The organism is Endozoicomonas elysicola, assembly GCF_000710775.1.
GTDB classification, from domain to species: domain Bacteria; phylum Pseudomonadota; class Gammaproteobacteria; order Pseudomonadales; family Endozoicomonadaceae; genus Endozoicomonas; species Endozoicomonas elysicola.
Genome location: NZ_JOJP01000001.1, coordinates 3,505,925 through 3,563,595 on the forward strand (window position 1 = coordinate 3,505,925; position 57,671 = coordinate 3,563,595).

Sequence of the window (57,671 nt, forward strand, 5' to 3'; positions counted from 1 at the left end):
TGGTGCCCATGATCATCATGGTGTGATTCATGATGGTCGTCTGCCTCTGCATGGTGCTTGTCATGTCCATGATCATCATGGTGCGAGTCATGGTGATCATCGGCATCCGCATGATGGTCATGATGACCTTCTCCATGCTCACCACTGGCCGAAGCCGATGCCGTTTTCAATGTACAGGAAGCCGCCGGTGTAAAAGACCATAAATCGTCTTTTTTCAGTTCATTCAGGGCATCTTTAAGCTGCCCGCGCTGAGTGTCTGAAGTAATGGATTCAAAGCCAAGAATATCAAACCCCGGTGTTTCCAGCTCAAGATGAACCTGATGACCTTCAATGGCAAAGTTTAAATGACCGGCACCATGCACATGGGCATCGGCATGGCGATTGGCATCAGCCAGCACGCCAGTTGATAGTAAGGTGCAGGTGACAACGGCCATTTTTGAAAAGTGACGCATACAAAATCCTGAAACAAAAATAATGAATGAAAAATCAAACGTCAGACTTTGTAGTCAGGAGGTGCGCGGGTATGCCTTTTGGTTGGGGTCGAAGAATGAATCGAGAAAAGATAAGGTCGGTCGTTCTGAAATGAACCAAAAAGGACTTTTGCTTTGAAAAAGTGGACAGGGGAAGAAGCCTGAGACACCAGCATACAAGCGGATGAATGGCGGTGCTCGGTGCTCTGGTTATCACTTGCATCATCAACCAGAGAAATAACGGGATGCTGCCAGGATATTTCAGACTGCAGGTTCTCGTCCGATGCAGTATGTACGTGGCTCAGAGTGTAATGCACCACCAACAGATAAACAGCCACCATCAGACAGGACAGAAATCGTCTTCTGTTTTCCCCACGGTCTGTCCAGTTGAGGCTGATGCTCATATTCTGCGATTCCCTTCGGAATTACCCTCACCGGGTACTGGTCCCGCCAGTACCTGCTACCAAGATGCAAAAGTGTTATAACATAACAGACAAGAGATATTCAAAAATTCATCACCAGCCTACTGAAAAAAGTCACATCTACTCAATAAAAACAGTGCTATAAAATAAACGCCATTCGACATATACCTTCCCCATTTTTTTCTGGATTCTGCTATGACCGTTTATAAGTTATTAGCGGCAACTCTACTGTTGTGTCTATTTCAAACTCATGCTTTCTCTGATCAGGCCACTCACAAAGCCAGTAGCGAAGATTTAAAAGATGTGTATCTGAAAAACCTCTACCCGGTTAAAATTCTGGCTCACCTGAAACCTTATAGTCAAAGTGAGGGCAATCACTTAGCACCTCAATCCAAATGGCAGCTGGTCGCTGTTATTGATTCGGAGAATTCAGATGGTCTGGTTGAAACAGAGCTCCCAATCAGCAAGCCCAGAAACCTGACAACCTCTGCCAGTATCGACGATAAAATCACCTTTAAAGACACCATTGATTACCAGCACTACACGATCTCCCCTCTCTCTGCAGAAACCATCGCCTCAGCCATCGATCAAACAACACCCCATGGCTATCATGGCTATACCAAGTGGCTGGTTGAATGGAAGTACACCTCAAAGCAGTTGGGCAATGGTCAGTGTGAAGTAGATACCGCTACTATTAACCTGACCACCAGTATCAGTATGCCCAAACTGAGCCACACCGCAAAGCAGGACACCCTGATCAATACGAAATTCAACTGCTATTACAATGCACTGATGAAACATGAAATGACTCACCACAGCCATGCGCTGAAAGCCGCAAGAAAAATGTCTGATGTACTGTCATATCATGGAGAAACCCAATGTTCGGATTTATATAACGAGCTGAAGGCAAAATGGGATGATATTCATCAGCAGGCCAATGACGATGACTTGAACTACGATCGTGATACTGAACATGGCAGAACAGAGTGCGTCATTATTTTCTGATCAATAAACACACTCAATGTAATGCTTTGTATAAGATACATAACAACCTCTTACTTCATCGCCGTTTCAATCCTTACGAGTTACAACTGCCGTCAAAAAGGTACCGTCCATGCCTGAAAATGCAGCAACTGATGAAGCCCCATTAAACTCTGAAGTACCGCTTCGCGAGATCTGTGATCTTTCAGGCCCCAGAACGTTCCCAATCGTAGGTAATCTGATCGGACTGGATATGCATGCCCTTCACTTCCAGCTGGAACAGTGGTGTGACCAGTACGGTGCCTTGTTCAACATTAAGCTGGGCCCAGAGCGCTTTACCGTCGTAGCCGATCCAGAAACCATCCTGCAGGTACTGAAACAGCGCCCTGATCGATTCTCCCGCATCAGATCCATTAAACCGGTATTTCAGGAACTGGGAATTCACGGTGTATTCAGCATGGAAGGGAGTGAATGGAAATCCAATCGAAAAACCACGGTTCGGGGTCTGGATGCACGGCATCTGCAACACTTTTACCCAACCATTATTCAGACGACCCAGCGGTTAAAAAATCGCTGGCAAACCCTGGCATCAAAACACCATCCCGTATCCGTCCAGGAGGATATGATGAAGATGACCGTGGATGTCACCACTGCCCTTACCATGGGGTACGACATCAACACCCTGGAAAATGATCATCTGGAGTTTCAGGTACATCTGAAGCGCGTTTTTCCGGTTCTCTGGAAGCGGCTGAACTCTCCCTTTCCTTACTGGCGATACATCAAACTTCCCGCAGACCGACGTCTGGAATACTCTCTTGAGATCATTCGTAAACACGTCTTTAAATTCATCAGCCAGACGCGACAGAAAATGGCTGAACATCCGGAACTGAATGAACAGCCCGGTAACTTTCTCGAATCCCTTCTGATACAAAGCGATCACAAGGGTGATACCAGTGATGACGCACTATTCGGCAGCATTATTACCATGCTGCTGGCCGGTGAAGACACAACCGCATATACCCTCAGCTGGATCGTCTATTATCTCTCCATCCACCCGGACCTGCTGGCAGAATTAAGAACAGAGCTGCAAGGCAGGGTCAGTAACCACCAGGAACCAAACTGGGAAGAACTGGACAAACTGCCATTGATGGACGCCATTATTCAGGAAACCCTGCGGCTCAAGCCAGTTGCCCCCCTGTTATATCTGACCTGTCTGCAGGATACCCAGGTGAGCGATGTACTGATTCCAAAAGGCTCATCACTGATTACCCTGAATGAATATGCCGGCAAGCGTAATCAATGGTTTCACCATGCGGAGACCTTCAACCCTCAACGATGGTTAAACCCGGAGCAGTTTCAACCTCACTCGCCGGAAACCATGATTCCATTCGGCAGTGGCCCTCGCTTCTGCCCGGGCCGTCAGCTGGCACTGATGGAAATGAAGGCAACGATGGCCATGATCTGCCATTACTTTGACTGGCAGCTGGCCACACCGGTGGGCGATATTAAAGAGGAGCTGTCGTTTGTCGTTCAGCCCACAGTTTATTCCATACAGCTGAACCCCGTTAATGCCGCGATCCGTGGCTGATTACCGTGATAAACAGATATCATTAAAACGAACGTCGATCTATAAACGGCAGAGGTTCACCCTCTTTGCTCAGGCCATTTTTCATGGCAATGCGCTGATTTTTACGTCCCAGCAAGCGGGCCTGTACCCAGCGCTCCCAACGGAGAGCCTTCCAGGTATCTGCCTTCCAAGTCTTCTTGAACAGGTATTTCGCCGCCGCAACCGCATCCGGTGACTGCTGACAGATAGAACGGGCAAGTTTCTCGGCTTCAGCCATTGGGTCTTCAGCCAGCCGACTGATCAAGCCATATTCATGCCCTTCCTGTGCATTGAACTTACGTCCAGTCATGGTCAACTCCTGGGCAATATCAATTCGAGTCAACCGGGAGAGTGTGGCCATGCCACTCATATCTGGAATCAATCCCCACTTCATTTCCATGATAGCGAGGTTAGCATCCGGGTGGGCAATGCGAAAATCCGTGGCCAGGATAATCTGCATCCCACCGCCAAAGCAGTTACCGTGGACGACGGAAATGACCGGCACCGGCAGGTCACGCCAGCAATGAGCAATCTCCTGTGCAATATTCTGCTTGGTCCAGGGCAACTTCAGAAAAACTTTCGCCACAATACTCGGGTCTTTATTGACCGCCTGAAAATCCAGCCCTGCACAAAAAGAGGGCCCATTGCCAGAAAGAATCACACAACGAATCGAGCGGTCCTTACGAACCTTTCTGGCGGTGGCAATCATGTCGCGAAACATGGCCATATCAAGGCCATTATGCTTCTCAGGGCGGTTCATGGTGACATAGGCAATGTGTTCCCTGACTTCACAGAGCACACGGGGTTGATCAGGCATGGTTACCTCAACAGCAGCCGGAATTATTATTATCGAACCGCATGATTCCATAAATCAGATACTGTCGCAAAATATCAACCAGGACTGATCAACTATTACCCACTTTATCAGTGATCACAGAATAATCCCGGAACCGGTGTCTGTGTAATGACATATTTTCCTTCCAGATCTCGATACACAATAGCGCTCCAGATCGTGCCATTCTCCAGCTGAAACTCCAGTGCGTAATTCACGCCATTTACTATCTGGGAGTGAACCGCAAGCATCTTTTTCAGTTTCGAGGGCTTTTCCATCCCTTTGATCACTAGCTCTACCGCTTTCTTAACCTCAGGGGTTGCTTCAGATTTAGTCCACCCTCCAGGCCTGCTTTCCATAGATTTGCAGATCGCCTCGGCTGTTTTATTATCAACATCCGGTTTATCTTCAGGCTTTTCACAACCCGTAAGAATAAGGACCACAGCCACAGCACAGATCATTTTTACGTTCATCGAGTACACCCCATCTTGATCAGTAACCAGAACAGTTTACTGCACAAATAAAGCTTATGAGTTTGATCTACTCCAGCACTATCATCAGATGAATAACTTGTGATGTAAGAATTTCATCGTTTTGTGTCAAAGCATTTAATAGCTATATTTTTAAAGCCTGATTACCTGTACATATAGCCAATGGACATTTGAATTCAAAAAAGAACAGTTGGGCCAAGCCATGCTGACAACCCTATCCATAGCAAACTATCGCTCCATCATGTCACTGACTTTGCCACTGGGTTCACTGAACCTGATTACGGGACCCAATGGCAGCGGTAAATCCAATCTCTACAAGGCATTGCGGCTGCTGGCCAAAACTGCCTCTGGCGGTGTCGTCAACTCACTCGCTGAAGAAGGTGGCCTGCACTCCACCTACTGGGCTGGGCCGGAAGAACTGACCAATGCCATGAAGCGGGGTGATGTAGATATCCAGGGAACCCAACGGAAAAATGTCGTGCGACTCAAGCTGGGCTTTGCCAGTGAGAGCTTTGGGTACACCATATCCCTTGGCCTGCCCATTCCCCACCAGTCAGCGTTTACCTTTGACCCGGAAATCAAACACGAATGCATTTTCAATGGCCCCGCCTATCGACCAGCCACCGCACTGGTGGAGCGCAAGGGCAACATAGTCAAAATCCGCCATGATCGACAATGGGAAGTGGTAACACAGCATATTCCCAACTTCGATAGTCTGTTTGATGCACATGCTGACCCATCCAGTGCTGCAGAAGTCTTTCATGTGCGTGAGATGATTCGCAGCTGGCGGTTTTACGACCACTTCCGAACCGATGCCGAGGCTCCGGCAAGGAAACCCCAGCTGGGCACTCGGACACCAGTTTTACACCACGATGGCCGAGATCTGGCCGCCGCTTTACAGACCATCATTGAAATCGGTGACCGCAAGGCACTGGATACCGCCATAGAGGATGCGTTCCCGGGCTGCCGGCTTCGTGTAGTTACCACCGAAGACAGCCGTTTTTCACTGGAGTTTTACCAGAAAGGCTTACTGAGACCACTGACGGGCGCTGAACTGTCCGATGGTACCCTGCGTTTTATTCTCTGGATTGCCGCGTTGCTGACACCAAGACCACCCGCCCTGATGGTACTGAACGAACCTGAAACCAGCCTGCACCCGGATTTACTGCCCGCATTGGCCCGGTTGATTGTGCACGCGTCAAGAAATTCCCAGATCTGGGTAATATCCCATGCCAATCGATTGATAAACGCACTGAACAAACATGAGGAATGCCATTGGATCGAACTGGAAAAGCACCTTGGGCAAACGGAAATCAAAGGTCAGGGTATTCTAGATACTCCCAGCTGGCACTGGCCTGACTAAAAATTTCCAGACCATTTTTTAACCACAAAGACCACAAAGCACACTAAGAAAGATTATAAGACTTAATATTGACCGCTTTGTGAGCTCTGTGATCTTTGTGGTTCAAACTGCCCGCTCTTGCACCCACCCTGCCAATCAACCAACATAAACGCTATGACGGGTAACTGCAGTCATCTGCCAATCCAGAGCAACAACGAGGAGAAGAACCATCACAATGGCCAGTCACCAGCAACGGGTACTGATTCTGTTTGCCCATCCATCCCAACACCGATCGGAGGTAAACCTCCCGTTGTTTAAGGCCAGCCAGGGTTATGAGCAGGTCACTGTCGTGGATCTCTATAGTGAATATCCAACCCTGCGCATCAATATCGAGAAGGAACAACAGCGTCTGCTGGAACACGATGTGGTCGTCTTTATGTTCCCGCTCTATTGGTACTCGACCCCCGCTATTCTGAAAGAATGGCAGGATCTGGTGCTGGAATACGGTTTTGCCTATGGTCGGGATGGCGTTGCATTAAAAGACAAAGTATTTCTATGTGCGCTCACTGCCGGAGGGGCAGAAAAAGCCTATCACGCCGAAGGTTATAATCACTTCACCATTCGCGAGCTATTACAGCCCCTGGAACAGACGGCTAACCTGACGGGTATGCACTACCTGCCACCCTTTGCATTGTTTGGTTCCCGCACTGCGGCAGAAGAAAACCGTATCGAGCACCATATTCATTGCTGGCAACAGCTACTACAGGCTCTTATTGAAAATCGGATCGACGTTACTAAAGCCAGCAAATTAAACACACTGACCGAACAGCTTGAATTCATTCTCAAGGACTGACCATGACTGCATATTTTATTCAGGCATTTATCTATCTCTTTGCCGCAGTCCTGCTAGTACCACTCGCCAAACGGCTCGGTCTGGGCTCTGTGCTGGGCTACCTGATTGCAGGCGTGATCATTGGTCCATTGACCGGACTTGTCGGGCAGGAAACCACCACCATTCAACATTTTGCAGAGTTTGGCGTGGTCATGATGCTCTTTCTGGTAGGGCTGGAATTACAACCCCAAGCACTCTGGTCGATGCGCCACAAACTGCTGGGGTTGGGCGGACTGCAGGTTACCATGACAGTGGCTGTCGTCACGGGCGTCGCCCTGGCCTTTGGTCTACAGTGGACCGTAGCGCTGGCCGTTGGACTTATCTTCTCATTGTCGTCTACGGCAATTGTGCTGCAAACATTTAGTGAAAAAGGCCTGTCCAAAACCGAAGGGGGCAAGAGTGCCTTTTCGGTTCTGCTGTTTCAGGACATCGCCGTTATCCCCATGCTGGCCTTTATTCCACTGCTGGCACTGCCAGAACTGCAGTCAGCTGCTGCACAACTGACTCAAGCAGCAGCACATCACGAAGAGCTCAGCCTGGTGGCCCACCTACCCGCCTGGGCAACAGGATTGATTGTCCTCGGCACCATTAGTGCCCTGATTGCTGCAGGACACTTTCTGAGCCGTCCACTGTTCCGCTATGTTGCCGATTCCGGGCTGAGGGAAGTGTTCACTGCAACCGCTCTCATGCTGGTGATTGGGATCGCGGCTCTTATGGGGCTGATTGGTCTTTCTCCAGCACTGGGTACCTTTCTGGCCGGTGTAGTTCTGGCCAACAGCGAGTTCCGCCATGAGCTGGAGGCGGATATCGAGCCATTTAAAGGCATGCTGCTCGGCCTTTTTTTTATCACAGTAGGGGCCGGCATCAACTTTGAGATTCTCTCCAACAGTCTGGTCACTATTGTGGGTCTGACACTGGGGCTGATGCTCACCAAGGCACTGGTGCTCTTTGGCCTTGCCATGCTGTTCCGGGTTCATCACAGTGACCGCTGGCTGTTTACCCTCAGTCTGGCTCAGGCTGGTGAGTTTGGGTTTGTACTGCTGAGCTATACCGTTGCCGAACACGTCATCCCAAACGATCTGGCACAGATGCTTTCCATGGTGGTCGCCCTCTCCATGTTCCTGACTCCAGCCCTGTTTATCCTGTTTGAAAAGGTCATTCAGCCCCGATACCAGAAAAGCGACGATGGCCGGGAGCCCGATACCATTGACCAACAAGGACCAGTGATCATTGCTGGCATTGGTCGCTTTGGTCAGATCGTTAACCGCCTGCTGGTTGCCAATAACATACCGACGGTTGTTCTGGATCATTCCGCCGCGCAAGTGGATGTAATGCGCAGCCTGAATATCAAAAGCTTCTATGGCGACGCCAGTCGCCCGGACCTGTTACACACCGCCGGTATTCATGAAGCCAGCCTGATGATTGTTGCCATTGATGACCGAGCCCGAGCACTGGAGCTGGTTGAACATGTGAAGCAGAACCATCCCCATATCAAGGTGCTCGTGCGTTCTTTTGATCGTGCCCATAAATACGAACTGCGGGATGCTGGTGCTGATCTGATCGTCAGTGAAACCTACCACTCCGCCCTGAATATGGGCACCCATGCGCTGGAAGCCCTGGGCTTTCACCCATTCCACGCGGAACAGATGCGCCAAAACTTTGTTGAGGTGGATAACAGCAACTGCCTGAAACTCTATGAAAGCTGGCGGGCAGAAGATGAATCACGCAGCTTTGGGGATCACTACCGCGACCTGTTTATTAAACTGGAAGGATTGATGCGGGATTCCATGAAAAAAGACAGGGCCGACAGACACACCAAATCGGAACGGGGCTGGACACCACCACCAAAGGACTATTTGAAGGATTTCGAAGCTGATTGATTGTTTTTAATAACCACAGAGATCACAAAGCACACAAAGTAAAAGGAAAGGCTATTTACTATAATGCCCTTGTGGAACGCTTAGGCTCTGTGGCTCACGTATTTCATCTTTAATAACCACAGAAAGCACAAACACACGTAGGAAAGCGTATTCTAAAAAAACTTTGTGTTCTTTGTGCTCTTCGTGGTTCAGGTTTTGAATTTGTAGTCTCCGCAACCTCCAACTTTGCAGAATTGCCAATCTCCACTTATACCTTATGACGGCAGCCTGAACATACGTCACAGGCTGTGCTTTCTGTTTCTGGTCATGAGGATACCAGTATGTCCAAACGTCGCCTGACTTCTGTATCAGGAGCCCCGGTTGCTGATAACAATAACGTCAAAACCGCCGGTCCCCGGGGACCGATGATGCTGGAAGATGTGTGGTACCTGGAAAAGCTTGCTCACTTTGCCCGGGAAGTGATTCCGGAACGGCGAATGCATGCCAAGGGCTCCGGTGCCCATGGCACCTTTACCGTGACCCACGACATCACGAAATACAGCAAAGCCGCCATTTTCTCGGAAGTTGGTAAGGAAACCCCGATGTTAATCCGCTTCTCAACGGTGGCCGGTGAGCGCGGTGCGGCTGACGCCGAACGGGATATCCGTGGCTTTGCCATGAAGTACTACACCGACGAGGGCAACTGGGACCTGGTGGGCAATAACACACCGGTCTTCTATCTGCGCGACCCATTAAAATTTCCAGATCTGAACCATGTGGTCAAACGGGACCCACGGGACAATATGCGCAGTAACGCCCATAAGTGGGACTTCTTCTCCCATCTCCCCGAATCCCTGCATCAGGTCACCATTGATTACAGTGACCGGGGCCTGCCCCACTCTTATCGCCATATGCACGGTTTTGGCAGCCACACCTTCAGCCTGATCAACAGTAACAATGAACGACACTGGGTGAAGTTCCATTTCCGCTGCGAGCAGGGCATTGAAAACATGATGGACGATGAAGCCATGAAAGTGGTGGGTATGGACCGTGAATCCAACCAACGGGACTTGTTCAACGCCATTGATCGGGGTGAATATCCCCGCTGGACCATGCAGATACAGGTACTGACCGAAGACCAGGCTAAACAACTGCCTTACAACCCTTTTGACCTGACCAAAGTCTGGCGCCATAAAGATGCCCCCTTGATGGATGTGGGATACTTCGAGCTGAACCGCAACCCGGACAACTACTTTAACGAGGTTGAACAGGTGGCTATGAACCCGGCCAGTGTGGTGCCCGGCATCAGCTTCTCTCCGGACAAAATGCTTCAGGGCCGATTGTTCTCCTATGGTGATGCCCATCGCTACCGTCTTGGGGTAAACCATCACCAGATTCCGGTGAATGCGCCCAAATGCCCCTTCCACAATTACCACCGTGACGGCGCCATGAGGGTGGACAGCAACAGTGGCGACAGCATCACCTATGAGCCCAACAGCTTTGGGCTGTTCCAGGAATCCCCTGAAACCGCCGAGCCACCACTGGCTCTGGAAGGAACGGATGACCATTGGAACCATCGGCAGGATGATGACTACTTTTCCCAGGTGCTGGCCCTCTATAACCTGCTCAGTGAAGAGGAACATCAGCGGATTCATCAGCGTATTGCCAGTGAACTGGTGACTATTCCCCAGGATATTGCCGAACGGCAGCTGAAGTTATTTGGTCAGGTTCATGAGGCTTATGAGGCGGGAATTCGTAAGGCGATGGCGATGAGTGGCTAGTTTCTATTAATTAACTGCAAAGGCACAAAAACGCAGAGGAAACGCTTTTCTGCCCGACTCTGTGCTCTCGATAAAGTGGTAAGAACTCTTCCAGAAGATACCTCAAATTCAGGCGGGTACCGATCAGCCCTACAGGGTTCCCGCCCCCTTCCCCAACTCCCCTGGTAACCATTCACACCTCTGATATAGGACCTTTGCCTTTTGTGATACGCCTTAAGCAGCATTACCTTCGTCGATGTGATCTTCGGAAGAAGCGTACTGAAGTTCTGAATAAACAAGGGCAGGAGCAGGTTCAGGAATCTGCCTTAACGTTGGAATGCTATGAGTGGTATCACGCCGGGCTGATTTGGGTACAGGGTTCGGGTTGTCAAAGGTAAACTGCGACGCGTTTTTATCACTCTGCCCCGTTTTCGGTGTTTCCACTTCTTCTAGAGTACTGAGATGACGGACCCGGGGCGGGACCATACCCGGTTGCGATTCATTCTCAGCTATTGACAATACACTACCAGAATCGGGTGAGCCTCCCGCCGATGTTAAGTCATCATACTGGTACTGTAAGTGTTGATTAACCAGCGGGATGTGTTGAGGTAGCACATTAACAGAAGGCGGGATATCCGGTGCTTTCGGAAGATTCTTTATCAACTCAACAATACAGGGTCGTTCCAAAGCTTCTGAAGCCATTATTCTGTTATCTGGGTCAATCTGCATCATGTCAGTAAACAGTTTACTGATATCGTCCCCCAACACATTTTTTATTTCTTTAGCAGCCAAATCAATCTCATAAGTAATGCCACTACGGATTATCTTGTCATTCATGGCTATCAGTTGAATATGGTTATCATTAAGAGGTATCAGCTTTTGGCGGGTTACCAGTTCTGCCAGTATGCAGCCAATAGACCATATATCAACCTTTTCAGCACGGGGATTAATAGATGGTCTGTTATCTTTAAGTATTAATGTCTCTAGGGGCATATAAGGAAGAACCAGCACTGGTAAAAGCGGTTCTTCCCCCAGCCCTCGAGCCAGACCAAAATCGCACACTTTCACGCATCCATCTTGATAAAGTATATTATCGAGTTTAAGGTCGGAATGGATAATACCCTCTCCCGTTAAATAGTCTGTGACAATCAGTAGCTGCGCAAGAATCATTTTGATGTTTTCTGGGTCTAGGCTGTGGTCACCCTGACTTCCCTCTATGAGTACCTTCAGATTTTTACCGCCATTTTCCATCGCCACATAAAGCTGGCTACTATCATCAAAAAAAGTACCAACTAAATTGGCTATATTGTGATGTCTGATCTTACTTAACACCCTTATCTCATTATGACCTGAAGGGCTATTCTCAACAGGTTTGGCAACACATAAAAAGTCACCGGGAATATACCGTGTTTCAACAACACCCCCCATTTCCTCAGTGAATTTTCCCGTGCCAACAACAATGTCATTATGCAGAGAAAACATTCGAACTAATTCAGGTTTCGAATATGTTTTTTCTAACTCAACTTGAGAAAGCAGCGAGCTCAGAGAATATTTTGCGTTAGGATTTGCCTGTAAAAATGCCAGATCCAAATCACCTGAGCCTGACTGAACAGGCCAACTGATGGCTGGCGTTGTCGGACAGCTTGAATGTGACTGAAAGGAAGTATTTACAGACAATGGCTGTGTCGGTGACGTAGGATGACTTTTAGAACCACCCGCTTGAGCCACTGGGACCCGTTGCATGACTAAGAGCCTTTTAGGAGGAGCTGAGTTTGACGCTGAAGTCACTGGAGTCGATTGACCTGAAGAACTGAGAGAGCATGAACCAGCGGGAAAATCAGCAGAATTTCTTTGCCTGAGCATTAGGTTTGCAGGACGATAACGGTGCTGAGCCTGTGAAGCACCATCTGGCGATGGCTGCCCCAAACGGGGATGAAAACCACCGTCAAGGGGGGCAATAACGCTCTCTGGCATAAATACTTGATTGACAGAACCACCGGAATACGAATCTTCAATAACATTAACGGTTAATGGTTGCAGATCGGTTATTTGAGAGGGGTATGGTTGCCTCTCAGAGGTTGGAGTGCCATGAGAAATTGTTTGATAAGAAGGATTGGTTTCAATCCGCATCTGTTTACCATGCAGAGCACCCAGACGACCAAATACACTCTCAGACCTATCTGAAAGCGGAAGCCCGTATTGGGGTGAAGCCAGATTACTTAAATTAGGGGGATTAGGCACTTGATAAGAGCGCACGCTTCTGCCAAAACAACTACAGGTAATACGGGAAAATTGCTGCCTCAGTCTTGAAGAAAGCGTTCTGACCTCCGTGGATCCGGAGTGATCTAAGCTTTGAGGTATCATAGCAATGCTTCCCTTTTATGCTTTCCGGTCAGCCGATCCAGCAACGGCAAAACAGACCGCCTGAAGGTATTGAACGGGTAATAATGAGTTACATCTGACACTTAGTTACCAAGAAGCAGAAATAGTTCATTTTTTATTGAAAAGGCATCGACCATGAATTTTCATGAGTTCATTTTCTGATAAAAACGGACATCACTTTTCCCAAGTGCAGGCGCTCTGTAATCTGCTGAGTGAAGAAGCACATCAGCAGATACATTAGCGTATTGCAGTGAGCGGGTGGTCATTCCCCAGGCTATTAAGCAGCGGAAGCTGGCATAATTTGGTCAGGAGGATGAGACTTATGAGGCGGGAATTTGTAGGGCGATGGCGATGAGTGGATAGGACGTTTTTATTTCTTTTATTAACCACAAAGACACAGAGCAAACGATTTTTTTCCTGACTCTGTGCTCTCTGTATCACAAATAACAAAATATTAGCCAATGCGTTTTCTGTAACTCCTCAAGCAATGTCAAATCATGATGGGAGGCTCTTTCTAGAAATCACCAGACGCAGAACTCTACTCAGGGTCAATCCGTCGATTTACAGCCCACGGTATCCAGATTGACAGTTCCCATTTGCTGAATAGCATTATCCTGGTTTGCAGGTAGACCAAGATAACAGATCTGGCCATCGTGCAATTCAACGGTCAATGTCTTGCGATCAGCTGGTGCTTCCACCTGAAAAAGTCCAAACTCATCCGTGGCCGTTTGATACAGGCCGCCCTGGATACGCGCACCAGCCAGTGGCTCCCCTTGCAACACCAATCGGCCAAACCATAGGCGCAGCGGTGTTGCCTCAAAAGTAAGCGTCACAACATTACCAGGGTACAGAGTGACATTTCGCTCCAACTCATTAAGCTCATACAAAGAAGATCCTGCAGGATTCAACGTGACCTGGTATTGATGATAAGCAGGTAACTGAACCACCGAAGGCTTGTCAGCAACGGCATAACCACGACGATACCCATCGACCCTGACATCAAACACTGCATTTCCAGACGTATCTTTATTTCTCCCCAACTCCTCCTGTTGATTCACCTTAATAACCAGGGCACTGTCTTCCAGTCTTTCGCCACCAACAGCAATGGCCGATTGATTAGCCAGAAGGCTGCTATGAAAACTGGCGGAGTAAAAACCGGTGCGGGCAAACCGGTTTCGGGTGTGGTTGGCATTCAGGTTTATCCCACCAAAACGATTATCAACATGCAGGCGGGTAAGGTAGCGCTCATCACCGGGGCCAGTCTCTGCCCCCAAATCAGCCTTGATCACACCATCCAGCAGTTCACGATCAGACCAGTTGGCAAGCACCTTCATTCGACCATGCCGATCGTGACCATCGCTGTTTCGCTGGTACTCTAGCTGTGGCAACGCATTGAAAGTCCATTGATTCCGGTTGTATAGAAACTCAAAACTCAGCAAGGCAATGTCATTATTTCCAGAGCGACTCAGTGACATCCTGATATCCACATTCAGGTCCCTGGAGCGATACAGACTTCGCCGATAGTCCAGTCCATGATTGTCTGCATCGTTTACCGGTTCTCGATAATGATTATGAAAATAACGATAACTTAAAACACCGCTCAGCAGGGAAACGCTGGCTGAAAATGAAGTTTGCTGAAAGGCACTGCCCAGCAACGTCGGTTGCGAATCCAGTCCAGAATTAGCCAACACCGAAGTATCATCACGCCACAACCGATAGTAGCTACCACTGATTGATACATTGTCTGACCACAGGCGCCCGGAAATACCAGCTCCATAATCCCCCTGAGCAGAAACCATGAGGGATGGCACCAACTCGTGAAAACGACCCAGGTGGTAAGCGCCAGCCTCCATTACCTGACTATGCCCATCAGCAGCGACCATAACATTACCTGCCAGGGTATTCGTCAGTCGGCGATTCACGCCGGCACGGGTCAGCCACTGATCCGTTCTGTCAGGCAGTGTTCCGGGTCTGTCCCGATTCACCACCCGGCCGGTCTCAACAAAATACAACCACTCACCGACAGGAGGAAGCTGGTATTCCCTGGCAAAAAAGCGGCGTTCCTGCTGAATAACCTGCCCTGTCTCACTCCGGATAATAATGTCAATTTCGTAGGCACCATAGGGGAAAGCAGAAGTGTTCAGCTGATGATTACCGGCCTCCAGAAACCACGACTCAAGCAGTCGTCCCTCCCGGAGCACTTCGACACGTCCGCGGCTGGGCAGAAAGATATCCAGCGGCGTTCCATTGCGAAAATCAGTATCCACCCTGGTCTGGTCAGAGCTGGCTATCCTCACACCTGCAAAGCTGCGATTATTGACAAACGTGTAACCGAACCCAACGCTCTCAATAATGCCGCCACTGTATTCCTGCCCCTGGTAATTCCGACGAAGAAACGCATCCTGAATCTGAAAACGCTGATTGTTCGAATAAGAGGCATTCAGGTGCAGACTGTTTTCCTGACAGGCTAACTGACTCATCAGGTTCAACGTGTACTCATCCGTATCATCGACGCCTCGAACACCTGCCCAGACGCCATATACGTTTTGCATCATGGACCATCCGGAGTCCGAAGGTGGCAGGTAGCGAAGCACCGCCGGTACCTGAGTTGCTAGAAAATCCGGATTAATCAACAGCGTGACCCTGAAGCGGCTCTCTGAAAAAAGCATCGAAACAATTTCTGGCTTTTCGCTATCACACTGATCCCTGACTCCTGGGGTTTCAGACGTTACACAATCATCATCACCGTAATTATTTAATTGGCCAGTTAATGCAGCCCTGACGGTTTCAGGATCTTTCAGATTGGGAATAACCTTGACCACTGCTGCGGGATCGGACAGTTCAACCCACTCCGGCGTATAGGTCACCATTTGTGAGATCAGAAGCTGACCGCCGTAATAAATATCAACTAATGACTGCTGAGGTTTCAGCAACGATTCAAAACCTTGAGGTGGATTTACCTGGGCAAGCATACTCTCTGCCATCACCACAGGAACAATGGCCAGCGGAACAGAAATAACGATCGCAACTTTTATTCTTACTAATGCGGAATCAGGCACAAACAGTCGGTTATGAGTAACGGTTGAACGGGAACCTCACTGAATCAAAGGTTTTACCCTGAGCGGTTAATATCAACGGGGAGCGACGGTCAGGGTGAGTGTGTCTGTATAGGTTCCACTTTCTACCGCAGCGAGGTTGCCTTCAGGAATCTCTACTTTTAAGGTGGTTACCATTGTTGCACCACAATCAAGCGTCTGTGTGTTGGCTCCCGTGGCAGATATTGGCGTACCCGGCGTCACTTGTGGCAAAGTGCCCGAAGCAGGGATGAGTTCCGAGGCGAAAAAGACATCATACTCGACCGTTTTGCCTCCTGCCTCGCCACCTCCAGAAGGACTCAACTGAAAGGTGGCCGATTTTCCACCGGCCGTGCCATTAATGGTTAATGTATACGATCCTTCTGCAGAATTAGTATAAACACAAAAGTTTTGAGTATTAGTAAGATTACCAGTGTCGTTTACACTTGAATAATCGAAGGTAACCTCTTTCAGTTCAGATATTTTAATCACGGCCGGCATGTTTAAAGTGACAGGAATAGTACCGGTTGACGTTGTGCCTAATGTGCCATCGTTCGCTGCTCCGGTGGCAGCAAGACTTAACATAGAATATGTGGAAACAGCCACCATTGCACAAGCAATAGAAATCAGGCTCTTGAGCATACAACACCTCAATACCAATACTGACTGATCAAACAGTGTAGTTGAGGTGTTTTTTCTCTGCGTTATTTCAGATGCTTTTAATATACGACTTGCCGTCTAAGCTTAAGCCGGTGTTCTCCTGACAGATGCAACAAAGAACGGGCTGTATATCTGATTGTCAGCCCCATGGATAACGCACGTCCATGTCACTATTGATCAGGCACGTATATCGGTAATGAATCAGTCGAGCTATGTGTTATTGTGGTGCTTCTGGCTCTGCGTGGTGTGGTCTGATACCAGCCAGGCTGGCTTTGAGTTCATTAGTTACGATGCACCGGCAATGGATCTTTCCACGGCTACCCGGAAAAACATCTCATACCAATTCAGTGTCGTCTTTAGCTCACAATGCAGCCAGGGTTGCACAGGTCCACAACATTATCGGCTTGCCTTTTCAGCCACCAGCATAGGTTCCGGTTCTGGCAGCGCGCCACCGATCTCTGAGGGGCAGCTGGGCAAACTGATTAAGGGGAAAGTCCGGTTTGCAACGACGGGTGATGACACGCCAGCCGGTAAGAAAAAATTTTCACCCGGCCAGTGGTCAGGGGATATTACCGGCCATCAGAACACAACGGTAACCGCAACATTTACCGTCAGGTTCAGCACATCGCAATTACAGTCCATAGTGAACAGTGGACAGAATAGCCTGCTGTTTTACGTCGTCGGTGAAGACACTGAATCTGCCCGTTATTACGACACTCTGGCCATTAAAATACCCCTGCACACTCGGGAAGAAGTACAAATTACCGGATTGAGTGAAATCGTTCTCAATGCCGGTATACCATCAGGTACCTATCTCGAGTCCTCTATCTCCGCCTGTGTGTACAGTTCTTCAGGGAATATCAGTGTTGATCTGGATGGTGCCAATGCACCGGGAAAACCCTTCCAGCTCAGCCAGACTGACCAATGCGACGCCATGAATGCCTGTATTCCCTATGTGGTTCGAATACAGAATACCGGCCAGTCCAACTGGTTGGAATATCAGAAAAAAGGGGACCAAAAAGGTGTTTTGAACGCCAGTCGTGATCAGGGTTGCCAGCAACGGGATAACCTCACCATACAGGTGCGCATCAATAGCCAGAGCTTATACCAGACATCCGCAGGGCAATTTAAGGACACCTTAACCATTACGGTAACCCCCATGTAAAGCTGAGCAAGGGTAAATGATTCCTGAAGGCGTTCAGAATACTGAAAGCCACACTGTTCGAGTTTATTTCACTGTGACTTATCTGTCCTCTTGAGTCTGCTCAGCACTAAGCAGTACTTCCAACAGCTCAACACTCTGCCTGAGAAGTTAAGACCTTTGCCGTTTGTTTTATTGACCACAAAGGCACAGAGACACAGAAGAAACGCTTTTTTCCTGACTCTGTAATCTCTGTATCGTCTTAAGAGTCATTCTGAAAAAAGATCAAGTGCAGACTGGTAACCAGCGGCCCTCTAAGTCTCCAACCCTCCATTCCCGGTTCTCATACAACCTTTAACACCAACCAATAAACGACTTTTGTCTTTAATTAGACTATCGTACAATCATCCCGCTTTGAGTGATTACATGACAATTAAGCGATGACAATCAGCTACTAAGAACCCTGCTATTTGCGGTTATTTTTTGAACTGCAAAAAATCGACGGGCGGTAGCGTGCTTTTTTATAAACAGGCTTTGTTTTATGCCTCTATGGGTTGAGTCTGGCAGAGCATAAGATGGAAGTTCTCGATAATGCACTTCTTCTCAGCGCACTGCCAAAATATAACCAATATTACTCGTTTGAGTTAATTACGCCTAAATATTCAATATCACTCGAATGAGTTAATTGCGCCCAAATATTCAATATTACTCATTTGAGTTTTAATACAATGTTAAGCGCTTATAAGAAGAAAAACATGAAACTATTAGAAGCTACAGAAGCGATTGAGTCCCTGAACCAGGAAGAAACACTCTACGTCAAACTGCCATGGACTCCAGAATCGGAAGTTGCTCTTCGTATCGAAGATGAAGATGCTACAGTGAGTACGCCACTTGATCTCAAAGAAAAAGGCTACGAATACTTCTTGGAAGTGTATCTAACAAAAGAATTCAAAGAAGATCTATTAGAAACTGGAAAATACAATACTGAGATCGATATTTGCAATAGAATTATCCAATATGCAATAAATGATGCATAAAAGATAAAATCACAAATGCGCTTAACAAAACAATCGTGTGGGACTGCACTAACGTGCAGCCCCACATCGAGTCGTTAGCCTTAATAGTCGAGGATAGTCATGGATACTTTCGTAATACGATTAAACCCAGATCCTCGAAATCAGCAGTAAAACTAAGGATACCTAACTGCAGCTGAATATAACAAAACATATGAAAACTCCGCGATAGATGCATTTCATCAAACAGTGGATTTCTTAAACGGATCGGAGTGGGAACTTAATGCTTCCCCTTTTTCAGAAGGAGAAAAGATGCACATACGCAAGATACGAATACAGAATTTCAGGTTACTTAAAGACACCACACTAGATCTGGAAGATGAGTCAAATAACGAGCTATCCCTTTTGATAGGGAAGAATAATTCTGGCAAGACATCTTTCATCGTACTGTTTGAAAAGTTTCTGAAATCAAGGAAGTTTTACTACGATGACTTCCCATTGAGCCTGCGTGAAGACATCCATAATCTTAGTGAAAAGACAGATGAGTATTCGATAGCAATAAGACTATCCCTTAGTATTAAGTATGGCGAAGAAGATAATCTACAGAACCTTTCTGAATTCATTGTAGATCTTGATCCGAAATGCAACACGGCACGAATTTCCTTTGAAGCAACGATCAACAAATCAAAACTGCTAAAGGATCTTGATGTTGTTGCCAAAAAAAAAGATGAGTTCATCAAAAAGAACCTTTCTGATTACATTCAAGTTAGATACTACATCTTTAATGAGTACAGTGATTTTGAGCCGAAACATCGCTCGAACCTAATCCAAAAAGATGTATCTGATGTTAATAGCCTAATCAACTTGAAGATAATTCAAGCAAATAGAAATGTAACGAGTTCGGATGCAAAGCCTCAAGAGCGAAAGATACTTTCACACTTAACGACACAGTTCTACAACAGTAAAGTCAATATTTCTCATGATGAGCTAGACGGGATCAATTCATCAATCATTGAAGCAGACAGCCAACTTAGCAGTAATTACAAAATCTTTTTTGAGCCTTTCCTGAAGAATGCAAAGTCCTTTCTTGGCCTTACCGAACTAAACGTTGTATCCGACCTTCAGTCCAAGGAGGTTATGGCAAACCATTCTAAGATCACCTATGGGAAAGATAGCACCGAACTACCTGAACATCTAAATGGTTTGGGATACATGAACATACTCTATCTTCTTCTAAACATAGAGATTGAGAAGGCTGATTTTAAAGAGACTGGGCGGGATATAAACCTTCTGTTTATTGAAGAGCCTGAAGCTCACACCCATCCACAATTACAGTATGTCTTTATTGACCAAATCACAAAAACATTAAAAGGGATTAAGGGGCTTCAAGCTTTCATTTCAACTCATTCTGCTCATATCGTCAAGAAATGCAATTTCAGGGATATTCGTTACTTTCGCATCAAAAAGGACGAAGCCAATACAGATATACGAAATTTCTATATAGAGCTACAATCAAGGTATGCTGATGTAAAGAATGTTGATATCGACAAGGTAGAGAAGGAGAATTTCAAGTTTCTCAACCAATATTTAACAATTGAGTCATCAGAACTATTCTTTGCAGAAAAGATAATCTTTATAGAAGGTACTTCTGAAAAAATGCTCCTTCCATACTTTATCAATAAATTTGATCAAGATGGCATGGGTGATAAGGATGAAGTTGCACTTACTTCTCAAAACATATCAATTCTAGAGGTGGGAGCAAACGCAAAAGCATTCAAACATTTTCTCGACTTTCTTGAAATTAAGACACTCATCATTACAGATCTAGACACTACAGAGAAGAAGATCAAAAAGGGAGATAACGGTAAGGATAGCATTAGTTACACAGCATGCCCTGCAAAGGTTGGCACACATACTAGCAATGCTACCCTACGGCATTACTATAACTCACCGAAGTTTGAAGAGGTGGGCTTTTCTGCATGGATGGAAAAGCTAAAAGAGCAAAGCCATGATGATCCATCTCCATTGATCAAGATTGCCTATCAGGATGTTGAAGACGGATACCAGGGTAGAAGCTTTGAAGAAGCATTCGTTAGTGCGAATATGGACGACATAGGCAATAACCTTGAAGATGTCGACGGACTTAAAAATAAGAGCAAGTTTGATGAGTGCAAGTCTGACCCTGATAAGTTTGTTGATGTAATGCTTGATAGTAAGGGGAAGTCTAGCTTTGCCTCATCTTTACTCTATCTCGCCCTTTCAAAAGAAAACCTGAAGTGGAATATCCCTTCGTATATTAAGGAGGGGTTAAAGTGGATAGCCAAGTAACCCCACTGGAAAGAATCCAGGAATGCACAGCAAACAAGAAAAGTTTTGTTTTACAGGGAGGGGCAGGCTGTGGGAAGACAGAAACACTAAAACAAACATTACAACTCTTATCCAAAGATTATTCTAAGAAGAGAATTGCGTGTATTACCCATACCAATCTTGCGGTTAACGAAATCATCGATCGTGTAGGAGAAGGTTACAACATATCCACCATACACTCTTTTCTTGGCTCACTAATCGAGAACTACACAAAATCAATCCACGAAGTTATACATGAGATATATGCAGTAGATAAGGTAGAATTTGAGACTGAGGAGAGTTCGGGATTATCTGGCAATGAGCTTAAGAAAGCTAATCATGAAAACTACAAGAAGCCTTACAAGAAGTATGCAAAGTTAAAATACATTGCCAAAGGTCAGCCCTCCGGAAAAGAGCTTGGTAAGAGAGAGTATGACAAGGCACCGGATGATATCAGTCAGGAACTGAATAAAAATATCGATGAATTGAATGTTGAAGTTCGACAGATGATTCAACGCAAGGATCATAGGAGTATTAAGTACAATAATTCACGATTTGATAACCTCAGTGATCTTTCATTTGGACATGATAGCCTACTCAGGGTCACAAGTTTGCTCTTTCAACGCTATCCAAGGCTTGGAAAGATCCTATGTGATAAGTACGACTTCATCCTGGTTGACGAATACCAAGACACACATGAGGATGTGGTTAATGTGTTCTTAAAGCATCTCCCTAAAGATAGGCAGACAACAATAGGATTATTTGGGGATGCTATGCAAAGCATATACTCAGATGGTATAGGGGATGTGCGTGCCTTTATTGACTCAGGTGATCTTGTCGAGATACTAAAGGAAGATAACTTTCGATGTTCAGAACAAGTAATTAACTTTGTGAATATTCTTAGGGAGGATGCTCTTAGCCAAGAACTTGCATTCAAGATTAAAGATGATGGCACCAAAGAGGCCTTCAAAGATAGGCAAGGTCAGGTTAGGTTGCTTTATGCAGTCTGGGGCGATAACAAACCTCATACTAGGAGTCGTCCTGAAGAGAAGCATGCATACCTTGATTTCGTTGATAAGTTAATTGAATCGGCTGACGGTGAAGAATCCCCTCATAAGAAGTTGATGCTTACAAACAAGTCAATTGCAGGAAAGGTTGGATTTTCCTCACTCTATAAGGTGTTTTCTGATAGATATACGGAAGTCAAAGACGAGCTCGAAAGGGTACTTTCAAGCATTCAGGTACTTGATCTAGCTGAATTATGTGATGCCTATAGTGGGTCAAAAAAGAGGTACAACTTCATACTAACCGAACTAAAGAAGTCAGGGTTTGTGCTTAACAAACTTGAGGACAAAGAAAAGATTGTCGCTGCATTTGAGAAGATCGCTACGGGTGATCTAAGCATTGCTAAAACTCTTGAGGTTGCTTTTGAGGAAAAGCTGATTAGCAAGCCGGACAGTTACCTTGCATATATTGGGCGTAAGGATTCTTTCTTAGCTGAGTTGCAAAAAGACAGGGCTTACCAGAAGTTCAAAGAGAGATTCAATTCAGGAAGCAATACCATAACTAAGATGGCAAAAGAAGACCCTGAACTGACTGAAGAAGTATTCAATGAATTCAAATCCAGTCTTGATAAAGAGAGATTCTAAGAGGAACTATTCTCTGAAGCGATATCCTTTAATGAGGTAATCAGGTACTACAGATACCTAAATGAAGAGTGCGACTATATCACGATGCACAAGACTAAGGGGTCTGGTATTGAAAATGTTTTAGTTGTCCTTGATGAGTATTTTTGGACCCAGTACAAGTTTCAGTTCACTCCTGATAGTACTGAGCCTAGTAGCGTCTTTACGCCCCCAAACATGAAGCTATTTTATGTGGCATGTTCACGAACGATCAAGAATCTAACTGTTGTCAAAGTGGTAACCAGTGATGAGGAAAAACATCTACTGGCAACATTCCCGGACTTTGAAAAGGTAGTTATTGATTAGGGCAAGGGCCATCCATTATAAGAAGTGAAGAAAGGACAGGTATATCTTAACTATTGATAAGAGAGATAAATCGGCTAACAAATAGCTGCACTGGAAAAAATACTCGCTGCGCTCCTATTTTCCGGTGAGCAAAGCGTTACAGGAAGAGTAAAGCACATAAGCACCAAACTGGTTTTCATTACCATTTAAAGCCCCCCTCATCTACCTCAACACTGGAATCCAACCTTGGACTTCTCTCCTGTTCTCAGTAATGCAGTGACCATGCTTTTATGGTTTGTTCCGCTGCTGGTTGTTATCGGTATTGCCAAATCACCGTGGTTTAAGGGTGTATTGGGTGAGTTTATGGTCAATACCGCCATCAAGCTGATGCTGGATAAAAAGCATTACCATCTGCTGGATAATGTCACCCTGCCCACGAAAGATGGTTCAACCCAGATTGACCATATTATTGTCTCCCGCTTTGGTATTTTTGTGATGGAGACCAAAAATATGAAGGGCTGGATTTTTGGATCTGAGCATCAGAAGCAGTGGACCCAGAAAATCTTTAAACACACCGCCCGTTTTCAGAACCCACTGCACCAGAACTACAAACACACCAAGACGCTGTCTTCCTGCCTGGAGATGGATGACAGCAAACTGTTCCCAGTGGTGGTCTTTGTGGGTGACAGTACTTTTAAAACCCCGATGCCTGAGAACGTCACTTATGCCGGCGGCCTGATTCGTTATATCAAGTCCAAGACCAGCCCATTACTTTCCGACAGTGAAGTTTCAGAGGCTATAGAGCGTATTAAGTCTGGGCGACTGGCGCCTACGTTTAAAAACCATCGGGCGCATATCCGGCATGTACAGGAGATTAAGCAGAAGAAAGCGGCTGAAAAACCCTGCCCCAAATGCGGCAACGTAATGGTATTGCGCACCGCCAGAAAGGGTACACGGGCCGGAACCCGGTTCTGGGGTTGCACACAGTATCCCCGATGCCGTGCTGCCATTCTGCATAAAGAGGCCGTTACTTAGCCTGAAATAAGTAATAAAAAAGTCTTACCACAGAGGCTTAGGTTCTGTGTATCCGTGCCTATGTGGTAAAAAAGTTCTTCAGGGAGCGACAAACAGCCATTAACCAGCAGCTCTTATAAAACTTGCTGGCAGCCTGTGGCTTACTGCCCCAAGGGGGTCATATAGCCCGGTTACTCAACATGACTTTACAGCGTTTACACTTTTTATTTTTTTAAGTGAATACGGTAGTACTTGCTTCGTAAATTCTCTTCAGATGTACCGTCCAACCCGCAGGTTAAATGTTCAATCTGCCCCTGATTTCTGGTATTTCCATAATAACCTCTCAGTGCCCTGGCAAATTTATCATAAGTCATGCCTGGATTATTTTTATAATCTCCCCACCGTCTGGCTAATTCAGCATTGGCTTTTTGCTCCCTGATATAAATCCCATCCTGTTTACTGTGCCACTTCAACCCCTTAATTCGCACAGATTTTTCCTTATCTAACTCTTCTACCAGAAAATCAAGAATCCCCTTACCTTGCTTTTCAGATGTCTTTCTACACTTTCTTTCAATATTACCTGCAAGCTCTACGGTTCTTGGTCGTCCTCTTTTTCGTGGTTGCACAACCGTAGGGAAGATCGCTGGAAAAAAAGGAATGTCGTCTCTGTCACTATCATTGGCACTACTCACAGGTGATACAGGAGGGGCATATTGTGGTAAATGTACGTCTACCGCCGATCGAGTGGGGTCAGACATATCATCAACCAGCTCGGAGAGCCTTCTCGCCTTAATCATGGCCTGACGCTCAGTTAACTGCCCCTGGTAGGCATTTACCATCTCAGGAAAAGAGCTATTTACGCTCATTGATACTTCAGAATGGGTATCACCATCAGAATACAGTGAATCAGAATCTGAATCCTTCGCTGAAAAAGAGGTGGTCGATCCCGATGAGATAGCATCTGCCACAGGGGTGGTGGGTGCTTTTGTTTCAGCCCAGTGCGTGCTGCATGATGGCATCGACTCAAAGTCTGTCAGAGGTTGATCAGTAACCTCCCAGGGCTCAACATTTACGAACGGATTATCAAAAGTGCCTTTGTCCATAGCTTCATGAGTTAACAAAGGTACTGATGACTCTGTTTTTATCATACTATCCGCAACGGTTGACTGAGCAGAATGATCATTCCACGCATCTATATTATTGGACAGACATGATGCAGTCGGTTGATCTAAAGCGGTCGGATTTTGATCCAGAAAATCGCCGAGCAGTGTGAGTAGCTCCTGAGCTACAGCTGGTCCTCCAACATCATCCATCATCTCCACGTACTTGCTCGAGTTATAGTCATCAAATGACACTGTTGCTGATATCGGATGATGTGCAGCCAAGGCTGTATCAGCACCATGAACATTAGATCCCGTGTGTGATCCTGTCATCTCTCCAACAGGGAAGCACGACTGAATATGATTGGCGGACATCGCCCCATTGAGTAGCGCAGTCTGTTGAGCACTCATTAACAATGAATATGCCTCTGAAGCACCTGAGCTCCCGCCAACACCGGCATCAGCTGGCTGTTGAATCAAAGTCCGAGTGGGATTTATATCCACTGCGTACTTTGACTCTTCAGGTGCTACCGGTCTCTGAAAGCTGTCCATCGATATAAATGTTTCTGGTATGGGTAATTCCACCTTTGGCTCTGCACTAAACTCTTGATCATTTTGCTTAACCACAGATAAAGGTAAGCAAGGGGCAGTAGTTCGAACCGGCAGGTGAGTCAAAGGGGATTGTGACAGCCCTTGCTGCCCTCTTGAGATTTGTAGCCCCTGTGGCACGCAAGGTACCAGAGCTGGTGCCTGCTGGTTAACCCTGCCAACATTCGCATGTACTCTCTGATTAATCAGAGTTTGAATCTTTATTTGCAGTTCAAACGGTATAGCACATGGTTGGGCCAGAATATTGCACAACCTATTGAAAGGCATGTTATTAAGAAGTGCTTGAACAATATCCTGACGTCCTTTGTTATCTCTTTCAGACCATGCATACTCGAAAACGGTTTTTCCTTCACCATTTTCAACCATAGGATCCGCTCCAAACTCCAGCAGAAGCTTAGTGAGTTTTATGACTTCTTCAGCACCAATGCCATTTCCACGACGCATTAGCTGATGTAAAACCGTATTTTCTGACTTCAGCTTTTTCTTCATTTCAGGAAGTAAATTTTTAAAAGTACTGGCTTCGTCAGGACTCAGTTTTTTATTCATCAGCCCAACCAATTGGCCTGGTACCTTCTTTTTCAGGGCTGACAGCATCGTTTGAAGTACGTCATAACGTGTTCCTCCCCAGGAATGTTTTTCTTCAGAAAGCGCTTCGTGTAATGCTGTTGACCCGCGCTCCCATAAAGGGTTTGCGCCAGCGTTAATTAAAGGCTCGATACAGCGCAGAGCACCATGCATTGCAGCATTCATCAGAGGTGTAAAGCCATACTCATCCTGATAGTTTATCCAGCTCTCATCATCTCTCTTTCCTGCCATTTTCATAAGTTCGGGTATAAACAGGTTGTGCAACTGCTGATAAGTAGCATATTCCTCCTGATTACTCGAAGGGTTAGCTGATTGCCTGATGGCAATACTGAGAGGGCACTCCTTTTCTGTATCTTTTGAAGGATCCAGAATCCAGTGCACCGGATGCTTCACTTCCGATGGTTTAGCGGTATATATGGCCGAACATTCGGGTGTATGTTGTGAATAGCTATCAGGAACTTGAGGAGAGTACTCATGCTGCTGTCGCCGGGTAGGCGTGAAATTTGTATTGGATGAAACGGGGATCCTGCTATCAGCAACCTGCTTGGGTAATATCGGTACCGGATCAGGACGCAGACTCATATTTCTCTGGCCGAGGGTTACTCCTTGTAGAACAGGGGTACCGTTTTCCATTAGCAGATGAAATGGCCCAATACGAGAAGGATTGCCTGGATTATTTACATTATATTGCCCTGAAGCATGCCCTGAAGCATTGGGCCGAGCTGCTGCTGGCTCCATGGTTACTCCTGCTTTGATAATATGACCTGCACGCTTCCCTATGCCTTATAGCACTTGTCTTATTCATTTTGATGCACATCTTTGGACTGATAAAAAGCCATTCCGTTCCTGAGGATAACCAATCGGTCAGAAAAATAGAGCAGGTTTTGAGTTTTGTATTCACCCCAGATAACCAACTGCCCAGCATCCCCTTGAGATAAAAGCTATAAAAACCTGGGATGCCTTCAACAGTGACTTTTGAAATCTATTGAGCCACCAAGGCCCGAAGCTCAGTTTCTTTTTTGCTTCAGGTACTGTTGAGGAGACAGATTCATTAAAGGTGGCTGCGCTTGCGGCAATGTCAGCTACGAGATTGTTGGAAAGTAAGTGATGTCGCATTTTACCATTGTTCAATGTATCGACGTACTTTAGGCGTTGCATTTGGTGATTATGCGCGTGTGGAAGCAAAAAATTCATATGGACCTCCGGTAAGGAGCTGATCGCTAAATTTGAATCCTCCCCAGAAGTATATCGAGGTTCATGTCGCCAATGCGGCTCACCATTAGGTGGTTTTCAAAAAAATGGCGAGCTACTCTGGGTGACGTTAGAGACAGTGACCGGTGATCCCGCTGTACGTCCGGAAGCCCATATTTTTGTAGGTTCTAAAGCTCCATGGTATGACATTACAGACGGCTTACCTCTATTCGACGAATGGCCACCAAAAGGTTCAGAATTCTTTGTGCGTTTTGAGTAAATTCAACCGGAGGAAGCTGTGACCAGGCCTTGAGTTTTGCTCTTATGAAGAATGAAAGACCTGCCCCTCATCCATCTCGTCTTTACTGAAAGCAAAAAAAAGGCAGCACCTGAAAGTACTGCCCTTCTTTGCCTCACCTGAGGTGAGGTTAGAGACTACAATATTGTAGCCCGACCATTACAGTGGTCGAATATCTTCAGCCTGTGGGCCTTTCTGACCCTGAGTGATGGTGAACTCAACGCGCTGGCCTTCAGCCAGTGATTTAAAGCCATCACCTGCGATTTGACGGAAGTGAGCAAATACGTCTGGTCCGCCATTATCCTGAGCGATAAAACCAAAACCTTTCTCGTCATTGAACCACTTAACAGTACCGGTAGTAGTAGACATAGTCATATCCTGAAGTTAAATAATAAAGGTGCCTTACAATAAGGCGGTAAAGCTAGAAGCTTATTATTGCTTATGAAGAGTATGGCGAGTTACTACACCCGGAACATCAAATCTTTGCATAAAAAATAAATCACACTTTTAACGTTCCGCCATTATACAGAGTATAATCCTGATTACCATGAGTAATTACAGCCATTCGACACAAGAGATACTCAGCCACCAGAGTATAAATGCATAATAATTCCTTTCCAACTGAATAGTTTGCAAAACTTTTCGCCATCCAGTCGTGACATTACTCATGCAGTCATTATACACAAAGAAACAATTCCAGGAGCGTGTATCATTAAACATTATGATACGAAGGCACTAATCCAACCTCAGGCAAGGCAAACTGCGCAGAATATAGTGACCCCATATTCCTAAAATGAGTGCTCTCCTTGGGCGACGGGCCACATGCCTAATTGAGAGGGTTCCCTGAGACTTTGATGGAAAATGAGAGAGAATGTCGTTAACTTTTTTATATTAATTATGCTTAGGCTCCCTTCACTGGGTCATAGCGAAAAAATACACCTGACACCTTGGAACAAACCACATTCAGAAAACTGTACAGCTGTTAGCCCGCTGATTCAGCGTTAGCCCAGAGAACATCATACTGCCGATTTGCATAACGACACTCCTTGAACTGATTTGGAAGTCAACTGGCTGGTTCCAAAGCTTTACAACCAGCCTTCCAGTAAGAATTTTCTTTTCTAACGACGTTCCGAATAAAAATACACTTGCGCTTAATTATGCTGGCTGGCTCTTATCAACCCGCCTGAAAGAAGGGTTGATCAACAATCTCCTCTGACCAGAAATTGATATTAAATTGAGCATCATCACTCAACTCAATACGATGCCAGTACTGGGGAGGACTGGTTGCAAACTCGCCAGCCCGGATCACCACGGTCATTTCGTGTTCAGACGTTTCCTGATCAGGGTATCCAAAATAAGTGACGGTGCCTTCCATTACGCATATCTGGCCAAACACGCCAGCAGCCGTATTGTGGTGCGTCAGCAAAGCTTTTGGCACATTATTTTTTGTGAAAAAAGGTGTAGAACGCTGAATAGTCCAGCTTTTGGGGATGCGTAAGTGGCTCATAACCGCTCCTTTTTTACCATTGAGTGCTCGCCACAGGATTGATGACCATAGTCTGTTACCAGTGTAAGAATAATAACCGCCCTGAAAGAATCTATACCGTCTTGTGTATTACCGGCTGACATCTCCTGTCTTTAAACTCTAAATTTCAAGACTGGATTTCAAGACTGGATCACCATAAGCTTTGCACACCGCTGTTACCAACCAATAAGAACAATAATAATGAAAAAGCTATTCGTATCTTTCGTCCTGATTGCCGGCCTGCTGGTTGCCATTCCCCCTTACTTTCTTGGTTTCTCGCTGTTCAACCTTGGGCATGCTGTTCAAGTGGCCACCAGCCTCAGTGCTAAACTGGCATGCTCCGCACGATTTATCAGTGAACTTGATGATCAGCAGATTGCCAGCGACCTGTCATCCTACTCGCAGGTCACAGAGCTGGTTGACCTCAAATACAACGACTCCCCCAGACAGGTCAGCGCTCATTTATTTGGTTTGGCCCCTACTGTTGCCACTTATCGGGATGGTCTTGGTTGCACCCTGGATTTTGACGGCGTGAATACACTGAAAAATGCGACAGTTGTACAACACTCAAAAATTTCCACCGAGCAATGGCCTGCGGGCATTAGCACTGACAATATAGACCCTGAAATTCAGACACTGCTGAATTCAATAATGACGGCGGATAATCAACAGGGGCTCGATAGCCGGGCAATGGTGGTAGTCAGGGGTGGAGAAATTCTCGCTGAAGCTTACGGGGACGGATTTGATCACAATACCCCTCTACTGGGATGGTCAATGGGTAAAAGTGTGACCGCCATGATACTGGGACGCCTGGAAACATTGGAAAAAGTGTCAAAAGACGACATAGCTCTTTTTGACCAATGGACCGATAAACGTGCCGACTTATCTCTGGAACAGTTACTGCAGATGAACAGTGGGCTGGCATTTGATGAAACCTATGCTCCGGGCAGTGATGCAACCCATATGCTGTTCACAGCACCCAGTGCTTCTGATGTTGCCATGACCAGCAAGTTGAGACACTCACCTGGAAGCCACTTTTCTTATTCGTCCGGCACCACCAACCTGTTGTCCCGCTATGTTGACCAGATTCTGGGGAGTGAACTGAATAACACGATGGCTTTTGTGCAACAGGAGCTCTTTACCCCTGCAGGTATTAGTAATGCTATCTTTGAGCCGGACGCCTCTGGAATTCTTATAGGCAGTTCTTACCTTTATGCATCCGGTCGTGACTGGGCACGCCTTGGCTTGATAATGGCCAATAGTGGTTCCATCAATGGTCATAAGCTACTGTCCGATGCTTGGGTAGTCGCAGCACAAACGCCCAACGCCAGTGATAATGAGAAGTCCTACGGTTATCAATTCTGGCTGAACCGTGGTGATGAAGAGCTTCGCTGGCCAACGTTACCGGAAGATGCCTACGCCATGCTAGGCAACCGTAAACAGTCGGTCATGATTATTCCATCCCAAAATACCGTTCTGGTTAGGCTCGGCTGGACATCCGATGATTATCCAATGGAAGAGAATTATAAGGCTCTTCTTGATGCACTGGGCAATAAAACATCCTCTTGATAGACTTTAGTCGTTGTTTATTTTATTACGTATAGAGATGGGTTCTTCCACCTCTATACTCCTGTACTGCTCACTCTTCAATAAATCAGCTGCTAATGATCTGGACGACTATTCTTTTCGTGTGAACTGAAAGGTTGTCGCGAAAAGGCGTCCTAATCCATGAACTATGACCAAGATTATTGTACAAACGGCTTTGTTCAGTACGATGCGGCCCTGGAACTCCTTACTCTTATTCCGTTTGAACCTTCAAATTTACTGGATATCGGCTGTGGGTCCGGTAAGGTTACAGCACTGATCTGTGATCAGAGAAAACCGTGCCGTGTGACCGGTATTGATTCATCACCGGTTATGATCAAAGAGGCTCAACGGCTATACCCTCTTCCCAATGTGACTTATACAGAAAGCTCTATTGAAGGACTGAACACCAGAGATGAGTTTGATGTCATTACTTCCAACTCATCCTTTCAGTGGTTCAGGGATTACAGTAAAGCTTTCAAAAATATTCGTTCGAGCCTGACAGAAGATGGCGTTTTTGTAGTGCAAGCCTCATGCCGTCAACAATGGTGCCCAACCATCAATCACCTGATGGATGTATTTTTTGATGCTTTATACCCTGCACTCAAGCCGCATTTTCATTTCCCCTGTATGCATCTTGATAGTCTCGATGAATACCGGCAGTTTTTCCTGACTCATGGTTTTACTCCCAGCACTCTCTATATTAAAGAGTTTGAATACCAACTCTCCCCTGATGACTTTCTTAAAGTCTTCAAGTCTGGAGGGTTTAAGGCGTATAGCTATGAACAATGGTTTGATGTTCCCCTCCCCGAGAGCTATACACAAAACCTGTTGGACTATTTTGAGCAATTTGCGGTTGGAAAATCGTGTATTCCTATCGTCATGCCACGCCTTTTTGCTCAATTGAAACCCATGTCTTAATCATCCACCGACGAGTCTGATTTTTCCGTTAATACCATCAATGTTATCTGAGGGCTTTGCCATGAAGAAGACCTTCAATATTTTTCGCCATATTGGGTGGATTGCCATTATCTGCTCGACTCTGGGCTCTTTTTTACTGTTTGTTGTGGGAGCAACAAAAACGTATGCCGCTTTTGCGGTAGTTTTCCTGGGCAAGGTTCCCCACAAAAGTCTTGCTCATCTGGATACTGCTGATATTGCTACATCTTATCTGATCAAATCTCTCGATACCTTTCTAATTGCCTTTGTGCTTTTTATTTTCGCCCATGGCGTGTTCACACTGTTTATTTCCAACAAGAAACCAGCAAACGACGACAGTACCAGTGTACTTGCCTGGATCAAAACACCCAATATTGGCCACTTGAAGAATGTCCTGGCCGAGGTGATCGTGATTATTCTGTTTGTGAAGTTTCTTGAGATTGTGCTGATGAATATCGACAATCTGAATTGGCAAATACTCACCCTACCTATCGCTATTTTACTGTTAAGCCTTGGGTTAAAGTTTCTTAATCTGGCGGAAGGCGAAGAATAACCCCCAGGCATTGTGATTTCAGGGTCTTTTAATTACTCTGCGCCTTTTGTATGTCATCAAACGGCAGCTAATGGGAAAACCTTTACTCTCTCTACTCTCTCTTCTGCTGGTCACGCTTAATCTATTTGCCAGTCCGACAGAAACCATTCAGCTTCTGGATACCGGTTCAGGGATTCTTGAAGGGTCTCTTCTGATACCTGACATGTCACAAAAAAAGATACCTGTGGTATTGCTGATTTCAGGCTCTGGCCCGACAGACCGCAATGGCAATAACCCGTTGATGGTCAATAACTCTCTGAAACTTCTGGCTGATAAGCTGGCACTGAATGGGATAGCCTCTCTCAGGTATGACAAACGGGGAGTTGCCCACAGTGCCAGAGCTGCCACTTACGAGGAGGAGCTGCGTTTTGAGCATTATGTGGTCGATGCCGCACAGTGGCTCAAAAAACTCAAAAAAGATAACGGTTTTGGTCATGTAACTGTGATTGGACATAGCGAAGGCTCACTGGTTGGCATGTTAGCCCTGCAACAGCAGCCTGCCGATGCATTTATTTCGCTTGCCGGTGTCGGACAACCCGCAGACCTTTTGTTAAAGCAACAACTGAAGTCACAGCCTAATCATATTCTGACCCCATCGCTGGCAATCATCAGCTCGTTGAAAGCCGGTAAAACTGTTGCCCAGGTAGATCCGGTACTCGCACCAATTTTCCGGCCAAGCGTCCAGCCCTATATGATGTCCTGGTTTAAGTATGACCCTGCGATCGAAATTGCCAGACTCAAGGTACCGGTTTTAATTCTCCAAGGATCAACGGACTTACAGGTAAGTATTGAAGATGCCGGGTTTCTTTTAAAAGCACAACCTGATGCTGAGAGCATCATTATCCAGGGCATGAATCATGTACTGAAAGATTCAGCAATTGAAGCCAGTGTTAATCTTGAAACTTACAACCACCCTTCTTTACCAGTAAACACTGAGCTGGTCACAGTGATTACTGGCTTTATCAATCGGGTTAATACACTACAGTAACTGGCTCAGCGTTTTAATACCTTTAACCCGTTCGCCTTCAGAAGTGTTAGCAAAGCCCAGCACCAACCCTTTTTGTGATCGAGATGAGTGGTAATAGCTACTAAGTGGACTGCCACCAAAACCTTTCATGGCAAACTCCTGGCAGACTTTACGATCATCAACCTGTTGATGGTTAAACACCAGCGCCAGGTGCATACCGGCACTTTGTGCCACCGGGGTCATTATCCCGGCAAGGTGCTTTTCACACAAACGCTGCATATGCTCCCACTTCTGCTGATAGAGTTTTCTGCTTCGGCGGAGATGACGGTAAAAATGCCCTTCCTCAATAAAGTCCGCCACGACGGCCTGGGTTAACAGCGGCGTTTCTCCCCCGCTGAAGGCTTTAGCCTCAACAAACACACCAACCAGGTGCTCAGGAACCACCAGGTAACCAAGACGCAACCCTGGCAGAAGCGTCTTACTGAAACTGCCCATATAAATCACCGGTGTACGCTCAGCCATTCCAGCCATCGCCGCAATCGGCTGACTGTAGTAATGAAACTCACTGTCGTAGTCGTCTTCTACAATCCAGCAACGGTTTCTTTCGGCCCATTGCAGCAGTTGTAGGCGCTCACTGGCCGTCAGAATCCCCCCCATCGGGTATTGATGGGTCGGCGTACAGCAGAGAAGCCGGTACTCACCTTCGGACAATGCACCAATATTAATGCCATTATCACCATGAGTGACCGCTTGAAGATTGATACCGTTTGAAATCAGGGCTTTGCGCGCTCCTGAGTAGCCGGGTTCTTCCACCAGCGCCGTATCACCAGGGTTCATCAGCAACTGTGCGCACAGCGCCAGCCCTTGCTGAGCCCCCTGGGTAATCACAATCTGCTCTGGCCGGCATTTCAGTCCACGACTGACATTGAGGTAGTCTGCCAGCGCATTTCGAAGCGGTGCGTACCCCTGATAGCTGTGATAGCCCATCAGAACCGGTCGATCACTGTGGCGTCGTATTAGCTGTTGCCAGATTTTGATGGGGAATGCCTGAAAATCCGGCAAACCTACAGAGAAGGGTAAATTCGCAATGTCTTTTGGCTTTGAACCATGCCCTCCAGAGCGCTTGAGCAACTGATGGCCATAGTCCGACAGTGGGGGCCAATCCTGAACAGGCTTTCCCTTAGCAATATGGGGGGAACGATCAAACTGGGGCAATTGCTCGCTGATGTAAAAACCACTGCCTTCACGACTGTTGACATACCCCTCCGCACGCAGCTGCTCATAGACACTGTTTACCGTATTTCGGCTAACCCCCAGGTCTTTCGCCAGGATACGCGATGCAGGTAAGCGACTGCCGACTAATAGCTGCTGAGAAAGAATTTTCTCCCGCAGGGTCAGAAAAAGCTGCTGGGTTAATGACAAGCCATGGCTGTGCTGTTTTTTCTGCTGGAGATGGATATTTCGCAAATCCAAATTGGCACCCTGAATTTTTATAAATTGGACCTTATAAGAGCACCAATAGCTTACGATACTTTAGCTGAACTGAGTAGATGGGAATCAGCAAAGGAAATGGGACATGAGCCAATACTCTCAATACGAGCATGAAGAAATAGACAGCCAGTTTACCAGTAGTCCACGCTCAACCGTACGCCGTGGCAGCAAACGCGCCTCCTATAATAAGGCCGATGTATTTCAGCTTATCGATGATTTAAAGCTTGGCCATATGGCTTTCCATGATCCAGAGAGCCAGTGTCCGGTCGTCATTCCCATGACCTTCTGGCGGGTAGATGAGTACCTCTACTTCCATACCCTGAATAAATCCCGGCTTGATAAGCTGATTTCCGCCGGCAGTGAAATATGCATTTCGTTTGCCGAGGCCAGTGAGTGGGTGCTCTCCAAGTCGGCCTACCATACCGGAGTCAATTACCGATCTGCGGTGCTTTTCTGCAGTGGCAGCCGGGTGGAATCCACCGAAGAATTTGATCACGCCTTCAAAAGCATCATTGAGGATATCGAACCCGGACGGTGGAGTCAGATTCGTCCCCCTAGTAACAAGGAGCGTAAAGCCACAGCATTGCTGAAACTGACCATTCACGAAGCGTCTTATAAAAGCCGCAGAGGTGGACCCAACGAAGAAGAGAACGATCTGGCACTGCCAGTGTGGAACGGTATATTGCCAATCATTTCTCCGGATGGGAGTCATGCTTCCAGGCAACCCGCCAAAGGTGGCTGTCCATTTCATCGGGAGTGAATATAAACAAATGGAAAGTTGAACTATCCGCCTCTGAGACAGTCCGTTATCTGTCGAATTAACTTTACAGCCAGAAACGCTATGTTAGAGGCAACAACACATCAGACAGGGAGCACTTCTCAGACGAGACCAGATATCATCAGTGATCATTGTGCAACCAGCCCCATACAATCAGTTGCTTTCTATGACAAAAGCATCTGTCATATTGCAGGCAGCTCTGGAGAAAAAGAAAGGCACACTAAACACATTGCAGATTATTCCGTCTGCGCCTTGGCACCACCACTTGCTATTCCAAAACTGTCCCGTCGATTAAACACACTTATTCAGCTGGCTTCTGGTTTTAAAACCATCTGGGATATCTGCTGTGACCATGGTAAAGCGGGCATCACCCTGGCAATGAAAGATACATCCAGAGAAGTACACTGTATTGACCGTTCGCAACATGTCATTACAAAGCTTCAATCATTTCCGCTCCCCCACAACATGACTGTTACTTGCATAGATGCACTTCAAGTGAAAATAAACAACCATAAAGATGAGCTTATCATTCTTGCTGGAATTGGCTCGCATACAGCAAACAAAATTATTGATGGAATTTTTTCAGAAATAGAGGATTATCGAGCCTGCGTCCTGGTCAGCATTCATCAAAACCATGATGGTACGTGGCGCATCTTGCTAGCCGCTACGGATTTAGAACAACACAACACGATGAAATAAAGGAGAAAAAGAAAACTTATCGTTTTGACTTAATGTCCCCCCAACACAGCCATTCATGACTCTGCCAACAGAGTTTTGGGGCTGTTGAGATGTTCTCTTTACGCTAAGCTCTGTCTTTGGCAGGAAGACATTCAGCCTGATCGGCTGATACTATATTGCGCAAATATATTTCACTTATTTCGATTTACTATTTATTACTGAAGCTGCAATCAATAAAGCTCGTTGCAGCTTTTGACCAGACGGACAATCGTTTTTGCTCAATGACCAATACTGACCTTTCTAATCATACGCCGATGATGCAGCAGTATCTGCGCATCAAACAAGAACACCGGGATCAGCTGGTGTTTTATCGTATGGGCGATTTTTACGAGCTGTTTTATGATGATGCCAAAAAGGCGTCACAGCTTCTGGACATCACTCTGACCAAACGGGGGCAGTCCGGGGGCGAACCAATTCCCATGGCAGGTATTCCCTACCATGCAGCAGAAGGTTACCTGGCCAAGCTGATTCGCCTGCGTCAATCAGTTGCTATTGCCGAACAGATTGGCGACCCCGCCACCAGCAAAGGACCGGTGGAACGGAAAGTGGTCAGGGTTCTTACACCTGGCACTGTGAGTGACGAAGCGTTACTGGATGAGCGTCAGGATAATTTGCTCATGTCAGTAAACCAGCGTGAAAACCAGTATGGTCTGGCTTTTCTGGATATCAGCAGTGGTCGATTTAATGTGCTCGAACTCACCAGTGAAGAAGCACTGCTTTCCGAGGTCGAGCGTTTGAGCCCTGCAGAGGTACTGTTGAATGATGACCGTAGCTGGCCAGAAGCGTTACTGCGCCGACCAGGCACCAGCAAGCGACCTCCCTGGGATTTTGAACATGAGAGTGCTGTTGAACAACTGACCCGACAGTTTCAGACCCAGAGCCTTGATGGTTTTGGCTGCAGTCATTTAACACTGGCAATTGAGGCTGCCGGCTGTCTTCTGCAGTATGCTCGGGAAACCCAACGCACTGCTCTGCCCCATATTCGGTCCCTGGCTCAAGAAAACCGGGAAGAGAGTGTGGTTCTGGATGCAGCCAGCCGGAAAAACCTGGAGCTAACCACCAATATGAATGGTGGCAGGGAGCATACAGTAGCTGCGGTACTGGATCGTACCGCTACCGCCATGGGCAGCCGTCTGCTCGGACGCTGGATCAATCGCCCCCTGCGCAATATTGAGAAATTGCAGGCTCGTCAGTCAGCAATCACAGCCCTGAAAGAGGGATTTCATTTTGAATCCCTCTACCCCATTCTCAAAAATATTGGCGATATTGAACGTATTCTTGCCAGGGTTGCCCTGAAGTCTGCCCGACCACGGGACCTGGCACGGTTAAGGGACGCTCTGCAACAACTGCCAGAGCTTCAGCAGCAGCTTACGACGATTGACAGCCAGACTGTTCATCAACTGGCAGAAGGTATCAGTGAACACCCTGAGCTCGAAGCATTATTGACCCGGGCCATCATCGAGAACCCACCTGTCGTAATCCGTGATGGTGGTGTGATCGGCGAAGGTTATGATGCCGAGCTGGATGAGCTTCGTTCCATCAGTGAAAATGCTGGCGACTATCTGGTTCAGATGGAATTACGGGAGCGTGAACGTACTGGCCTGTCCAGCCTGAAAGTCGGATATAACCGCGTACACGGTTACTACATCGAGTTGAGCCGCCGTGAATCCGACGATGCCCCAGTAGACTATATTCGTCGTCAGACCCTGAAAAATACTGAACGCTTTATCACCCCGGAACTGAAAGAATTTGAAGACAAGGCGCTATCCAGCAAAAGCCGTGCACTGGCACGTGAAAAAGTCCTATACGATGAGCTCCTGGACAAGCTGGTTGAACAATTAGGGCCGCTTCAGGAGTGCGCCATGGCGTTGTCTGAGCTGGATGTACTCAGCAACCTGGCTGAACGGGCTGAAACTCTGAACTTCTGCCGCCCTGAAATTCTGCAAAGCCCCGGCATCGAGATTACCGAAGGTCGTCATCCCGTGGTCGAGCAGGTCCTCGATGAGCCGTTTGTAGCGAACAATGTGACCTTCAATGTTCAGCGCCGCATGTTGATTATCACCGGGCCCAATATGGGTGGTAAATCGACCTATATGCGACAGACGGCGTTAATTGTACTGCTGGCTCATATTGGTAGCTTTGTCCCGGCTTCTCAGGCAAGAATTGGCCTGGTAGACCGGATTTTTACCCGCATCGGTTCTTCCGATGATCTGGCAGGCGGGCGCTCAACCTTTATGGTGGAGATGACCGAGACAGCCAACATTCTTCATAATGCTACCGAGCAGAGCCTGGTGCTGATGGATGAAATTGGCCGCGGTACGAGCACATTTGACGGACTTTCACTGGCCTGGGCCTGCGCTCAATACCTGGCGGATTCAGTACGAGCATTCACCCTGTTTGCCACGCACTATTTTGAGCTGACCCAGCTGCCCGAAGAATGCAATACCGTCGTAAACGTTCATCTGAATGCAACAGAGCATGATGATCGCATAGTCTTTCTTCATGCCGTTCAGGAAGGTCCAGCCAACCAGAGTTACGGTCTGCAGGTGGCACAGCTGGCGGGTGTACCACGACATGTGATCAATCAGGCCCGACAAAAGCTGTCACTGCTGGAACAACATGAAGCAACGCCACAACCGATGACCAGGCCTGCTGCCAAAACATCGAGACAGGCAGCTGTCACACCTCAGGCTGATCTGTTTTCCAGCCCTGAGCCCCATCCAGCCATTGAGGTTCTGGATAAGACTAACCTGGATAACCTGACGCCTCGTCAGGCTCTGGATCTGCTTTATACTCTCAAGGACTTGGGTCGGTAATGCTATTTTCTTATACCCTGAGCCATATACTGATCACTCAGGGTATAAGGTTATGGTAATCCCGGCTATCCAGTGGGTTTACAACTCTGTTAAACTTGCGCGGACTTTTTGTATTGCCATCGTAATGTTTCAGGTCTCATTATGAAATGCTTCCGTGAGAGGGGCTGTTCTTATAGACAGATCCCACGGACATAAAAGCAAACCCGGGCAGTACTTTTTCTTATTCAGATCAAATGGAGTTTAACCACCATGACTTTCGTAGTGGGTGAAAACTGCATCAAGTGCAAATACACCGATTGCGTGGAAGTCTGTCCTGTGGACTGCTTCTATGAAGGACCAAACTTCCTGGTAATTCACCCGGATGAATGTATTGACTGTGCTCTTTGTGAGCCAGAGTGTCCGGCAAACGCTATTTTTTCCGAAGATGAGGTTCCCGAAGATCAGCAGGAGTTTATTGAACTGAATGCTGTTCTTGCTGATGTATGGGAAAACATTACCGAGAAGAAAGATCCTCTCCCCGATGCTACAGAGTGGGACGGTGTTAAAGGCAAGCTGGACCAGCTGGAACGCTGAGTTTAAATATATTACCAACAAAAAGGCCATGAGTTTTTAGCTCACGGCCTTTTTTATTTACAGGGATGTAATGTATCCCGGACATCCTACCCAAGAGTCAATTAAATAACGACTCTCCAGATAACCCCTGTTTTTCAAGAATGGAACGAAGTCTTTTCAGAGCTTCAACCTGAATTTGCCTTACACGTTCCCGGGTCAGACCAATTTCTTTACCTACTTCCTCCAGGGTGCTGGTTTCATAGCCTCTAAGACCAAAGCGCCGTGCAACAACCTCTCTCTGCTTTTCAGACAACTCGCCCAACCAGCGGTCAAGGCTGTCATTCAAATCAAGATCCTGTAACAGCTCTGCTGGATCGGCACCTTTCTCATCTGAGATCGTATCCAGAATCGACTTATCAGAGTCAGGCCCTAAGGGAGTGTCAACCGAAGTCACTCGTTCATTGAGGCCAAGCATTCGCTTAACATCAGCGACCGGCTTGTCCAGCAGCTGGGCGATTTCCTCCGGACTGGGATCGTGATCCAGCTTCTGAGTTAATTCCCTGGCTGCCCTGAGGTAGACATTCAGTTCCTTAACTACGTGGATAGGCAGACGGATCGTTCGAGTCTGATTCATGATCGCCCGTTCAATAGTCTGTCGTATCCACCAAGTCGCGTAGGTTGAAAAACGAAACCCTCTTTCAGGGTCAAATTTCTCAACTGCTCGAATCAAACCAAGGTTACCTTCTTCAATCAAGTCCAGAAGCGTCAGACCACGATTGACATATCGCCTGGAAATTTTCACTACTAAACGCAGATTACTTTCAATCATACGCCGCCGGCCTGCTTCTACCCCTTTTCGGGCGAGCCGTGCATAGTGAACTTCCTCCTCAGGCGTAAGAAGGGGAGAAAAACCTATTTCATTGAGATACAACTGAGTTGCATCAATGGACTTGTAGAAGCCATCATCTTCTTTACGACGACCCGTTGCATTGACCGGTGACACAGCAGTAGGCTGCGGCCGCTCGATACCTGGATCATTTTCATCAATCGCTTCACTGAGGTCACCGGCATTACCATCCGGGCTCAATTCATCCTGTCCTTGGATTACATCGTCAGCATAACTGCTTAGCTCTGCGTCATCCCTCTTCGATGCCATAAGAGTTAGTCCTATCCGGAAAGTCCCACTCTATGTTGAGCAACTCCAGGTTGCTTCAACACCCGTGAGATCCCTCTACTACAACAGCCACTGACTTTCGTCATCGGCGCCCTGGCAGGTACCCCATCGGGTCGACCGGTTTACCATCACGCCGAATTTCGAAGTGCAGCTTAGGCTCCGTCGTTCCTGTAGAACCTATTTCGGCTATCTTCTGGCCCGCTTTAACTGAGTCTCCCTCATTCACGAATAGATCCTTGTTGTGCGCATAAGCGCTCAGATAGCTACTATTATGTTTCAAAATGATCAGCCTGCCATAGCCAGACAGGTCGCTCCCTGCGTACACCACCTCACCATTGGCTGCTGCCTTTACAGGCTCTCCTAATTTGCCACCAATATCAATCCCCTTGTTAACAGGCATTTTGAGCGAATAAGAGGAAATAATTTTGCCATTGGCAGGCCATTTCCAGCCACTTCCTGTGAAAGTGGACGTTTTTTTCGCCGAACTATTGGCTGTATATTTTTTGACCGGCTTATTGTTTTTCGGAGATACTTTCTTGGGCGTTGTCACTACAGCCTTTGATGAGCTGACAACAATTGGCCGACGAACGGATAAACTGATTTTCTGACCAGGATAAATGGTATAAGGATGACGAATATTATTGTTATCTGACAACTCTCTGAAATCCCTGCTATAGAGCCAGGCTATTGAGTAAAGAGTTTCACCTTTTTGCACAATATGCTGACCTGACGTCACTCTTGGTGGAGACCTCAGGTCAGTTACCGCTACACGGGCCGGGTCATGACTACAACTGGCTATCAGCAGGCAGGTCATCAGAAAAAGCATTTTTTTTGAGCAATCACTCATATTAATTCGAGCGATTTTCATGAAATCCAACACTTTATCAACTCCGCAAGCCCTAATGACCACCAAAATACAATATTCTAAAAAAGAATATAAATAAAAATTATTGATTGAAAATATTATACCTAAATTAGTTATTTCGCCTACAATAACGGCTCACATTAGTGTTTTTTACTACCCAGCCATTCAATCATCGCGACCAAAGCAATGGCAAAAATCATGAGCCCAATTGATTCAACCAGATAAGAAGGCTCCCCGGTAATCATCTCATAGTTCATTGGAGAAACATTGGCCTGAATCAGAGGAACCAGCTCTCCCGAGCTATTGACTCGACTTTCCAGTGTTTCTTTCCAGGGCCAGACTTTACCCAATGCCCCAAGCATCAAGCCGGTCAGAAGCGAAATAGCCAGATCCCGGTGCTTTTTCAGCAGCCAGGACAATACATGCGAAAAACTCAGTAAGCCGCCAATACAACCCAGACCAAAAATGATCAGCACACTGAAATTCAAACTTTTGACGGCATCAATGACCGGACCATAGAGCCCCATCATCAGTAGAATAAAGCTACCCGAAATACCTGGCAAAATCATCGCACAAATAGCAATTGCACCGGCAAAAAAAAGTGTTACCGGCTCTGGTTCAAGACTGGTTGGCGTCAATATACCCACTGCATAGGCAATCACAACACCCACCAGCAGCGAAACCATTGCCGGAATATTCCATTGATGCACCTGACGAATCATATGCAGGCCGGACACCAGAATCAGACCAAAAAAGAATGCCCAGAGCATTTCCGGATAGTTTGCCAGAAAGTAGGTAATCGCATGGGCAAATGACAAAATACTGGTCAACACCCCGCCAAAAACACATACCAGAAAGGTTCCATCTATTTTCCGCCAGACTTCACCAACACCTTGCTGACCAAGCACTTTGAACAACGAAGGATTTATACTTTTCAATGCATTTAGCAACCGATCATAAATACCGGTAATAAATGCAATGGTACCACCAGATACACCCGGTACCACATCAGCCGCCCCCATAGCCATTCCTTTGGCAACAAGCGCAAAGTAGGGAGAAAATTTCGACATGTTCTGACCTTTCGAACAGAGATTAATTAAAACGGGAGTTATACCAATCGATCATTTGATTGGTATAACTCCCGAAAGCCAGCCATCCCAGGCTGACAAATTGGATTAAAGCACTTCTACAAAAAAGAGAATGTCTTTTCAAAACTACTACAAAAAAGAGAATGTCTTTTCAAAACTACGAGTGCAGGAAAGCACTAAAACCATACAGTCAACAGACTCGTTCCCATACAAAGCAAGGAGCCAAAGCGTGTTGTAAAGATACAACGCCTATACGTATTATCGTATAACACCAGTCAGCAATGGTACAAAACGCACCGCTTCAAGCACCTTCCGCTGATATTCATCTCCCTTCCGGGTAATCAGCACCAGGTTTTGTACTTCACTACCCACAGGAATGACCAGCCGCCCCCCTTCAGGAGATAATTGGTTCAATAGCTCCTGGGGAACATCACCAGGGGCTGCAGTCACAATAATTCCATCAAATGGGCTTTCTTCGGGCCACCCCATACCACCATCGGTATGGCGTAATCTCACATTATTCAATGACAGTCTGGAAAGCCTCTGCCTTGCCTTTTCCTGTAATGGCCTAATGCGCTCGACGGAATATACTTTCCCTATCAGGGAAGCAAGCACTGCAGTCTGATACCCAGAGCCGGTACCAATCTCAAGCACTTTACTCAGCTCCCCCTGTGCCAGAAGTACTTCGGTCATTCTGGCAACAATATACGGCTGGGAAAGTGTTTGATTATGACCAATAGGCAGAGCAGTATCCTCATAAGCCCTGTGAGCCAGAGCTTCATCGAGAAAAAGGTGTCGGGGAATGGTACGAATAGCGTCCAGTACTTTTGTCGACTGGATACCCTGATCCACCAGACGCTGGATCAGACGCTCTCGGGTTCGGCGTGATGTCATGCCGATACCATCGATTTCAAAATCCCTCATACACAGGCTCCAAGCCAATCCTCCACCAGTGATAATGTTGCATGGCCAGTTTTATCGTACTGCAGCGGGGTAATGGAAACATAACCGGATGATACCGCATGAAAATCAGTCCCCTCTTCAGCTACCAGTGGTTTGCCAACACCACCAATCCACCAGACTGTATTGCCTCGGGGGTCAGTCATTTTAACTGGAGGCTTGGACCCGGCACGGTGTCCCAGGCGAGTAACTTTCATTCCCCTGATGTCATCATAATCACAGTCAGGCACATTAACATTAAGAATGGTACCTGCTGGCAGGTTCAGGTTATCCAGACGCAACATTAAATCGTTAAGGACTCTGGCACTGATTTCAAGATTGCGATCTTCCCTGCCACAGGAAGAAATCGCAATCGCTGTTTTTGCCAGCATACGCCCTTCCATGGCCGCTGCGACCGTTCCGGAATAGAGAACATCATCCCCCAGATTCGCGCAACTGTTAATACCGGAAACAACGCGCTCAGGAAGCCTGCCAAATAATCCACTGGCAGCAAGATTGACACAATCAGCGGGGGTACCGTCTACGCTGAAAAAGCCATTATCATGCTCCTTCATACGTAGCGGACGGCTCAGCGTCAGAGAGTGCCCTCGGCCTGAACAATCGTTATCCGGAGCCACAACCCAGCATTGACCATGCGACTTCAGTGTTTCGAAAGAAAGAGCCAACCCTTTGGCTGTGACACCATCATCATTGGATAGCAATATGGTCATCGTCCATAAACTCCCTAATCCTGAATTATTCGAAGCGCTACTTTATGTTCATCACATGATCAACATTACGCGCTTTCTTCGAGCCCTTCATGACGCGCTTCATGGCAAGACAGCAACTCCCTCAGCACAGAAGTCGCAAAGCAACCTTTTGGTAGCCTGAACCCTAATACCAGTGATCGCTCTTCCCGGCTATTTTCCCAGGACCACGTCATCTGCTCAGGGATCAGTCGATTTATTCTACGCTCCTGCAGAAGGCCTGCTCTTTCAAGGCCATCACAGAGTTGAGAATATTCATCGACTATTGTTTTTTCCAGAGATAGCATCTGATCAGACACTTTGGGCAACCCTCTTCCCCACTGCGGAGAGGTCGGACTCAACTCCCCTCTGTCAAGACGCGCCATGATATCTGCATCAGGGGTATCAAAAATCAGACTTTTACTATCGGGAAAACCCAGAACATCACCGGGTACATATTGATTCCATACTCCCTGTTGAACCTTATCAGACAGTACTCGATTAAAGAGCCAGGATCGTGCTGCTGAAAGGTAAACCGATCGCTTGTTACGTTGGACCCGGAATTTTCCAGCCAGCATAGCAACCGCCTTTTCAACATTTCTACCCTGATGACCAAAGCGCTGTTCACCAAAATAGTTAGGCACACCTTCCTTTGAAATCCTTTCCAATCGGGCTTCTACCAGGGCAGGTTCGACATCAATATTCCGAAGGGTGATACAAAAATCATTGGCTTTCAGTGCTCCGGTTTTCAACTTTTTCCGATGTCTTTTCTGACGAATAATCCGAATGGAATCGCTTTCCAGTCCAGCCCAGTTCGGATCGGCCATACCAGGCAGGGAAACACAAAACCATTGACGTGTAACACCATGACGATCCTTCCTCCCGGCATAGCTGACCGACTGCCTTTTAACACCAGCGTATCTGGCCAGGAGACCGGCAACCCAGTCGGTATTCTCCCCCTTTTTCTCAATCAACAGGAAAAGGTGTTCACCCTCACCTTCTGGCTCAAACGGCAATAACTCATCAACAAGAAAATCTTCGTGACGGGATTTGAAAAGACAATCGCCAAGAGGTCCACCCAGGGCATAATGCCAATCAAGTGAATAATCGGCAGGCATCGGTACATCTGCATCCATGATGCGCACTCAACTTAAAAATATTAACAATAAACAATACCGCGTTTAACGCGGTTATTGAATGGTCATACTGGAAAATCCACAGGAAAACCATCTGCCCTGATTTAAGAGTTCTGACTCCAGAAAGCCGGACTCAGGGTGTCTCTACTGAGAGCAGGACAACCGCATGTACGGCAATACCTTCTTTCCTGCCGGTATACCCCAGTTTTTCCGTAGTGGTTGCTTTTACATTAACCAGAGCGGCATCAATACCCATATCCTCACTGATATTCTGTCGCATCTGATCAATATGGGGAGCCATCTTGGGAGCCTGGGCAATAATAGTGCTGTCAATATTAACCGGAGTAAGACCTTGCTCTTTCAACAACGCAATCACATGACGAAGCAGCTTACGGCTATCGATGCCAGCATAACGTTCATCAGTATCAGGAAAGTGCTTACCAATATCTCCCAACCCAGCTGCACCCAGTAGCGCATCACAGAGCGCATGAAGAAGCACATCACCATCTGAATGGGCTATCAGACCATGAGAGTGAGGTATCTTAACCCCACCAAGAACAATATGATCCCCTTCGCCAAAACGGTGAACATCAAAACCATGACCAATGCGCATCAAGAGACCTCAATAAGTTTCGACTGCTGTTCAATATATAGAGAAGCCAAAGCCAGGTCAGTTCCGCGGGTTACCTTGATATTATCCGCATGCCCTTCGACCATAACCGGTTGTTTACCCGAATATTCGATGGCACTGGCTTCATCGGTCACCGGCATTTTATCTGCTATCGCTTTTGCCATTGCATCATGAAGCATTCCCAGCCGGAACATTTGTGGCGTCATTGCATGCCAGAGCCCCTGACGATCCACCGTTTCTGAAACAACATCATCGGACCCTGCTTTTTTAATGGTGTCAGTGACCGGGCTTCCCAGCAAACCGCCAACCGGGTGCTCATGAAGCTGATTTACCAGCCAGTCCAGATCTGAGCGGCGAATACAGGGACGAGCCACATCATGAACCAGCACCCAATCATTAGGGTCAGCCATATCAAGCAATACTCTCAAACCACTGAGAACCGAGTGATAACGCTCATCACCGCCTTCAGCAAGTTGTATTCGAGCGTTTCGCATGAGCTCAATAGATTGGTGATATTCATCCTCACGATCCAGAACTACCACTATTCTTTCCAGATGAGGGAAATCCAGCAGTCGCCCAAGGGTATGCTCAATCAGAGGTTTTCCCTTAATTTCAAGATACTGCTTTGGAATGTCGACATTCATTCGACGCCCGACACCCGCAGCAGGAACAACCGCCCAGTAACGAACCTTATTCATGGCTTCTGCGCTACTCACTCTGACACCCTTTTATTGGACAGCAAAATCAAAACAGGGGCTAGGGCCTGTTGACGTTTCATTGCGTGCTCAGCGTATAATGCCGCGCCTGTGATCAGGCGTGGCATTGCAGGAAGGCTGGTTGCCTTTCAAAATGCCACAACAACGTCATAGGGGCGCTCTACAGGTGGTTCAGAAAAACCCCACCCGCTTTGTCAGACTTGCTTGACGTAGAATACTTTGGGCTGCACAAATCTTTCTCGCATATTACGTTTTTCTGAACCACTGAGCCTCGCAACGAAACATCAACAGGCCCTCTAATCGTACGTAAGAAAGAACGTTTCATCGCGCCGGATCATGCCCAATTCCTGTCGCGCCCTTTCCTCAACCGTTTCCATCCCCTGCTGCAGCTCTACCACTTCTTTAGCCAGCAGGCGGTTACGCTGGTACAAACGTTCATTTTCCAGCCTGAACCGCTCAAGACTGTCTTTTTGAGTCAGCAATTCCGCCATACTGCCTTCACCAATCCAGAGTCTGGCCTGAAGATAAACCAGCATCAGTGTCAGAAGTGCAATCGCCAGTTTTTTCATAATCAGTTCCGCTTTTAAAACCGTAACTATCCAGCAGTATGGTCAACACCCTCATAAAGAGATGCTTTGAAGCTGAAACAGGCCCTAGGACTTAATGATGAAGTTTAACAGTTGTACCTGTGGTTTAACATATGATCAGTTATCAACAACATTGCGCTTTCAAGAAGGGTACATCGACAGTATAAAGAATTAAAAACGAGGTATTTCAGCCAATAAAAAAGGGAGGCTAATGCCTCCCTTTTCAATCAGCAACTTATGCTAATCAGGCACGCTTGAATTCAGCGATACCACGGTATGGAGCCTTACCGCCCAGTTGCTCTTCAATACGCAGCAGCTGGTTGTACTTGGATACACGATCAGAACGACACAGAGAACCGGTCTTGATCTGGCCAGCGCAGGTGCCTACGGCCAGATCTGCGATGGTTGCATCTTCAGTTTCACCGGAACGGTGAGAAATGACGGCAGTGTAACCGGCATCTTTAGCCATCTTGATGGCATCCAGAGTTTCGCTCAGGGAACCGATCTGGTTGAACTTGATCAGGATAGAGTTAGCAATCCCCTTATCAATACCTTCTTTCAGAATCTTGGTGTTGGTTACAAACAGGTCATCACCTACGATCTGAATCTTGTCGCCCAGAATCTTGGTCTGGTAAGCAAAGCCGTCCCAGTCAGACTCGTCCAGACCATCTTCAATAGAGATGATTGGGAACTCTTCGGTCAGACCTTTCAGGTAGTCAGAGAACTCATTGGAAGAGAAGGTCTTGCCTTCACCTTTCAGATTGTACTGACCATCGTGATAGAATTCGGAAGCAGCACAGTCCATAGCCAGAGTCACTTCTTCACCCAGCTTATAACCAGCAGCAGCAACGGCGTCTTTAATAACAGACAGCGCTTCGGCGTTAGAAGACAGGTTTGGTGCAAAACCACCTTCGTCACCCACAGCAGTGTTCAGACCTTTGTCGGACAAAACCTTTTTCAGTGCGTGGAAAATTTCAGCACCCATACGCAGAGCTTCAGCAAAGGTTGGTGCGCCAACTGGCTGAATCATGAACTCCTGGATGTCGACATTGTTATCAGCGTGCTCACCACCATTGATGATGTTCATCATCGGAACCGGCATGGTGAACTGGCCTGCAGTACCGTTCAGCTCAGCAATGTGTGCGTACAAAGGCATGCCTTTGTCAGCTGCAGCCGCTTTGGCAGCAGCCAGAGACACGGCCAAGATAGCGTTGGCACCCAGTTTGGCCTTGTTGTCAGTGCCGTCCAGGTCGATCATTTTCTGATCCAGTCCACGCTGATCATTCGCGTCAACGCCGAGCAGGATTTCACGAATAGGACCGTTGATGTTGGCAACGGCTTTCAGAACGCCCTTGCCCAGGTAGCGTGACTTGTCGCCGTCACGCAGTTCCAGAGCTTCGCGGGAACCAGTGGATGCACCGCTGGGAGCACAGGCAGTACCAAAGGCACCAGACTCAAGAATAACGTCAGCTTCAACAGTGGGGTTACCACGAGAATCGAGGACTTCGCGAGCCTTGATTTCTTTGATAGCGGTCATGAGATACTCCGGGTGAAGAATTCGGAAATTTCAAGTGAGAGGTAAGCAATACCGTAAAACAGAGTCGGCATTGTTACGGGAGCGGCAACTATACCATCGGAAAATCCTGTGTCAAAGCCTTACAAATCCGCTGAAAACCGCGTCATTATTGAGCCTCGAAGATTTCTGATCGTTACTGTGAATTACTGTAAATCACCTGTTAATCATCGTTTAAATAAGGCGTTAGTGATCAAATAACAATCAGAAAATTACTCAGATATAAGTAAAGTCACTATCTAAGATATAATTCAAAAATCAGTTTTTCTGCTGTGCAGTCAAAATCAAACATGGCATCAATGGTCACACTCCCTGGCTGGTGATTAACAGTTTTCCGTATTGTGCAATGATCAGAAATACTGCTTGCCAATGCCTCCATCCATACCAACTGGTCATTCGCCTGCTGCTCTGTACTCCCTTCTACGGTCATCTCGAGGTGAGTATCCCCGGGAATAATCACCTCCCCTATCTCAAGACAGTGATCCGCAACCACTTCCAATTCAGTAGTGGTATTATCCATATCTGCTCTCCTGTTAAGAGCCTGCTCACGACTTTCCGCGAGCTGCATACCATCATGAACAAACCCTGAGAAAACATTAACTGTACGGATACTTTAAAATAGTAGAATCCAACCAGCATCATGCAACTCTCGATAGACCAACTCATCCCTAAAATTAACTGTCATATAACTGAAACATTCGAGCAATATTTCTGTAACAGTCCCGCCCTATTCTTTCCCTCATCAAACACAAACACTCTATCAATGAGTTTTCGGGGGAAAAAAACCATGACGTTCATAAAGTCAGTTATCGTATCCTCAGTTTTAGCTGCCGCTGCTTTTTCCGGAGCAGCCAGCGCAAAGTCAATCAACGGTGCTGGAGCCAGCTTTCCGCACCCTGTCTATGCCAAGTGGGCAGAAGAGTATAATCAGGAAACCGGCGTTAAAATAAACTATCAGGCCATCGGTTCCGGTGGTGGTATTCGCCAGATCACGGCCAAGACGGTTGATTTCGGTGCAACCGATGCGCCTCTGGATCAACAGAGGCTGAATGATGAAGGCATGATCCAGTTCCCAATGGTGATGGGCGCTATTGTTCCGGTCGTTAACATTCCGGGTATTGAACCAGGCGCCCTGAAACTGACTGGCGATATTGTTGCCGACATCTATATGGGCAAGATTAAAAAGTGGAATGACGAGCGCATCACCAGCATCAACCCTGATCTGAAGATTCCAGGACAATCCATTTATGTTGTACACCGCTCAGACGGTTCAGGAACCACCTATAACTTCACTGACTACCTGAGTCAGGTCAGTGAAACCTGGAAAAACGACGTCGGCACCAACACCGACATCACCTGGCCAAAAGCGGCTACCACGATTGGCGCTAACGGTAATGCCGGTGTGGCCAACTTTGTCCGCCGCACCCGCGGTTCTATTGGTTACGTCGAGTACGCCTTCGCCAAACAGAACAACCTGAGTCACACCCAACTGGCCAGTGCTGAAGGCAAGTTCCTGCAGCCAACCATGGAAACCTTCCAGGCAGCCGCCATGAACGCAGACTGGAAAAATGCACCTGGCTTCCGCCTGCTGCTGAATAACCAGCCTGGCGCTGACTCCTGGCCAATGACCGCTGCTACTTTCATTCTGATGCATAAAGACCAAGCCGATGCAGGTAAAGCCAGAGAGATCATCGAGTTCTTTGACTGGAGCTACGAGAATGGTGCAAAGATGGCTGAGTCCCTGGATTTTATCCCAATGCCAGAGAGCGTGATTGAGCTGGTTGAAAACACATGGAAGCAGCAGCTGTCCCATAAAGGCACAGCCATCATCCAGTAACCCAGTGACGTTTATTCAATAAAGTAGGAAGGATCTCAGGGTAATGAGCTCGACGACTCATTGCCCTCCTGACAGTTATGCATTCCACTACCAGTGCACTCACATTACGACCTGGCGCAATCAATGGCGATTCCATTTTCCATCGCCTCAGCTTTGCCAGCGCCGTATTAATCTTCCTGGTGCTGATCGGCATCATTCTCTCTCTGATCGATGGTGGCTGGCAGGCACTTGCCAAGTTTGGCCCTGGTTTTATCTTCAGCAATACCTGGGATCCGGTCGGTGGTGAATTTGGCGCCGCTGCAGCGATATACGGCACTCTGGTTTCATCACTGATCGCCATCGTTATCGCTATTCCCGTTGGCCTTGGCACCGCCATCTTTCTGGCCGAACTGGCGCCAGAGTGGATCAGCAAGCCCGTAGGTATGGCCATTGAACTGCTGGCTGCTGTGCCTAGCATTATCTACGGCATGTGGGGACTGTTTGTCTTTGCCCCCTGGTTCTCTGAAGGTTTCCAGTTCTGGGCATTAGAGAATCTGGTCAATATCCCCCTGATTGGCCCCTGGTTTGATGGCCCCCCCATCGGCATAGGCCTGCTGACGGCCGGTATCATTCTGTCGTTTATGATCCTGCCCATCATCACCGCCCTGACCCGCGATGCCCTGAAAACTGTGCCGAATGTGGTTCGTGAAGCAGCATACGGTATTGGCGCCACACCCTATGAAGTCATTACACGGGTACTGTTGCCTACCATCAAAAATGCCGCTGTTGGTGCCGGTATTCTGGGTCTTGGCCGTGCACTGGGTGAAACCATGGCGGTCGCTTTTGTGATTGGCGGAGCTAACCGTATTGAGACATCGCTCTTTATGCCAGCCAGCTCCATCTCCTCCACTATTGCACAGCAGTTCAATGAGGCCACCAATGAGCTGCACATTGCCTCATTGATCAGTCTGGGGCTGGTGCTCTTTATCCTGACCTTTGTGGTGATGGGTGCAGCGCGCATCCTGTTGAGAAAGCGTTAAGGAGTCGGTGATGTCATTACGAAAACTCAAAAATCAGGCCTTTATCGGTTTCTGCATACTGTCAGCAGTGTTTGGCCTGATTGTATTATCCAGCGTACTGTACAGCCTGGTTGGCAAGGGTATTGCTGGTATGGGACTGCATATTTTTACTGAGCTGACACCCGGGCCAGGAAGTCATGGCGGACTGAAAAACGCCATTGTTGGCAGCTTGATGCTTACCACTCTGGGCATTGTTATTGCTACACCGCTGGGCATTCTAGCCGGCACCTGGTTATCCGAAAGCAATCAGTCGTCAAAAGCAGCGGAGATGCTGCGCTTTCTGAACGGCATGCTGATGAGCGCTCCATCAATCCTGATCGGTCTGTTTGTATATAAAATCGTGGTGGTTACCACCGGCTCGTTCTCTGGCTGGGCAGGTGCAACTGCTCTGGCGATTCTGGCACTGCCCATTATTGTCAGCACTACTGAAGAGATGCTGCGTCTGGTGCCAACTACTCTGAAAGAAGCAGGCAGCGGTCTAGGGGCCCCCCGCTGGCAGGTCATCACCAAACTCTGCTATCGAGCTGCCGGTCCCGGCATTATCACCGGTGTACTGCTGGCCATGGCTCGTATTACCGGTGAAACCGCACCACTGTTATTTACCGCACTGAACAGCAACTACATGACCACAGACATGAGCCAGCCCATGGCCAACCTGCCTGTAACCATTTACCAGTACGCCATGAGCCCTTACGAGTCATGGAACGAGCTGGCCTGGGCCGGCGCTCTGCTGATCACCACCTTTATTCTGATTATCAATATTCTGGCCACCGTGTTACCTCGCTGGCTGAAAGCAAGAAAGGCTGCCAAATGACCATGAATGTAGCGATCGAGAAAAACCCGACAATCCAGCCAATAGAGAGTGCGTCTGTCACTGAGTTGAGTAGCGCCAGCCCAATGCCGCGTATGGAAGTCAATGGCCTGAATTTTTTCTATAACAAAGGCGCTGAACCTGCGTTGAAAAACATCAATATGCCCATTTACAACAACCGGGTCACAGCACTCATCGGCCCATCCGGCTGTGGTAAATCCACACTGCTGCGAACCATGAACCGTATCTATGACCTGTACGGCACTCAGCATGCGGAAGGCGAGGTATTACTGGACGGCGAGGATATTCTCAAGAGCAATGTGGACTTAAACGCATTGCGCTCCAAGGTCGGTATGGTTTTCCAGAAACCAACCCCGTTCCCGATGTCCATCTATGACAACATTACTTTTGGCCTGAAGATGCAGGGCGGAATGTCAGCCCCGCAAATGGCAGTTCGTGCCAAAAAGGCACTGAAACGTGCTCACCTTTGGAAGGAGGTCAAGGACAAACTGGATGCCGACGCCAGCAGCCTTTCTGGCGGACAACAACAGCGCCTCTGCATAGCACGTACTATTGCCCTGAAACCTGAAGTCATTCTGATGGATGAGCCCACATCCGCACTGGATCCTCTAGCCACTGCAGCCATCGAAGAACTGATTACCGAGCTACGGGAAAAGTACACCATCGTGATTGTCACCCATAATATGCAGCAGGCCATGCGCATCTCTGATTACACGGGTTTTATGTACCTGGGAGAATTGATGGAATTCGGCCCTACCGAGAAAATCTTCCATAACGCCGACCACCAGAAAACCCGCGACTATATTGCCGGTAATTTTGGCTGACACCCTAGCCGGCATCAGGAGAGGAGCCTCAACCTCTCCTTCTTATACTCTTTCTTGTACTTCTTTTATCCTCTGCCAAAATTTCACCATACTTCCCAATAAATTCAACTTGCCTGCCTCAGGGCTCAAAGGAGTACACATGAAGTTTGCTTTTATTTATGCCATGCCCGGATTACAAACCTCATCAATTCAGGAAAATATTACCGAAAAAGCTCACTTTTACTGTGCAGCAGTAGATATGGCCCATAAAGAGACTGCTGCAGATATTGCCAGAGAGCTGGTTGAGAAAAACGGTGTCCAGATGATTGAACTCTGCGGAGGACTGGCCAGTGCTGAAATTATTGCATTGGTTAAGGAAGAAACCGAAAACAGGGTGCCTGTTGGTGCAGTCTATTATGGCCCTGAAAGTCGGCGACCATTGGTAGACCTGTTACAACTTTAAAAGACACAAACTATTAATCCACACCAAATTTTGGTGTGCTCACCCACTGATTGCGCCACTTACCAAAAGTGGCAACATCATTCAGAATTTTTTGTAAATCCGAATTGATTTCAGACTCTATTTTTTTCTTCATTTGATAATCAAAAGCTGTCCTAACTCTATAATTTCTTTGGGTCAGTTTATGCCTGACATTTGAGTCAATAATACTTCCACCACCTTCAACAACAATGGGGCTCCCTTTTTCAGCACGTTCTTTTAATATTCTCGCTTCTTTATCCCGCTCGAATCGTTCTTGAACTGAGGCCACGTAACTATCAAAAAAAACATTTATTTCCTCTTGAGAATCAAGAGCGTAAATTTTTACAGTCAATGGAGAGAAAGCAGCAGGAAAAGAACCCAAATATTTTTTACATTCAAGAACCTGATAAGCTGCCTGACAACATTGTTGTTTTAGATTATTTATTATTTGATCAAAATTTTTTATGTATTCTTTTTTCCTCTGCCTATAGTTTGCTTCTATCTCTTGGTGCCTCTTCCTTTTATCATTACAGGCACCCTCTACTACTACCGATTTTGGAAAACCTCTTTTTTCACCCCATAATCCACACCCACCCATTCCAAAGCTAGTTTTAGCCCAACCACTTCCACTAGTAGCAGGTAGGTCAAGCGGTACCTTTCTTATCTGTAACAATTTTGATACCTCCTGCTCGCCCTTTTGTTCTTCTATACATCGAGGCACAGGGGACTTCCGTTCAGGCTTGCATGAACAATCAAATTCGTTCATATCCAACAATGAAGAGTTCAAGCCAACCTCAGCCCCATGCTTTTTGGACAGATCCATCGGATAGTCATAACCTGGTATTTTTTCATCATCTCCTGATGCAGGAACAGTTCTCTTGATACTTTGAGATTCTACACTTATCTTTCTATCAGCAGATGCATTAGAACCTAAACCACTACCTGTAACAAATTTCGCCTCCACACCAATATGTGATGCAGCAGATATAACAACCGAACATTTATGACTAAAAGCAATCACTGAGACTTGGCTTCGCCTACTCAATTCAGATGAAGAAGTATCATTAACCGGGTAGTTTATGTTGTTTACTGAATCGAAATGAACATCACTCATTAAGGCAGCGCCAACATTCTCTGAAAACAAAAAATCGAGAGAAAATTAAATTTGTGGCAACAAGATAAATTGCTGCAAGGTATATATTCTTAATACTCACAGATACGACCACACACAATACGGAAAGTTCTTGCTATAAAAAAACCTCCTATTTTTTGCAGAAATAGGAGGTTTTTTTAAACAATACTCCTTAGTGAGTATCCAGCTCTTTGAATGACTTCACCAGCTCATCCAATGCTTTCATCTGAGCCAGGAATGGCTCAAGCATGGACAAACGCAGAGCGGAAGGACCATCACAGCGGGCATTATCAGGGTCTGGATGGGCTTCCAGGAACAGTCCTGCCAGGCCAACGGCCATACCAGCACGAGCCAGCTCTGTTACCTGGTGACGACGACCACCGGAAGCCGCCCCCATCGGGTCACGACACTGCAGCGAATGGGTTACGTCAAAGATAACCGGCGCCCCATTACTAACCTGCTTCATGGTATGAAAACCAAGCATATCGACAACCAGGTTATCATAACCAAAGCTAGCACCACGCTCACAGAGAATCAGGCGATCATTTCCTGCTTCACGAAACTTGTCAGTAATATTTCCCATCTGACCAGGGCTCAAAAACTGAGGTTTCTTGATGTTAATGGCAGCCCCGGTTTTCGCCATCGCTTCCACCAAGTCAGTCTGTCGAGCCAGGAATGCAGGCAGCTGAATAACATCCACCACCTCGGCTACTGATTGACACTGATGAGGTTCATGCACATCGGTAATCACTGGAAAGCCAAAGGTTGCTTTCAGTTCCTGAAAAATTTTCAGCCCTTCATCAATGCCCGGCCCACGGTAAGAGGCAATCGATGAACGGTTCGCCTTATCAAAGGAAGCTTTGAAGATATAAGGAATACCGAGTTTTTCGGTAACCCTTACAAATTCTTCTGCCACTTTCATGGCCAGGTCTCGTGATTCCAGTACATTCATCCCGGCAAACAGAACAAATGGCTGGTCATTGGCGACCTGAATGCCATTAACATCAACAATTTTGCTTTTCACAAGATCAGACATGAACAATCAGTCTCAGTTAGAAGCGTGCTTGAATGTCTTTGCTGCATTAATAAATGCAGAAAACAGCCCATGACCATCACGAGGAGTCGACGTGAACTCCGGATGGAACTGACAGGCAACAAACCACGGATGATCCGGCACCTCTACCATTTCCACCAGACTGTTGTCTTCAGAACGGCCGGCAATCTTAAGACCTGCATCTTCCAGTGTCTCAACGTAATGATTATTCACTTCATAACGGTGACGGTGACGTTCGGTAATAACGTCCTGACCATAAGCTTCATGGGAATGCGTGCCGGTAACGAGGTTACAGTTCTGCGCACCCAGACGCATGGTGCCACCCAGGTCAGAGGCCTCATCACGCTTTTCAACCAGACCGTCAGCATCGATCCACTCAGTGATCAGACCAACGACCGGATGAGCCGCCTGACGATCGAACTCTGTACTGTTAGCACCTTCCAAACCGGCGACATGGCGGGCATATTCAATAACAGCCACTTGCATACCAAGACAGATGCCCAGAAAAGGAATTTTGTTCTCACGAGCATAACGCACTGTTTCGATCTTGCCTTCAACACCTCGATGGCCAAAGCCACCAGGCACCAGAATAGCAGAAACCCCTTCCAGAACTGACAAACCGTCCTGTTCAATGGTTTCTGAATCGATGTAGCGGATGTTCACCTTGGTCCGGGTTTTCAGACCGGCATGCTTAATCGCCTCAATCAGAGATTTGTAGGCATCCAGCAGCTCCATATATTTGCCGACCATAGCGATGGTGATTTCTTCGGAGTAATTGAACTCGCGATCCACCACATCATCCCACTCAGACAGATCAGCTTCCTGACAACCCAGGTTGAAGCGATCAACAATAATTTGATCCAATTCCTGCTCATGGAGCATACGTGGAATTTTGTAAATGCTGTCCGCATCTTCCAGAGAAATAACGGCGCGCTCTTCCACATTGGTGAACAGTGAAATCTTGCGACGGGCAGATGCGTCGATGTACTGCTCGCTTCG

The 57,671-nt window shown here is 47.0% G+C and carries 49 protein-coding genes (2 of these 49 running past the window's edge); 24 read left to right on the forward strand and 25 right to left on the reverse strand.

Annotated elements, in window-relative coordinates; genetic code table 11:
* Nucleotides 1–452 carry the 5' portion of a ZrgA family zinc uptake protein gene (locus GV64_RS26140; RefSeq protein ID WP_020584423.1) on the reverse strand. The gene continues 220 nt to the left of window position 1, outside the view, so 452 of the gene's 672 nt are visible here — the first part of the coding sequence; the start codon lies at nucleotides 450–452; its stop codon lies off the left edge, out of view.
* Between the two features lie 41 nt (nucleotides 453–493).
* A complete protein-coding gene (locus tag GV64_RS15130; protein WP_020584422.1) occupies nucleotides 494–874 on the reverse strand; it encodes a hypothetical protein in 381 nt (126 codons plus the stop codon).
* Between the two features lie 213 nt (nucleotides 875–1,087).
* Here GV64_RS15130 and GV64_RS15135 point away from each other — a divergent pair, with 213 nt between their 5' ends.
* Nucleotides 1,088–1,897 carry a DUF922 domain-containing protein gene (locus GV64_RS15135; RefSeq protein WP_020584421.1) on the forward strand — a complete coding sequence of 270 codons (810 nt, stop codon included), beginning with the start codon at nucleotides 1,088–1,090 and terminating at the stop codon, nucleotides 1,895–1,897.
* A 109-nt stretch (nucleotides 1,898–2,006) separates the two neighbouring features.
* Nucleotides 2,007–3,461: a cytochrome P450 gene (locus GV64_RS15140; protein ID WP_020584420.1), complete on the forward strand. Its 1,455-nt coding sequence runs from the start codon at nucleotides 2,007–2,009 to the stop codon at nucleotides 3,459–3,461.
* A 22-nt stretch (nucleotides 3,462–3,483) separates the two neighbouring features.
* Here the strand turns inward: GV64_RS15140 and GV64_RS15145 are convergent, their stop codons facing one another.
* Nucleotides 3,484–4,296: a crotonase/enoyl-CoA hydratase family protein gene (locus tag GV64_RS15145; protein ID WP_033403609.1), complete on the reverse strand. Its 813-nt coding sequence runs from the start codon at nucleotides 4,294–4,296 to the stop codon at nucleotides 3,484–3,486.
* Between the two features lie 107 nt (nucleotides 4,297–4,403).
* The gene (locus GV64_RS15150) at nucleotides 4,404–4,784 is read right to left on the reverse strand and encodes a cystatin domain-containing protein (RefSeq protein ID WP_020584418.1); all 381 of its coding nucleotides are present in this window, start codon (nucleotides 4,782–4,784) and stop codon (nucleotides 4,404–4,406) included.
* Between the two features lie 220 nt (nucleotides 4,785–5,004).
* On the opposite strand from GV64_RS15150, the gene GV64_RS15155 reads away from it, so the two are divergent.
* From GV64_RS15155 to GV64_RS15175, 4 genes are all read left to right on the forward strand, one after another.
* A complete protein-coding gene (locus GV64_RS15155) occupies nucleotides 5,005–6,165 on the forward strand; it encodes an AAA family ATPase (RefSeq protein WP_020584417.1) in 1,161 nt (386 codons plus the stop codon).
* Between the two features lie 214 nt (nucleotides 6,166–6,379).
* A complete protein-coding gene (locus GV64_RS15160) occupies nucleotides 6,380–6,997 on the forward strand; it encodes an NAD(P)H-dependent oxidoreductase (protein ID WP_020584416.1) in 618 nt (205 codons plus the stop codon).
* 2 nt (nucleotides 6,998–6,999) lie between these two features.
* Nucleotides 7,000–8,916 (forward strand): monovalent cation:proton antiporter-2 (CPA2) family protein, encoded by a 1,917-nt coding sequence (locus GV64_RS15165; RefSeq protein WP_020584415.1) that lies wholly within the window; start codon nucleotides 7,000–7,002, stop codon nucleotides 8,914–8,916.
* 320 nt (nucleotides 8,917–9,236) lie between these two features.
* Entirely contained in the window at nucleotides 9,237–10,676 is a 1,440-nt protein-coding gene (locus tag GV64_RS15175) for a catalase (protein WP_026258548.1), read from the forward strand.
* Nucleotides 10,677–10,889: 213 nt separating this feature from the next.
* Here the strand turns inward: GV64_RS15175 and GV64_RS15180 are convergent, their stop codons facing one another.
* The 3 genes from GV64_RS15180 to GV64_RS15190 form a co-directional block, all read right to left on the reverse strand.
* Nucleotides 10,890–12,911, reverse strand: coding sequence for a protein kinase domain-containing protein (locus GV64_RS15180; protein WP_160171801.1), 2,022 nt, complete (start codon nucleotides 12,909–12,911; stop codon nucleotides 10,890–10,892).
* A gap of 674 nt (nucleotides 12,912–13,585) precedes the next feature.
* Nucleotides 13,586–16,096: a TcfC E-set like domain-containing protein gene (locus GV64_RS15185; RefSeq protein ID WP_020584410.1), complete on the reverse strand. Its 2,511-nt coding sequence runs from the start codon at nucleotides 16,094–16,096 to the stop codon at nucleotides 13,586–13,588.
* A gap of 72 nt (nucleotides 16,097–16,168) precedes the next feature.
* Complete coding sequence (locus GV64_RS15190; RefSeq protein WP_020584409.1) at nucleotides 16,169–16,753, reverse strand: hypothetical protein; 585 nt, start codon at nucleotides 16,751–16,753, stop codon at nucleotides 16,169–16,171.
* A 214-nt stretch (nucleotides 16,754–16,967) separates the two neighbouring features.
* On the opposite strand from GV64_RS15190, the gene GV64_RS15195 reads away from it, so the two are divergent.
* From GV64_RS15195 to GV64_RS15220, 5 genes are all read left to right on the forward strand, one after another.
* Nucleotides 16,968–17,936, forward strand: coding sequence for a hypothetical protein (locus tag GV64_RS15195; protein ID WP_020584408.1), 969 nt, complete (start codon nucleotides 16,968–16,970; stop codon nucleotides 17,934–17,936).
* A 731-nt stretch (nucleotides 17,937–18,667) separates the two neighbouring features.
* Entirely contained in the window at nucleotides 18,668–18,949 is a 282-nt protein-coding gene (locus GV64_RS15200) for a hypothetical protein (RefSeq protein ID WP_020584407.1), read from the forward strand.
* A gap of 288 nt (nucleotides 18,950–19,237) precedes the next feature.
* Entirely contained in the window at nucleotides 19,238–21,253 is a 2,016-nt protein-coding gene (locus GV64_RS15205; RefSeq protein ID WP_020584406.1) for an ATP-dependent nuclease, read from the forward strand.
* Complete coding sequence (locus GV64_RS15210; protein WP_020584405.1) at nucleotides 21,238–22,920, forward strand: UvrD-helicase domain-containing protein; 1,683 nt, start codon at nucleotides 21,238–21,240, stop codon at nucleotides 22,918–22,920. Before GV64_RS15205 ends, GV64_RS15210 begins: the two co-directional genes overlap by 16 nt.
* Nucleotides 22,921–23,487: 567 nt before the next feature.
* A complete protein-coding gene (locus tag GV64_RS15220; protein ID WP_020584403.1) occupies nucleotides 23,488–24,276 on the forward strand; it encodes a nuclease-related domain-containing protein in 789 nt (262 codons plus the stop codon).
* Nucleotides 24,277–24,479: 203 nt separating this feature from the next.
* Here the strand turns inward: GV64_RS15220 and GV64_RS15225 are convergent, their stop codons facing one another.
* The 3 genes from GV64_RS15225 to GV64_RS15240 form a co-directional block, all read right to left on the reverse strand.
* Complete coding sequence (locus tag GV64_RS15225; RefSeq protein WP_020584402.1) at nucleotides 24,480–27,287, reverse strand: ETS domain-containing protein; 2,808 nt, start codon at nucleotides 27,285–27,287, stop codon at nucleotides 24,480–24,482.
* A gap of 910 nt (nucleotides 27,288–28,197) precedes the next feature.
* Nucleotides 28,198–28,407, reverse strand: coding sequence for a transcription antiterminator/RNA stability regulator CspE (cspE, locus tag GV64_RS15235; protein WP_020584400.1), 210 nt, complete (start codon nucleotides 28,405–28,407; stop codon nucleotides 28,198–28,200).
* Between the two features lie 805 nt (nucleotides 28,408–29,212).
* Complete coding sequence (locus GV64_RS15240; RefSeq protein ID WP_020584399.1) at nucleotides 29,213–29,545, reverse strand: DUF1971 domain-containing protein; 333 nt, start codon at nucleotides 29,543–29,545, stop codon at nucleotides 29,213–29,215.
* Nucleotides 29,546–29,764: 219 nt separating this feature from the next.
* Here GV64_RS15240 and GV64_RS15245 point away from each other — a divergent pair, with 219 nt between their 5' ends.
* From GV64_RS15245 to GV64_RS15260, 4 genes are all read left to right on the forward strand, one after another.
* On the forward strand, nucleotides 29,765–31,132 hold the full coding sequence (locus GV64_RS15245; protein WP_020584397.1) for a serine hydrolase domain-containing protein: 1,368 nt from the start codon (nucleotides 29,765–29,767) through the stop codon (nucleotides 31,130–31,132).
* Between the two features lie 159 nt (nucleotides 31,133–31,291).
* Nucleotides 31,292–32,068: a class I SAM-dependent methyltransferase gene (locus GV64_RS15250; protein ID WP_020584396.1), complete on the forward strand. Its 777-nt coding sequence runs from the start codon at nucleotides 31,292–31,294 to the stop codon at nucleotides 32,066–32,068.
* Nucleotides 32,069–32,129: 61 nt separating this feature from the next.
* Nucleotides 32,130–32,639 (forward strand): YqhA family protein, encoded by a 510-nt coding sequence (locus GV64_RS15255; RefSeq protein ID WP_026258546.1) that lies wholly within the window; start codon nucleotides 32,130–32,132, stop codon nucleotides 32,637–32,639.
* A 70-nt stretch (nucleotides 32,640–32,709) separates the two neighbouring features.
* A complete protein-coding gene (locus GV64_RS15260) occupies nucleotides 32,710–33,666 on the forward strand; it encodes an alpha/beta hydrolase (RefSeq protein ID WP_033403608.1) in 957 nt (318 codons plus the stop codon).
* Here the strand turns inward: GV64_RS15260 and pdxR are convergent.
* Nucleotides 33,658–35,118, reverse strand: coding sequence for a MocR-like pyridoxine biosynthesis transcription factor PdxR (pdxR, locus tag GV64_RS15265; RefSeq protein WP_020584393.1), 1,461 nt, complete (start codon nucleotides 35,116–35,118; stop codon nucleotides 33,658–33,660). The two genes, GV64_RS15260 and pdxR, sit on opposite strands and share 9 nt — an antisense overlap.
* 103 nt (nucleotides 35,119–35,221) lie before the next feature.
* Between pdxR and GV64_RS15270 the strand changes: the two genes are divergently transcribed.
* The 4 genes from GV64_RS15270 (at nucleotide 35,222) to fdxA (ending at nucleotide 40,041) form a co-directional block, all read left to right on the forward strand.
* A complete protein-coding gene (locus GV64_RS15270; protein ID WP_020584392.1) occupies nucleotides 35,222–35,896 on the forward strand; it encodes a pyridoxamine 5'-phosphate oxidase family protein in 675 nt (224 codons plus the stop codon).
* Nucleotides 35,897–35,977: 81 nt separating this feature from the next.
* Nucleotides 35,978–36,613: an SAM-dependent methyltransferase gene (locus tag GV64_RS15275; protein WP_020584391.1), complete on the forward strand. Its 636-nt coding sequence runs from the start codon at nucleotides 35,978–35,980 to the stop codon at nucleotides 36,611–36,613.
* Nucleotides 36,614–36,873: 260 nt separating this feature from the next.
* Nucleotides 36,874–39,468 (forward strand): DNA mismatch repair protein MutS, encoded by a 2,595-nt coding sequence (gene mutS / locus GV64_RS15280; protein ID WP_026258545.1) that lies wholly within the window; start codon nucleotides 36,874–36,876, stop codon nucleotides 39,466–39,468.
* A 249-nt stretch (nucleotides 39,469–39,717) separates the two neighbouring features.
* Nucleotides 39,718–40,041: a ferredoxin FdxA gene (fdxA, locus tag GV64_RS15285; protein WP_020584389.1), complete on the forward strand. Its 324-nt coding sequence runs from the start codon at nucleotides 39,718–39,720 to the stop codon at nucleotides 40,039–40,041.
* Nucleotides 40,042–40,138: 97 nt separating this feature from the next.
* Here fdxA and rpoS read toward each other — a convergent pair whose 3' ends face one another.
* From rpoS to GV64_RS15340, 11 genes are all read right to left on the reverse strand, one after another.
* Complete coding sequence (gene rpoS, locus GV64_RS15290) at nucleotides 40,139–41,176, reverse strand: RNA polymerase sigma factor RpoS (RefSeq protein WP_020584388.1); 1,038 nt, start codon at nucleotides 41,174–41,176, stop codon at nucleotides 40,139–40,141.
* Nucleotides 41,177–41,276: 100 nt separating this feature from the next.
* A complete protein-coding gene (locus GV64_RS15295) occupies nucleotides 41,277–42,062 on the reverse strand; it encodes a peptidoglycan DD-metalloendopeptidase family protein (RefSeq protein WP_152554079.1) in 786 nt (261 codons plus the stop codon).
* Between the two features lie 137 nt (nucleotides 42,063–42,199).
* Nucleotides 42,200–43,129 (reverse strand): DUF368 domain-containing protein, encoded by a 930-nt coding sequence (locus tag GV64_RS15300; RefSeq protein ID WP_020584386.1) that lies wholly within the window; start codon nucleotides 43,127–43,129, stop codon nucleotides 42,200–42,202.
* Between the two features lie 276 nt (nucleotides 43,130–43,405).
* A complete protein-coding gene (locus GV64_RS15305) occupies nucleotides 43,406–44,071 on the reverse strand; it encodes a protein-L-isoaspartate(D-aspartate) O-methyltransferase (protein ID WP_020584385.1) in 666 nt (221 codons plus the stop codon).
* A complete protein-coding gene (gene surE / locus GV64_RS15310) occupies nucleotides 44,068–44,817 on the reverse strand; it encodes a 5'/3'-nucleotidase SurE (RefSeq protein ID WP_020584384.1) in 750 nt (249 codons plus the stop codon). Before surE ends, GV64_RS15305 begins: the two co-directional genes overlap by 4 nt.
* Before the next feature lie 65 nt (nucleotides 44,818–44,882).
* A complete protein-coding gene (gene truD, locus GV64_RS15315; protein WP_201772493.1) occupies nucleotides 44,883–45,968 on the reverse strand; it encodes a tRNA pseudouridine(13) synthase TruD in 1,086 nt (361 codons plus the stop codon).
* 133 nt (nucleotides 45,969–46,101) lie between these two features.
* Nucleotides 46,102–46,581: a 2-C-methyl-D-erythritol 2,4-cyclodiphosphate synthase gene (gene ispF, locus GV64_RS15320; protein ID WP_020584382.1), complete on the reverse strand. Its 480-nt coding sequence runs from the start codon at nucleotides 46,579–46,581 to the stop codon at nucleotides 46,102–46,104.
* Entirely contained in the window at nucleotides 46,581–47,315 is a 735-nt protein-coding gene (gene ispD, locus GV64_RS15325; protein ID WP_020584381.1) for a 2-C-methyl-D-erythritol 4-phosphate cytidylyltransferase, read from the reverse strand. Before ispD ends, ispF begins: the two co-directional genes overlap by 1 nt.
* A gap of 296 nt (nucleotides 47,316–47,611) precedes the next feature.
* Nucleotides 47,612–47,884 (reverse strand): septum formation initiator family protein, encoded by a 273-nt coding sequence (locus tag GV64_RS15330; RefSeq protein ID WP_020584380.1) that lies wholly within the window; start codon nucleotides 47,882–47,884, stop codon nucleotides 47,612–47,614.
* 262 nt (nucleotides 47,885–48,146) lie between these two features.
* Nucleotides 48,147–49,439, reverse strand: a complete 1,293-nt coding sequence (gene eno, locus GV64_RS15335; protein ID WP_020584379.1) for a phosphopyruvate hydratase — start codon at nucleotides 49,437–49,439, stop codon at nucleotides 48,147–48,149.
* Nucleotides 49,440–49,710: 271 nt separating this feature from the next.
* Nucleotides 49,711–49,995, reverse strand: coding sequence for a DUF406 family protein (locus GV64_RS15340; RefSeq protein WP_157237095.1), 285 nt, complete (start codon nucleotides 49,993–49,995; stop codon nucleotides 49,711–49,713).
* 267 nt (nucleotides 49,996–50,262) lie between these two features.
* On the opposite strand from GV64_RS15340, the gene pstS reads away from it, so the two are divergent.
* From pstS to GV64_RS15365, 5 genes are all read left to right on the forward strand, one after another.
* Entirely contained in the window at nucleotides 50,263–51,312 is a 1,050-nt protein-coding gene (pstS, locus tag GV64_RS15345) for a phosphate ABC transporter substrate-binding protein PstS (protein WP_026258541.1), read from the forward strand.
* Nucleotides 51,313–51,389: 77 nt separating this feature from the next.
* On the forward strand, nucleotides 51,390–52,331 hold the full coding sequence (pstC, locus tag GV64_RS15350) for a phosphate ABC transporter permease subunit PstC (protein ID WP_020584376.1): 942 nt from the start codon (nucleotides 51,390–51,392) through the stop codon (nucleotides 52,329–52,331).
* A 10-nt stretch (nucleotides 52,332–52,341) separates the two neighbouring features.
* Entirely contained in the window at nucleotides 52,342–53,184 is an 843-nt protein-coding gene (gene pstA / locus GV64_RS15355; RefSeq protein WP_020584375.1) for a phosphate ABC transporter permease PstA, read from the forward strand.
* Entirely contained in the window at nucleotides 53,181–54,026 is an 846-nt protein-coding gene (pstB, locus tag GV64_RS15360) for a phosphate ABC transporter ATP-binding protein PstB (protein WP_020584374.1), read from the forward strand. The genes pstA and pstB overlap by 4 nt, the downstream gene beginning before the upstream one ends.
* 139 nt (nucleotides 54,027–54,165) lie before the next feature.
* The gene (locus tag GV64_RS15365) at nucleotides 54,166–54,468 is read left to right on the forward strand and encodes a DUF6506 family protein (RefSeq protein ID WP_020584373.1); all 303 of its coding nucleotides are present in this window, start codon (nucleotides 54,166–54,168) and stop codon (nucleotides 54,466–54,468) included.
* 13 nt (nucleotides 54,469–54,481) lie between these two features.
* On the opposite strand, the gene GV64_RS15370 is transcribed toward GV64_RS15365, so the two are convergent.
* The 3 genes from GV64_RS15370 to GV64_RS15380 all read right to left on the reverse strand — a co-directional run.
* Nucleotides 54,482–55,600 (reverse strand): hypothetical protein, encoded by a 1,119-nt coding sequence (locus GV64_RS15370; protein WP_020584372.1) that lies wholly within the window; start codon nucleotides 55,598–55,600, stop codon nucleotides 54,482–54,484.
* 190 nt (nucleotides 55,601–55,790) lie between these two features.
* Nucleotides 55,791–56,654 carry a 3-deoxy-8-phosphooctulonate synthase gene (kdsA, locus tag GV64_RS15375; RefSeq protein ID WP_020584371.1) on the reverse strand — a complete coding sequence of 288 codons (864 nt, stop codon included), beginning with the start codon at nucleotides 56,652–56,654 and terminating at the stop codon, nucleotides 55,791–55,793.
* 12 nt (nucleotides 56,655–56,666) lie between these two features.
* Nucleotides 56,667–57,671 carry the 3' portion of a CTP synthase gene (locus GV64_RS15380; protein WP_020584370.1) on the reverse strand. The gene runs 627 nt beyond the window's last position, so only the last 1,005 of its 1,632 coding nucleotides appear in the window; its start codon lies off the right edge, out of view; its stop codon occupies nucleotides 56,667–56,669.

What these genes read in the sequence shown, in the direction of transcription:
- GV64_RS15130 (WP_020584422.1), bottom strand. Translation starts at nt 874, where the DNA reads ATGAGCATCAGCCTCAACTGGACAGACCGTGGGGAAAACAGAAGACGA.
- GV64_RS15135 (WP_020584421.1), top strand. Translation starts at nt 1,088, where the DNA reads ATGACCGTTTATAAGTTATTAGCGGCAACTCTACTGTTGTGTCTATTT.
- GV64_RS15140 (WP_020584420.1), top strand. Translation starts at nt 2,007, where the DNA reads ATGCCTGAAAATGCAGCAACTGATGAAGCCCCATTAAACTCTGAAGTA.
- GV64_RS15145 (WP_033403609.1), bottom strand. Translation starts at nt 4,296, where the DNA reads ATGCCTGATCAACCCCGTGTGCTCTGTGAAGTCAGGGAACACATTGCC.
- GV64_RS15150 (WP_020584418.1), bottom strand. Translation starts at nt 4,784, where the DNA reads ATGAACGTAAAAATGATCTGTGCTGTGGCTGTGGTCCTTATTCTTACG.
- GV64_RS15155 (WP_020584417.1), top strand. Translation starts at nt 5,005, where the DNA reads ATGCTGACAACCCTATCCATAGCAAACTATCGCTCCATCATGTCACTG.
- GV64_RS15160 (WP_020584416.1), top strand. Translation starts at nt 6,380, where the DNA reads ATGGCCAGTCACCAGCAACGGGTACTGATTCTGTTTGCCCATCCATCC.
- GV64_RS15165 (WP_020584415.1), top strand. Translation starts at nt 7,000, where the DNA reads ATGACTGCATATTTTATTCAGGCATTTATCTATCTCTTTGCCGCAGTC.
- GV64_RS15175 (WP_026258548.1), top strand. Translation starts at nt 9,237, where the DNA reads ATGTCCAAACGTCGCCTGACTTCTGTATCAGGAGCCCCGGTTGCTGAT.
- GV64_RS15190 (WP_020584409.1), bottom strand. Translation starts at nt 16,753, where the DNA reads ATGCTCAAGAGCCTGATTTCTATTGCTTGTGCAATGGTGGCTGTTTCC.
- GV64_RS15195 (WP_020584408.1), top strand. Translation starts at nt 16,968, where the DNA reads ATGAATCAGTCGAGCTATGTGTTATTGTGGTGCTTCTGGCTCTGCGTG.
- GV64_RS15200 (WP_020584407.1), top strand. Translation starts at nt 18,668, where the DNA reads ATGAAACTATTAGAAGCTACAGAAGCGATTGAGTCCCTGAACCAGGAA.
- GV64_RS15205 (WP_020584406.1), top strand. Translation starts at nt 19,238, where the DNA reads ATGCACATACGCAAGATACGAATACAGAATTTCAGGTTACTTAAAGAC.
- GV64_RS15225 (WP_020584402.1), bottom strand. Translation starts at nt 27,287, where the DNA reads ATGGAGCCAGCAGCAGCTCGGCCCAATGCTTCAGGGCATGCTTCAGGG.
- cspE (WP_020584400.1), bottom strand. Translation starts at nt 28,407, where the DNA reads ATGTCTACTACTACCGGTACTGTTAAGTGGTTCAATGACGAGAAAGGT.
- GV64_RS15240 (WP_020584399.1), bottom strand. Translation starts at nt 29,545, where the DNA reads ATGAGCCACTTACGCATCCCCAAAAGCTGGACTATTCAGCGTTCTACA.
- GV64_RS15245 (WP_020584397.1), top strand. Translation starts at nt 29,765, where the DNA reads ATGAAAAAGCTATTCGTATCTTTCGTCCTGATTGCCGGCCTGCTGGTT.
- GV64_RS15250 (WP_020584396.1), top strand. Translation starts at nt 31,292, where the DNA reads ATGAACTATGACCAAGATTATTGTACAAACGGCTTTGTTCAGTACGAT.
- GV64_RS15255 (WP_026258546.1), top strand. Translation starts at nt 32,130, where the DNA reads ATGAAGAAGACCTTCAATATTTTTCGCCATATTGGGTGGATTGCCATT.
- GV64_RS15260 (WP_033403608.1), top strand. Translation starts at nt 32,710, where the DNA reads ATGGGAAAACCTTTACTCTCTCTACTCTCTCTTCTGCTGGTCACGCTT.
- GV64_RS15270 (WP_020584392.1), top strand. Translation starts at nt 35,222, where the DNA reads ATGAGCCAATACTCTCAATACGAGCATGAAGAAATAGACAGCCAGTTT.
- GV64_RS15275 (WP_020584391.1), top strand. Translation starts at nt 35,978, where the DNA reads ATGTTAGAGGCAACAACACATCAGACAGGGAGCACTTCTCAGACGAGA.
- mutS (WP_026258545.1), top strand. Translation starts at nt 36,874, where the DNA reads ATGACCAATACTGACCTTTCTAATCATACGCCGATGATGCAGCAGTAT.
- fdxA (WP_020584389.1), top strand. Translation starts at nt 39,718, where the DNA reads ATGACTTTCGTAGTGGGTGAAAACTGCATCAAGTGCAAATACACCGAT.
- rpoS (WP_020584388.1), bottom strand. Translation starts at nt 41,176, where the DNA reads ATGGCATCGAAGAGGGATGACGCAGAGCTAAGCAGTTATGCTGACGAT.
- GV64_RS15295 (WP_152554079.1), bottom strand. Translation starts at nt 42,062, where the DNA reads ATGAAAATCGCTCGAATTAATATGAGTGATTGCTCAAAAAAAATGCTT.
- GV64_RS15300 (WP_020584386.1), bottom strand. Translation starts at nt 43,129, where the DNA reads ATGTCGAAATTTTCTCCCTACTTTGCGCTTGTTGCCAAAGGAATGGCT.
- GV64_RS15305 (WP_020584385.1), bottom strand. Translation starts at nt 44,071, where the DNA reads ATGAGGGATTTTGAAATCGATGGTATCGGCATGACATCACGCCGAACC.
- surE (WP_020584384.1), bottom strand. Translation starts at nt 44,817, where the DNA reads ATGACCATATTGCTATCCAATGATGATGGTGTCACAGCCAAAGGGTTG.
- truD (WP_201772493.1), bottom strand. Translation starts at nt 45,968, where the DNA reads ATGGATGCAGATGTACCGATGCCTGCCGATTATTCACTTGATTGGCAT.
- ispF (WP_020584382.1), bottom strand. Translation starts at nt 46,581, where the DNA reads ATGCGCATTGGTCATGGTTTTGATGTTCACCGTTTTGGCGAAGGGGAT.
- GV64_RS15330 (WP_020584380.1), bottom strand. Translation starts at nt 47,884, where the DNA reads ATGAAAAAACTGGCGATTGCACTTCTGACACTGATGCTGGTTTATCTT.
- eno (WP_020584379.1), bottom strand. Translation starts at nt 49,439, where the DNA reads ATGACCGCTATCAAAGAAATCAAGGCTCGCGAAGTCCTCGATTCTCGT.
- GV64_RS15340 (WP_157237095.1), bottom strand. Translation starts at nt 49,995, where the DNA reads ATGGATAATACCACTACTGAATTGGAAGTGGTTGCGGATCACTGTCTT.
- pstS (WP_026258541.1), top strand. Translation starts at nt 50,263, where the DNA reads ATGACGTTCATAAAGTCAGTTATCGTATCCTCAGTTTTAGCTGCCGCT.
- pstC (WP_020584376.1), top strand. Translation starts at nt 51,390, where the DNA reads ATGCATTCCACTACCAGTGCACTCACATTACGACCTGGCGCAATCAAT.
- pstA (WP_020584375.1), top strand. Translation starts at nt 52,342, where the DNA reads ATGTCATTACGAAAACTCAAAAATCAGGCCTTTATCGGTTTCTGCATA.
- pstB (WP_020584374.1), top strand. Translation starts at nt 53,181, where the DNA reads ATGACCATGAATGTAGCGATCGAGAAAAACCCGACAATCCAGCCAATA.
- GV64_RS15365 (WP_020584373.1), top strand. Translation starts at nt 54,166, where the DNA reads ATGAAGTTTGCTTTTATTTATGCCATGCCCGGATTACAAACCTCATCA.
- GV64_RS15370 (WP_020584372.1), bottom strand. Translation starts at nt 55,600, where the DNA reads ATGAGTGATGTTCATTTCGATTCAGTAAACAACATAAACTACCCGGTT.
- kdsA (WP_020584371.1), bottom strand. Translation starts at nt 56,654, where the DNA reads ATGTCTGATCTTGTGAAAAGCAAAATTGTTGATGTTAATGGCATTCAG.